Genomic DNA, 57,671 nt, shown 5'->3' on the forward strand with positions numbered 1-57,671 from the left:
GCTTCGTTACTAGCGAGAAAAAAGACTTAATCGTTGACTCTTATGTGAAATGGAAAATCGATGATTTCGCTCGCTATTATCTATCGACTGGTGGTAATAAACTTCAAGCTGAAGCGCTATTAAAGCAGAAAGTGAATAATGGTTTACGTTCTGAATTTGGTACGCGCACTATCGCTCAAATCGTGTCGGGTGAACGATCTGCACTGATGAATCAAGCGATGGAGCAAGCCTCTACGTCATCAGACGAGCTAGGCATAGAGATTGTTGATGTGCGTGTTAAGCAAATTAACCTGCCAACGGAAGTGAGTAACTCTATATTCCAACGTATGCGTGCAGAACGTGCTGCGGTAGCAAGAGAGCACCGCTCAGAAGGTCAAGAGCAAGCTGAAGTTATTCGCGCAAACATTGACGCGAAAGTAACGGTAATGCTTGCTGATGCTGAGCGTAATGCGCGTCAACTACGTGGTGAAGGTGATGCACTCGCTGCTCAGATATACGCTGATGTATATTCACAAAGCCCAGAGTTTTACAGCTTTCTTCGTAGTATGGATGCGTATAAGAAAAGCTTTAGTAGTAAACAAGACGTACTTGTTGTTGCACCTGATAGCGATTTCTTCCGCTACATGAATAAATCGACTGGTAACTAGTCTTCAAAAAACAGATAAAGCCAGCCTTCGGGCTGGCTTTTTTTTGTCATTTTTTACACTTAAGCTCGGGCTGGGTGTCATGGATTTACGTTGGACAGTGCCAAAGTTGACCCAAATCGGGTAAACTAACGCCGATAATTATTAAAACAATAAGACGTATCTTTACTGATTGATTATGTAGTGTTCCCACCTACTTAGTAGTAAAGAATGTAAAACGACAGAGGGATTTTTTTTGGCTTCGGAAAATACTAAAAGGCAGTCTGCGAGTGAAAATCGTGGACAGGGTGGTTTATTCTCGCGATTTCTCGCGACAGTAGAATGGTTGGGTAATTTACTTCCACACCCCGTAACGTTATTTGCGTTACTTTCACTATTTATTGTCATTCTAAGCGGTATTCTTGGTTACTTTGATATTGCTGTTGCAGACCCACGCCCTGAAGGGGCAAAAGGGAGAGATGCTGATGGCATGATTGAAGTTATTTCACTCATGAGTGCCGAAGGGCTGCAGCGTATTGTGACTGGGCTAGTAACAAACTTTACTGGTTTTGCGCCGTTAGGTACGGTGCTAGTGGCATTACTAGGTGTGTCTGTTGCAGAGCACTCAGGCTTATTATCTGCGGCAATGCGTGCACTTGTTATGAATGCCTCTAAGCGTGCCGTTACGTTTGCGGTGGTATTCGCAGGTATTATTTCGAACACCGCGTCAGAGCTTGGTTATGTAGTACTTATTCCGCTCGCCGCAATGATTTTCCATTCTTTGGGTAGACACCCGCTCGCCGGTCTTGCTGCCGCTTTTGCGGGCGTGTCAGCTGGGTACAGTGCAAACTTATTGCTTGGAACGGTAGACCCGTTACTTTCAGGTATTACCGAAGCTGCAGCGCATATGATTGACCCTGATTATGTCGTCGGCCCAGAAGTTAACTGGTATTTCATGTTCATCAGTACATTTGTCGTCGCCACGATGGGCACTATCGTCACTGAAAAAGTGGTTGAGCCTCGATTGGGTAAGTTCGATGAATCAGAAGCATCAATCGACCTTGGTAAGCAATCGATGGACGCACCTACCGCCATTGAAAAGAAAGGCTTGCGTTGGGCGGGCATATCATTCGTTGTAGTCTGCGCAATATTAGCCATTACTATTGTGCCTGAAAACGGTATTTTACGTCACCCAGAAACGGGTGCCGTTGCAGGTTCTCCGTTTCTAAAAGGTATTGTTGCGTTTATTTTTATAACGTTTGCTGTGCCGGGCTTTGTATACGGAAAAGTCACAGGGTCAATGAAAAGTGACCGTGATGTGATAGATGCCATGTCGAAAAGTATGGGCGCGATGGGCCTTTACATAACTCTCGTATTTTTTGCCGCTCAGTTTGTAGCGTTCTTTAAATGGACCAATTTAGGTACCGTACTTGCCGTAAAAGGGGCCGCGCTTCTACAGGCTGTCGGACTAGACGGACCATCGGTATTTATACTCTTCATACTGATGTGCGGGATTGTTAATTTATCGCTAGGCAGCGCATCTGCGCAATGGGCAGTAACTGCGCCTATTTTTGTACCGATGCTCATGTTGATTGGTTATTCTCCTGAAGTTATTCAGGCGGCTTATCGAATCGGAGACTCTGTGACGAATGTCATCGCGCCTATGATGAGCTACTTTGGCTTGATTCTGGCCATGGCAGCGCGTTACAAGAAAGACCTTGGGATGGGCACGTTGATTGCGATGATGTTGCCGTATTCAATGGTGTTCATCGTGGGTTGGACTATCTTGTTCTATATCTGGGTATTTTTGCTTGGTATGCCGGTTGGTCCTGGTGCAGCAACGTACTACCAGCCGTAGTAGCGGATACACATTAACAGTTAATAAAGGCGGTTTTCCGCCTTTTTTTATCGGCAAAACTAATCGGTATGATCACACTAATTTTGCGTTAGGACAGATCATAATGCTGACTATTTCAGTATACTATCTGTATTAACGATGTCTTAAGAGAACGTAAATGAAGTTTAAGAGTAATAAAGGGTTTACCCACGCACAGGCCGATAAAATTGGTGTGTTAGTGACGAACCTAGGAACGCCAGACAGTCCAACAGCCGGCGCACTGCGACCTTACTTGAAAGAGTTTTTGTCAGATCCCCGAGTAGTAGAAGTTCCAAAGCCAATCTGGTGGTGTATATTAAACCTTATTATTCTTAATATTAGGCCTAAACGTTCTGCCGCAGCGTATGCGACGGTATGGACAGACGACGGCTCGCCGTTACTAAGTATTACCAAAGCCCAATCAAAAGCCTTAGAGGCAAAATGTAAAGCGACGTATGGTGATGATGTTATCGTCGATTTTGCTATGCGCTATGGCAATCCCTCAATCAAAAGTGTTTTGGACAGAATGCTTGAAAATGGGGTACGAAAGTTAGTTGTGTTGCCGCTTTATCCGCAATACAGCGCATCAACGACGGGCTCGACATTTGACGCAATTGCACAAGATTTTATGAAACGTAGATGGTTACCTGAACTTCGCTTCATTAATCACTACAACGATAGAGATGACTTTATTACTGCGCTGGCTAACAAAGTAAAAGCGCACTGGAAGACGCACGATAAAGCCGACAAGCTTATTTTCTCCTATCATGGTATTCCAAAGCGCTACTTAATGAATGGCGACCCTTACCATTGTGAATGTCATAAAACATCGCGTCTTATTGCAGAAAAATTAGGACTAGCACACGATGACTACATGACGACCTTTCAGTCACGTTTTGGTCGAGAGGAGTGGTTGAAACCGTACACAGATGAAACCCTAAAAGGTTTGCCTGAGGCTGGTGTTAAGTCTATTCAAGTGATGTGTCCGGGGTTCTCTGCTGATTGTCTTGAGACAATAGAAGAAATTGGCGAGGAAAACCGAGAGTACTTTATGGAAGCCGGTGGCCAGCGGTATGAATATATCGATGCACTAAACAGTGATGAAGAACATATCGAGATGTTGTTTTCGCTCGTTCAAGAAAACCTTCATGGCTGGACCGTAAGCAGTGATAACTCGGTACGCGCAGGATTGGCTCATACGATGGGCTCAGACAAATAAACGAGGATTTTATGGACAAGGACGTTGGTGCACCTAAAGCATTACTCAAAGCACAGAAAATGGCAAACTTGCTTGATACGGCGGTAAAGTTACCCATTATTCCTGTGAAAATTGGTCTCGACTCTCTCGTCGGTCTCATCCCTGGGGCGGGTGATGCACTCATGTTGTTTGTGTCACTGCGCATTGTTTGGCTGGGTAAATCGCTAGGTATGCCGAAAGCCCTTGTTGCTCAAATGATAAAAAATTCAGTAATCGATTTTGGTTTGGGCTTCATCCCTTTCGTTGGTGACATTATCGACATTTTTTACAAAGCCAACCAGAAAAACGTAAGGCTTATGGAGCGCTGGTGGATAAGTAATAATAAGTCTAAGGTCGATGCAGCGACGCAAGCGAAGTTAGCCAAATGGGAAGCAGAGCTGGATTAAGTACTCCTCTCGTATATTTATCACTGTTATTGTCTCTATTCATTAAAAAACATTAATCGTTATCTATACTTAGTGCGTAGCAATACCACTGGGTGTGTTTGAGATAGCGCGCCATCACTTTACGAAAGTCAAAGGAGTGTGCGATTAATGAAAGCGTCTGATTTATTTGTAAAAGCGTTAGAAGCCGAAGGGGTCGAATATGTATTCGGCATTCCGGGGGAAGAAAACTTAGACTTGCTGGAATCTCTGCGCGCGTCGTCTATCAAATTAGTGCTCACTCGCCATGAACAAGGCGCAGGCTTTATGGCCGCCACCTATGGCCGTCTTACGGGAAAGGTGGGCGTGTGCCTCTCTACTCTCGGGCCTGGCGCTACCAATCTAGTAACACCTGCTGCGTATGCCCAATTAGGGGCAATGCCCATGCTTATGATAACAGGGCAAAAACCGATAAAGACCAGCAAACAAGGTAGGTTTCAGGTCATCGATATTGTCGATATGATGCGCCCCATCACAAAGTACACAACTCAAGTGGTCAGTGGCGACCGTATACCTTCTGCGTTGCGCGAGGCCTTTAGGCTTGCACATGAAGAGCGCCCTGGCGCGGTCCATATTGAGTTACCGGAAGATATCGCAGCAGAAGATACCACACAGCCACTGTTAGCGCCAAGTGTGTCACGCAGACCAATAGCAGAATATAAAGCCATTTCTGCGGCGGTTGAAATGATAGAAAGCGCTACATCTCCGTTACTGATGATAGGCGCTGGCGCTAATCGCAAACTTACGGCGAAAATGCTTCGCGAGTTTGTCGATAAAACAGGTATTCCCTATGTCACAACCCAAATGGGGAAAGGCGTATTGAATGAAAGTGACCCACGCTTTGCTGGCAATACGGCATTGTCTGATGGTGACTTTGTTCACCGTGCTATTGAGCGCGCCGACCTTATCATCAATGTTGGGCATGACGTGGTTGAGAAGCCCCCGTTCTTCATGCATCACGACGGTAAAAAAGTCATTCATGTTAATTTTGAAACCGCCGCAGTTGACCCTGTTTATTTTCCTCAATTGGAAGTTGTCGGCGACATTGCTAACAGTATTTGGCAGTTAAAAGAAGGGATAACACCGCAAGATAACTGGATGCTCGATTTCTATAAAGATGTGCACGATGCTTATGTTGCGCACCGAGCTGAAGCCGAAGATGATAATCGATTCCCTATTCTTCCAGAACGTTTTGTGAGAGATATCAGAAAAGTAATGCCTGAAGACGGCATCGTCACCTTAGATAACGGCATATATAAAATCTGGTTTGCGCGAAACTACCCGGCCTACCACCCTAACACTCTATTACTTGATAATGCGCTTGCGACCATGGGCGCCGGTTTACCGTCTGCGATTGCGGCTAAATTGGTGAAGCCCGACGTGCCAGTGTTAAGTGTGTGCGGCGACGGTGGTTTTATGATGAATAGTCAAGAGATTGAGACTGCTGTTCGGCTAAAGCTTGATCTCGTTGTTGTGATTTTAAGAGACGATGCGTACGGCATGATAAAGTGGAAACAAGCTAATATGTCGTTTGACGAATTCGGTCTTGATTACGGCAACCCAGACTTTGTTAAGTATGCACAAAGTTATGGTGCTAAAGGCTGGCGTGTTGACAGTGCTGATGTCTTAGTGCCTATTATAGAAAGTTGTTTATCAACACCTGGCGTTCATGTTATCGATTGCCCGGTAGATTACAGCATGAATGACAAAACGTTGAACCATACAATTAAAGAGCTTAGCGCTAAGTTATAGGGAGAGAATATGTTACAGGAAAGCTATCCGTACTACCTTGCCAGTGAGGCCTGTTTTGCAAATACCGATCTTGAAGTGACCAATAAATATAGTGGCGTAGTGGCGACACGCGTCGCGATGGCAGATGCCTCGGTTATTGATAAAGCAATTGCCGCTGCGGAAGAAGCGCAGCCGGCTATGACTGCGATGGCACCCTATGAGCGTCAAGCTGTTCTTGAGCATTGTGTGAAACGTTTTACTGAGCGTGCTGACGAATTGGCTGATGCACTCTGTATTGAGGCGGGTAAACCGATTAAAGACGCGAAAGGTGAAGTGAGTCGTTTAATTGATACGTTTAAAATTGCCGCAGAGGAAAGCGTACGTATTGGCGGAGAGGTGGTGAATCTAGAAATCACTGCACGTGCTAAAGGGTATCAAGGCATGACTAAGAAAGTCCCTATTGGCCCTTGCTCTTTTATATCGCCGTTTAATTTCCCTCTTAATTTGGCTGCGCACAAGGTGGCACCCGCCATCGCAGCCGGATGTACGTTTGTGTTAAAGCCGGCTTCACGAACCCCCATAGGGGCGTTGATCATTGGAGAAATACTCGCTGAAACTAACCTTCCCAAAGGTGCGTTTTCGATTCTTCCGTGTAGCCGAGACGGAGCAGACCTATTTACTACCGACGATCGTTTAAAATTACTAAGCTTTACAGGGTCACCTGATGTGGGCTGGGCACTTAAAGCAAAAGCGGGTAAGAAGCCTGTGGTGTTAGAGCTTGGCGGTAATGCTGCTTGCATCGTTGATAAAGATGCCGATATAGACGACGCGATTTCGCGTGTCATTATTGGTGCGTATTATCAATCGGGTCAAAGCTGTATTAGCGTACAGCGCCTACTCGTGCATTCTGAAATTTATGATGAATTTAAATCGAAATACGTGGAAAAAGTAAAAGGGTTAGTATCGGGCGATCCGTCAGATGAAAACACCTTTATTGGCCCTATGATTTCAGAATCTGAGGCTGAGCGATTGCACAACTGGATCATTGAAGCTAGTGAGGCTGGTGGCACTATTTTATGCGGTGGAACACGAGAAGGGGCCATGCTACAGGCCACTGTCATGGAAAATGTACCAAAGGGGTGTGACGCGAGTGCAGAAGAGGCGTTCGGGCCGTTGTCGATATTGCTACCTTTCGATGATTACGATGACGCACTGAAAGAAGTGAATAACAGCCGGTATGGTTTACAAGCTGGCGTATTTACGCGAGATATTTATAAAGCACACAAAGCGTGGAATGAACTCGATGTTGGTGGGGTAGTGATCGGCGACGTACCAAGCTGGCGTGTAGACAATATGCCCTATGGCGGTGTGAAAGACTCAGGTTTAGGTCGCGAGGGTATTCGCTATGCGATTGAAGATATGACTGAAACAAGGTTGATGGTGATTAGAACGCCATAATCATGACGTGATTCACTTAATCAATAAATAAAAAAGAGCGCACCGTCGCTCTTTTTTATTCTGCATACTCTTCTAGTAGCGCCAGAGGAATAACGTTTAACGCCTTCTCATGTGTGGCTTCAAGCCTTATTTTTGGTGCTACCCCTGCTTCATACGCTTGCAACCAGCGCGCAGCGCATAAACACCACCGGTCTCCCGCGAGCAACCCTGGAAATGCCATACTAGGCCAAGGGGTGATTAAATCGTTTCCTTGGCGAAGTGAGAATTGCAAAAATTCATCGGTGACTACCGCGCACACGCTATGATTGCCAACGTCAGCATCAGGCACATAACAAAAGCCCTCGCGGGTAAAGCCTGTGTTTCCACAGCAAAGTTGTAATGGGCGGCCATATACATTTTTTTCATTCGCCAAAACGATAACTCCACTTCATACGTATATTGAGCGTTGATAGAAAAACAGTAACCGTATCGAATACGATGCTCAAATAAAAATCGTTGTACCATTGATAAGTGTAACGTGAATATACGCCGCCATCAGAAAAAAGGTTTTGTCATGCTAGATAAAAGTGAAAAGTCAGCGCCGCTAAATTACTCACAAGATGAGATTGCTCGATTTGATGCACTGGCAGAATCGTGGTGGGACCCAAACGGGCAGTATAAAACAGCACTGGCGTTTAACTTTTCTCGATTAGCGGTAATGACCGCTCAAATTCGTGAGCACTTTGACAGGGATGAAGGGAAGGACGCGCTGGCCGACCTATCTATTGTTGATATTGGCTGCGGAGGTGGGCTTATCAGTGAATCGTTGGCGAGCTTAGGTGCAAATGTGACTGGCATTGATGCAAGTGCAATGAGCATTGAGGTAGCGAAACGTCATGCCCTTCATAATAACGTTAGCGTTGATTATAAGCATCAATTGTCCAGCGAACTGGTTGCACAGGGAAAACAGTACGATGTAGTGATTAATGCAGAAGTGGTAGAGCACGTCCCAGACCAAGCCGCGTTAATAAGAGAATGTGCTTCTCTAGTAAAACCTGGCGGTATGCTTATCCTCGCCACATTAAACCGAACCATTAAGAGCTTTATTATTGCAATTGTGGGCGCGGAATACGTGATGCGGTACTTACCTATCGGTACCCATGACTGGAAAAAGTTTGTGAAACCCACCGAACTTAAGCAATGGGTGGGAAAGGGCTTTACGTTAACCCATGAAGTGGGAATGAAATTAAATGTATTGTCGTCTCAGTGGCAAACTACACCAAGCTTATCGGTTAATTACATTCAATGTTTCAAGAAAACATAAACCGCCTCAACTATTATGTATCACAGCTGTTTATGGTCTGTATTCGTTAGCAAAATAGTATGGTGTGCAATACGTATATAGCAAATAAATATCAATAATATCAATATCTTACTTTTTGTATTTGGCGATATTCCTCTTTTTCTTTCTGTTATTCCTTTCTTTGGTTAATCGTGCTGGTTGATCTTTACATTATATTTACATAAATATAACAAAAAGGTCTGACCACGGACCTCTTAAAAAAAGGGCACATAATGAAGAAATTGACACTGTTACTCACGCTAATACTGGTACTTGTCCCGATGCAGGCACTGTCAGGTACCTACGCAAAAACCAAATACCCTATTGTGTTGGTGCACGGACTTTTTGGTTTCGATGACATTTTGTTTGTCGATTATTTTTATAAAGTTCCACACAAACTTACTCGCAATGGTGCGCAGGTTTATATCGCAGAGGTTGCACCAGCAAATTCTACAGAAGTGCGCGGCGAGCAATTATTGCAGTATATCGACGAAGTACTCGCTCTCTCTGGCGCTGAAAAAGTCAATATTATTGGGCACAGTCATGGTGGGCCCACGGCGCGCTACGCGGCAAGTGTCGCGCCTGACAAAGTTGCATCTGTCAGCTCTGTCGGCGGAGTGAATTGGGGGAGTGCAGTAGCGGACATGTTACGCAATGGCTTAGCAGAGGACTCGATTCAAGAGGGAACAGTGGGCTTGGTTGTTGATGCCTTTGCAAATGTGATTGAGTTAGCGTCAGGTTCTGACCCAAGAGACCAGCCCACTGATGCGGTCGAGGCGTTAAATTCACTTTCTACAAATGGCACGCTGGCGTTTAACCGTCGCTACCCAGAGGGCATGCCATCAGCCTACTGTCGAAATGATGGAAAAATGCTTGCAGAAAACGGCGTGCATTATTTCTCGTGGAGCGGCGGCCGCACCTACACCAACGCACTTGATGTCGTTGATCCGTTTCTAGCGATAACTGGGTTGGCATTTAATGAGCCTAATGACGGATTGGTATCAACATGTAGTTCCCACCTAGGAAAGGTGCTTAAAGACAATTATAAAATGAACCATCTAGATGAAGTGAACCAAAGTTTTGGTATTACGCATTGGTTTGAGACTAATCCTGTCGATGTGTTCGTAAGACAAGCTAACAGGCTTAAGTCGTTAGGGCTTTAATTAGGTGCGTAATTGGGCATTATTAGGAGGTTTCGGCCTCCTTGTTATACTCGGTGTTGTGATGTTTTCAGTTGACCCAGCAACGCATGATGAGCCTGCCGTGCGGTCTAACGAACAGCAACCTTCGACTCCTATGCTTGAGCAACAGAGTATTGCTGGGGCAGTTTTACACGAGTTACCGATAGAACAAACCCTTACTGCCTTTTTACTGGGCGAAAATACCAAAGATGCATTCGATAAGTTTATTTTTGATCAAGAAACAAAAGATGAAAAAGTCGTGCTCGCCCAGTATGCGAGTCATGCGAGCACCTACTTTACCGTTAAGTCTCGAGATTATGCTGTTGACCTGTTTGGTCGTTACGTTGAATACAAAATTGCTCTGTCTACGCAGGACGTTGATATTGACAACTACAATGTGAGCCCCAGCGACATAATGGCCACGTTAGATATGCGACATGACATCCGCCAGCAATATTTTTCTCAACACGAACAGACATATCTGTTTGGTGAAGACAGCGCAATAGACGAACGTGCCGTGGAGCGGCTTCGTATCGCCAATACCACCGGGTTGTCTGATGCCCAAAAGCGCGACGCCATTTTTGAGCAGTTGAACACCTTGTCAGATCGTGAGAAGGCACCTTACCAACCTACGATTAACATGCATCGCATTGCGCAAATTAAGGCGCTGCATGATGATAATAACTCTCGTTTTAATGCCCTCTCTGCAGAGTTTGGTAGCGCTGTGGCAACGCGGCTAGTGGCCACATGGGAACAGCAGGAAAAATGGCAGCAACGAGTAAATTCATTTATCTCATTTAAAGATGGGGCCATGTCTTCTCAACAGACAGCCCAGGAAAAGCAGGAAGCGATTGATACTTATCTCGCCACGCATTTCACGGCCAACGAGGTTAAACGGGTAATCGTTGCTATTGGCGATAGCTAGTGGCTGCCGAAATACAGGTATAACCATTCAGAGATGTAATACATATCCCTCAATTGATTGTGATTTGAACCTTGTTTACGAGCGCACTATTCTTGATTATTCAGCACAATAAGAGCCTGACCCTATGAAGATTTATGAAACGAAAACAGCGCCAAACCCCCGTCGAGTAAGAATGTTCTTAGCCGAAAAGGGCGTTGATATGGACTACGTCCAAGTTGATATACAAAAAGGGGAAAATTTAAGCGCAGAAATGCGCGCTAAGAACCCCTTAGGCAAAATACCGATCCTCGAATTAGACGATGGCACCTGTATTGCCGAAACCGATGCTATCTGTACCTATTTTGAAGCATTACAACCTGAACCCTCGTTGATGGGAACCACGCCGGTAGAGAAAGCGACCATATCGATGTGGCAACGTCAGGTGGAATTCGCTTTTATGCTGCAGGTGGGAATGTGCTTTCAGCATACTACGGGCTACTTTAAAGACCGCATGGTCCCGGTTCCAGAGTATGGTAAAGAAGCGGGTATCAATGCCTCAAAATACCTAAACATACTGGAGCGTCGTTTGGGACAAAGCGAGTTTATTGCCGGTGATGCATTCACCATCGCAGACATAACTGCACTCTGTGCACTGGACTTTGCACGTGTTGTTGGCATTAAGCTAAAGGACGAGCAAGTGAATTTGAACCGTTGGTACACGAGCGTATCAAGCAGACCGAGCGCAAAAGCCTAATGATTGATTTATATACCGCTTCAACGCCGAACGGATGGAAAGCATCTGTCGCATTAGAAGAAATGGGACTTGAGTACACGGCACATGCCGTAAACCTAATGAAGGGAGAGCAAAAACAGCCTGAGTTTCTTGCGATGAATCCCAATGGCAGGATACCTGTCATTGTTGATAGAAGTGCTGATGGCCATGTCGTTTTCGAGTCAGGCGCTATTATGATCTATCTGGCTGAAAAGTCCGGAATGTTTTTGCCAACTGACGTTAAAGGTCGCAGCAACGTGATTCAGTGGCTAATGTTTCAAATGGGTGGTGTGGGGCCCATGATGGGACAAGCCAATGTGTTTCACCGGTATTTAGAGGAAAAAATCCCTATCGCAATCGATAGATACCAAAATGAAGTGCGCCGATTATTTACTGTCTTAGACGGACATCTGGCAGAGTGCGAGTATCTTGCGGGTGATTACAGCATAGCGGATATGGCAAATTGGTGCTGGGTACGAACGTATGAATGGTCGGGCGCAAGCATTGATGGCCTAGATAACCTCATTCGTTGGAAAAACAGTATTGAGGCACGTCCTGCAGCACGCCGCGGCATAGAAGTCCCAAATAAAATAGATAAGGAAGCACTTTTAAAAGGCGCGAAAAACGTCGTGACGCGTTAGAGGGCTGTGAAGCGCTAGAAGGCTGGTGCGTTTAGCGTGCCAGCCCGTTCACCAGATAGCCAACATACGTGGTATTGCGTCTCGCAAGCAATACCACGCTTTCATTACTCTTGAAGCGCAGTAAGTGCGCTTATATGCTCAGGCCCAATTCCGCAGCACCCTCCTATAATTGTTGCACCAGCATTGACCCACCGCTTCGCATAGCTGAGATACCTTTCAGGTGTTACATCCTCACGAAGCGAGGATAACATCGCATTGGCGTCGTGCGTTCGCTTTACCTCTGAAAAGCTATTGGCATAGGCTCCAATGGTGATATCGCTATTATGCGCACGCGTAAACGTGATGGCCTCTTCCATCTCTTCCGGTTGAGAGCAATTAAATAGTACCGTATCTACGCGCTCTAAGAGTGGAATAACCGAATCTAAAGGTTCTTGCGAGCGTAACGATAGGGGTAACGTTAAGTCATGTCTATTGGTCAATGAAAACGACAGCCATATTGGCTTGTTCGAGAACTGCTTTATGGTACTTATTACCGCCATGGCCTCTTGTGATGAACTTACCGTTTCAATGAGCCACATATCAACAAACGCTTCTTGCGCCCGTAAAAGGGGGGATAAAATGTCGATGACGCGCGTTGGGTCGAATAATTCAGGGCGGTATGAACCAAATGCCGGAGGTATGCAGCCCGCTACCTTGATAGGTGAGGTGGTTGAGAATGCCTCTGCCGTATCTCGGGCTATTTGGGCAGCCTGCAATGCCAGTTCAAAACCGCGATCTCTAAAGCATTCTTCGCCGATATGAAAAGGAACAAGTGCATAGGCATTCGTGGTAATAACCTGCGCTCCGGCAGCAATGAAGTTGCGATGAACATCGGCAATTAAATTAGGTGCTTGCATAAGCGCAAGGGCTGACCATTCTGGTTGCTTAAATGGCGCTCCGATACGCTCAAGTTCTCGGCCCATGCCGCCATCGAGAAGTGTAATGTTATGCGCACTCATTTTGCACTCCGTTTAATAGTAATTAGCAAGGAGGGGCAAGTTCGCACTGCCAATGGACTGTGCTTTACTGCCTACCAAGCCTTTGACAACACGAGGACAAGAGAGCCCTTTCATGTCAGTATTGCGCAACACTGCGGCGGTGCGTTCGACAAGCAAGCCTTTTACGTTATCGGGCATGGCGCCATCGATGATAATGCCTTCAATATCAAGTAAGGCAGTTGCGCAGTGCGCTGAAAACGAAACCCCTTTAGATGCGCGCTCGACCCATGAGGTTATTATAGAAGTAGCAACCGGCCAGTAGTCAGGCGTATTGTAAATCTGTTGCCCATCAAACCCTGCACGGTTCAACTCAGTTTCGAGTAAATAAAGTGATGATTGATTTATCAGTTGATCACCATTTTCTGACGAAAAGGGCAATGATCCTATTGCGCCTGCGTTTCCAGATGTGCCGGCAAGAATCGTATTATTTAGCACTACACCTCCACCTACGAACGTGCCGACAAAAACATATAAAAAATTTGAAAACGTGGCAGCGTTACCAAAACTGAGCTCGGCAGTGCATGCTGCAGTCGCGTCATTGCTTATGTATACGGGTAATGAAAGTGTTGTTGATAGACGAGCGGCAAGGTCGATGTTTTGCCATTGTGAGAGCACATCGTTGGGTGCACCCGCTTCCTCGGCCCATCTCCATACCTCAAACGGCATGGCCACGCCGACGCCACGAATCTTTTTCTTTTCATCTTCAGAAAGCACACGAGTCACAGCGGCATAAGCGCGAACCGCGAATGATAAAAAATGGTCCACTTCTGGGTAAGGTATTTTCTCGTGGACGGTAGATATAACATTGCCACACAAATCAATGAGCGTAATGTCGAAACTTCGTCGCCCTACCTTAAAGCCTAGGCCATATGCGCCGCTCGCATTAAGCCCGAAGGGAATCTGAGGCTGTCCAATTCTTCCTTTTACTGGGGGATGCGCTTTTACTAACCCACTTTTTTCTAATTTATTTATAAGGACCGTTGCAGACTGAGCAGATAAACCTGATAACTGTGCCAGCTTCGTTTTAGGTAGTGGACCTTTATTACGGATGAGCTCTAGTAAGTCACGCTCATTCCTAGAGCGGTCATCGCTACGCAATTGACCGTCAATCGGGGCGTGAACAGATACGAAGGGCGCTATCGTACTCATTTTGCAGAGAATTCCTATAGTCTCATGGCCGCTAAAACGCGAAGTCAGTGAATAAATTAACGTGCTATTACATTAGTCAGCTGATAGTACGGTTTTTCGCAGCGATTGCTAGTCAAAAAGTATTAAATCAATTAAGTTGATTTAATTTAAAGGTTGGACAATACTTACTGCCATATTGTTAACTTAATGTTGTCATTTTTTATAAGGTGCGTGTACAGCATGCGCTTCTGAAGGTCAGCGGTAAACGCTAGCGCCTTCGTCTTTATGACACGCAACATATTCGCAGAGGCAACCATGAAAGTATTATGTTTAGGTGAAGTGCTTATTGATATGTTAAGCCAAGGGGCTGCGCCTAAGGAAGGCAATACGCCAGCAATGAAACCATTTCAACCGTATGCAGGTGGTGCGCCCGCTAATGTCGCCGTTGCGGTGGCAAAGCTTGGTGGGCAAAGTGCAATGGTGTCGAAAGTTGGCGATGATACTTTCGGACATTATCTTCTAGAAATGCTTACGCATTACAATGTTAATACCGACTTTGTATGGAAAACGAAAGGCGCTAACACTGCACTTGCATTTGTTAATCTGGACGAAGATGGCGAGCGTTCATTCGATTTTTATGTTGATAACGCCGCGCATAAGCATATTACTGAGCAAGACCTATCCACGCTTTCATGCAACGACAAGACCGTTTTGCATTTCTGTTCAGGATCTATTTCAGGGCCAGAACTTATTCCCAGCACACACTACATTGTCGATAAAGCACGACAGGACAATATGCTGATATGCCTTGATATCAATTATCGTCCAGCTTTTTGGGATGATACCGAGCAGGCTCCCTCACGCATTGATGATATAGCAAGGCGAGTCTCTATCATAAAAGCAAGTAGAGAAGAGCTTGCTGCGTTGTATGGGGAAGAGAATGCTGATGCTAAAGTGCAAGAGTGGCTACAAAGCGGCGTAAAAATCGTGCTTGTCACCGACGGGGGGGAGCCTATTCATTACGTTACGGAGTCGTTCAGTGGAACACTCGCGTCTCCCAAAATGGATGTAAAAGACACCACCGCTGCGGGCGATGCCTTTATAGGAGGCTTCTTGTATTTTCTATCCACAAGAGTAGAGAATACGCACGCATTTGCTGAATGGGCGACGAGCATTGAGAATGTCAGTGAGGCAACGGCATTTGCAATTCGCTGCGGGGCTTATACGGTAACGCAATATGGTGCGTTTAGCGCGTTGCCCACACAAGGCGACTTATAATTTTTCTGTGCGGCGCCATGTTACACCTGGTAGGTAATGTGGCCCTAATCACTGAGCCTGTACAGATAGCGTGCAGGTTTAGTTAGGTTTCAATGAGCCCTTTTACTGTTGCTAGCGTATCGGCCTCATCTGCGGGTTTGTCCCACCGAATACGATGAATGCGAGGAAATCGTAAGGCAACCCCTGATTTATGTCGGGTTGATGGATGGACGGCGTCAAACGCCACTTCTACCACTAGGGCTTTTTTCACCTCTCTTACCGGGCCAAAGCGGCCTATGGCGTTCCGCCGTACCCAATTATCAAGTTTCTTTAACTCTTCATCTGTAAAACCTGAATAGGCTTTACCTATCGGCAGCAGTTGCGCGTTTTCCCATGCTCCAAAGGTAAAGTCAGAATAGAAACTTGAACGTTTTCCATGACCACGCTGGGCGTACATTATTACCGCATCCACTACCAGCGGATCTCTTTTCCATTTGTACCATTTCCCCTTAGGCCTGCCCGGTATATAACTGCTATCGCGCTGTTTAAGCATCAAACCTTCAATCGCTCGGTTTTGACAAACGGTTTCATGTAAGTTTCGTAATGCTTCTACTGAATTAGCATGCAGTAGGCTGGAGATGTGAAGTCTATCGTTGCCGTTGTCGGCTAACCATTTTTCTAGCATTTCACGCCGATACTTTAAAGGACGCTCGGTGAGCGACGTTCCATCAAGCACCAATGCATCGTAAACAACTAGCCCCACAGGGTATTGTGAAATAAGCGCGGCTGAGGGCTTTTTTTTGTTTAAGCGCTGCTGTAAGGCATTAAACGTATCAACCCGTTCGCCATGCATGACCAGCAGTTCACCATCAAGCACCATATGTCCGCTAAGCGATTCGAGCATATCAGGAAAAGACGGGCTAATGTCATCACCTGTGCGAGAATAGAGGGCTTTTTCAGGATCATCTTTAACCGAGTTGCACGACAGCTGCACTCTGATGCCGTCGTACTTGTTCTCTATTTGCCACTCATCTTCTTGATAGTGTTGAATGGTTTCATCATCAATAGGGTGTGACAGCATCACAGGGTGAAAGGTCACAGCATTCTTAATGTCAGGCTTAGGCGCATTCCCATCTAGCCATGTAAGCATACTTTCGTAGGGCGGTTGTACAGCGTGCCACAATGTTTCTATTTCTTTAATATCTTTGCCGCCATAGTCAGCCAGTACCTGTTTAATCGAACGCGCTGACACACCAATTCTCAGCCCCCGTGTACCTAATTTCAATAGCGCCCAGCGCTGAGCTGGTGTCATCATCGTGAGGTAGTCGGCAAGCACTGACGATACGTTTTTTTTGCTTACCGATGAAAAGCACTCAACCACCTCGGATAAGCTAGGGAGGGGAGAGCGGGGTTGAAAATCGGGCCACAAATGCGCGACGGTCTCGCTGACCTCGCCCACATAGTCATAACTCATCGCAAACAGTGCAGGGTCGACTCTTTCACTGATAAGTTTTTTTACCGTATTACGCTTGAAAAAATCGAAGGTCAATGTGCCTGCAATGGCCGCAACGGCCCAGCCTCTGTCGGGGTCGGGGGTACGTTTAAGATAGTCCGCAATAAGCTTGGCTTTGGCTTTTGTACTTGAGGTGAAATAAAGCTGTTCAAGCAATTGACTGAAGGCTTCCATTACGACTCTCCCTGGGTGTCTTCATCGTAGCCCACCAGTGAAAGTGCCCGTGCCTTGTACCCCATCTTCTCTGCTTGGTACATAAGCGCGTCCTCTCTGCCGTGTGTTACCCAGACTTCCTTTGGGTTTACCTCATTGATGGTTTGCAATAATTCAGGCCAGTCGCAGTGATCTGAGATAATAAGCGGAAGCTCAGCGCTACGCTGTTTGGCTCGCGCTCGTATTTGCATCCAGCCTGATGTCATGACCGTTCTTACGTTTGGTAAGCTTCGTGACCAGCGGTCTGCTAATGCCGAGGGAGGAGCAATGACAATATTGCCACTCAGGGCCGTTTTATCTGCGATTTCGCTCACCGGAATGAGTTTACCTAAGTCAATGCCGAACGACTGATACAGCTCACATAATTTAAGTTGCGCCCCATGGAGGTAGATAGGCTGGTGGTATCCAGCTTCTCGCAGCGCAATAATAACCCGTTGGCATTTGCCGAGTGCATAGGCCCCGACCAAATGACAGCTGTTAGGAAACACCCGTAGTGATTGCAACAGTTTTTCTATCTCGTCTTCAATGGGGGGGTGTTTAAAAACAGGTAAGCCAAACGTGGCTTCAGTAATAAAAATATCGCAAGGAATAACCTTGAAAGGGGGGCAAGTAGGGTCGTGGCGGCGCTTGTAATCGCCAGATACCACAACACGGTAGCCGGCATGCTCTATCAGAATTTGAGAAGACCCTAGTATATGGCCTGCAGGGTAAAACGTTACTCTCACATCATTAAAGTGAAGTGGTATGTCCATCTCGACACTATATTGATGGGTGCTCATGTCTTCCCCATAGCGGGTGCGCATAATGGCTAAGGTTTCGGCGCTGGTATATACCGAATCGTGGCCCGCACGAGCGTGGTCCGCGTGGCCGTGAGTTACTAGCGCGGTAGATACTGGCGACATGGGGTCGATATAAAACCCTCCCGGCTCACAGAAAAGCCCGATGTCATCCGTTTTAAGCCACGTTGAGGGGTGCAAGACATCTCCTTCTATTTAACCTACTTCACAGGCAATGAAACATGATCATGAACAACCTACTACGCTCAGTTTTCTCAATTGGTTGAATAATAGAATAAATAAACTTTACTTGATGGGCTGCGTATTAGTCTTTAAACGTAATCAGCTTACTGAGTAACAACACTTTTCTTTATGGCGTCGTCGGCAGCAATACTTCCTGATATTTTTTCTGTATGGTTTGCGCGTAAGCAGTGGCAGCTTCGTGATTATCAAAAACAGATGCTGAGCGAAAAAGACCAGCACAATACCACCTTGTTAATTGCGCCTACAGGGGCAGGTAAAACCTTGTCAGGCTTTTTGCCTAGCTTGGTAGAGCTTCATGAAACTGGTTGTGAAAGCGGAGGGTTTAAAGGGCTGCATACCCTGTACATTTCGCCACTAAAAGCACTCACGCAAGATATACATCGCAACTTATTGCTGCCAATAGAAGAAATGGGATTAGCCATCACCGCAGAGACACGCACGGGCGATACCCCTTCCCACAAACGCCAACGCCAACGCAAAAAGCCACCGCATATTCTGCTTACGACCCCTGAATCACTCATGCTCATGTTGAGCTACGCCGATGCAGACACGTTGTTTGGAAAATTAAAGCGCATCATTATTGACGAAACACACAGCTTAATATCGAACAAACGAGGCGATTTTTTGTCTCTTGCACTAGCTCGTCTGTCGACACTGTCGCCCAGCATGCAGCGTATTGGGCTGTCTGCCACGGTTGCCTTTCCTGAAACACTAGGAGCATGGCTGGCAGGAAGCGACACTCAGGCCCATATTATTAAGGTCAATGCAGGAGAAAAGCCTAACGTCACGATGCTTCACTCGGCTTCTCGTATGCCGTTTGGGGGCTTTATGGCGCGCTATGCCATTGACGATATCTATGTAGCTATCGAAGCTGCAAAAACTACATTGGTATTCGTCAATACTCGCGCGCAATCCGAATTACTGTTTCAAATGCTATGGGAAGTGAACAAATCTGGGCTGCCCATCGCCTTATATCATGGCAGTTTGAGTAAAGAGCAGCGGCGTAAAACCGAGAGTATGATGGCAAGCGGCATGCTAAGAGCAGTAGTGTGTACCTCAGCGCTTGAACTCGGTATCGATTGGGGGGATGTAGATAAGGTTATCCAAGTTGGCGCACCAAAAGGTGTGAGTAGATTGTTGCAACGAATTGGGCGAGCAAATCACAGATTGGATGAGCCGAGTGAAGCCTTACTTGTTCCAGCAAATCGTTTTGAAGCGCTTGAGTGTCAGGCTGCTATTGACGCAATAAATAGAGGAGAGCTTGATGGTGATGCACCGCAGCCTGGTGCGCTTGATATTATCCCTCAGTTTATTTTGAATTGCTTGTGTAGCCAGCCTGAAAAGCCCGAAGCGCTCTATCACCAATGTTTGGCTGCAGCGCCTTATCAGAGCCTTGATAAAGATGATTTCGACAAGCTTTGGCAATTTACCGTAGATGGTGGCAGTGCCTTGAATGCGTATGAGCGGTATCAACGGCTCGTCGAAAATGAAGACGGTACGTTTTCTCCTGCTAATCGACGGGTTATTCAACGACATAGGCAAAATATCGGGACTATCGTAGAGGCCGGCCGATTAAAGGTAAAACGTATTCGTCGTGGAAATCAGGGGAAGATCATTGGTGAAGTTGAGGAGTATTTTGCCCAGCAACTTACGCCAGGAGACACGTTTTACTTTGCTGGCGAGGTGCTAAAGTATGAGGCTATTCGTGATATGCAATTGCACGCGAGACCGGCAAAGGCGAAAGAGCCCAAAATTCCCAGCTACGCAGGTGGCCAAATGCCGCTGTCGACATTTTTAGCCGAGGGTGTAAAAAACATACTGTCTACCCCTCACTCATGGCGAGCACTGCCGAAACAAGTACAAGAGTGGTTAGGTTTACAGAAGGCATTTTCTGCCTTGCCTCAGCCTGGCAATGTATTGGTAGAACAATTTCCATTTAGACAGGCGTACTATACGCTTTTTTACACGTTTGATGGTAGGAAAGCGAATCAAACGCTTGGCATGTTACTGACACGCCGCATGGAGAAAATGGGAGTAAAGCCGTTAAGTTTTAGTGTTACCGATTATGGTCTCTCGATAAGTGCTATCAACCCTGTGACAAACGAGCAACTTCAGCGCTTATTTCAGCCTGATATCTTAGGCGATGAACTAGAGGATTGGATGCTGCAAGCACCTATGTTAAAGCGCTCTTTTAGGCAGGTGGCAGTGGTAAGTGGGCTCACCGAGCAACGCTACCATGCCAGCACAAAGACCATGAAACAGGTGACATTCTCCACAGATTTAATTTACGACACTTTACGAGAACATGACCCCGACCATGTACTATTAAAAGTGGCAAGGGCTGATGCAGAGCGTGAGTTGCTTGATTTACGACGTCTAGCAAACCTACTCATTAGGTATGTTGATAAAGCGACATTAGTGAATTTGGAAAAAGTATCGCCGATGGCGATCCCAATTGTTTTAAACGTACGAAGCGAACAGGTAAAGGGCGCGGGTGCGCAGGCGATTATTGAACAAGCCGACCTTTATGCCGAGGCTGAAACTATGTTAAACGAAGTGCGCGCCTTACTCGCGGTACAACAATAGTGGTGCAGTGACGATGAGTATTACCGACCACTGGTTAACGCAGCGTGTTAAAGCCAGAACGCTTGCTATTACTAAGTTTTCGAGACACCTATGGATTCTAGATGCGCGTGGAGTAGCGTATTTGCCCGCACTTGATTGGCTCATCGTATCCGATCTTCATCTGGAAAAGGGTAGCTATTTAAGTAGCTTTGCAAACCCGCTTCCAAACCTAGATTCACGAGCAACGCTTGAACGATTATCGAGAATTCTTGATGACTATCGCCCTGAAACGGTCATTAGCTTAGGTGACAGCTTTCATGACCGACAGAGCATGTCGAGAATGAATGATAACGATAAACACAGGCTCTGCGAATTGGTAAACACCGTCAGCAATTGGAAGTGGATTGAAGGAAATCATGATCCACAACTGCCTGAGGGTATTCCCGGTGAAGCCTGCTATGAAATTGTGCTTGATAATATGGTGTTTCGTCACGAGCCTCAAAAGCGTGAACAACGCCACCAAATTATAGGCCACTATCACCCTAAAATGAGAACGCAAATTGCGCATCGCCGTTACAGTGGCAAGTGTTTTGTGTTTACTGATGACGTATTTGTTATGCCCGCGTTTGGGCAATTTACTGGTGGCCTTGATGTTAATGATGACGTTATGAAGCAGTTACTTCCCTATTCGCGGCGAACGCACTTCTTAATGTACGACACGATTATTTTTAAGGCATAGGCGCACAAAAAAAGCAGCGCCATGCTGCTTTTTTATTGCGGAGGCTTTTAATCGCGCCAGCGCTTTGTTAAGTCCTCGTAGGCGTCGATGCGACGGTCCCTAAAGTATGGCCAGATACGCTTAACTTTTTCAGTACGAGACATATCCAAATCAACAATTAATGCTGCTTCTTCATTGGCTTCTGCTTTGGCGAGGATCTCGCCTTGAGGCCCTGCAACAAAGCTTTGCCCCCAAAATTGAATGCCAGGGTCTCCGTCAACCGGGGAGGCTTCGAAACCAGTACGGTTAGCAACGATAACTGGAACAGAGTTAGCCACTGCGTGAGCACGTTGAATCGTTTCCCATGCACCGTGTTGTCGGCTTTGTTCTTCCTTATCGTCAGTGATATCCCAACCAATTGCCGTTGGATAAAAGAGAATATCTGCACCAGCCATTGCCATTAAGCGAGCGGCTTCTGGATACCATTGATCCCAGCACACAAGCACACCAAGTTTACCAATACTGGTTTCGATAGGAGTGAAGCCCATGTCACCCGGCGTAAAGTAGAACTTCTCATAAAAACCCGGATCATCAGGAATATGCATTTTGCGATATTTACCAGCAATGTCGGCACTTCTGTCGAAAACCACCGCCGTATTATGATAAAGGCCTGAGCCCCGTTTTTCGAATAGCGACGTGACCAATACAATATTGTGCTTTTGTGCCAAATCACCGAAGAACGCAGTGGCGGGGCCTGGGATAGGCTCGGCTAAGTCAAACGCGTCGGTATCTTCTTGTTGGCAGAAATATAATGTGCTGTGCAGTTCTTGTAATAAGATACATTCGCAGCCTTGATTAGCTAACGTTTCGATTTGTTCTGCGCTTCGTTGCCAGTTTGTGGCTTTATCATTACCAGCAACAGCTTGTTGTATTACACCAACTTTGACCTTATTCGGGCGCATGAATCGACACTCCTTGGTTGAGGGCATTAACGACTGAGTCTTTAAGTGTATTTATGGGTACTTGCATAGAAATACAATGCAAACTGCCATACTGTTTTACCAGTACCGAACAATCAATAGGATAAACCTCGTAATTGGGGTGGGCATCCTGTATCACTTGAATTGCTTCATTGTCTTCTGGCTCACCATAAATGGGGAGCAAAATAGCATTGTTGCAAATGAGATAGTTCGCATAAGAGGCAGGTAGCCTATCTCCGTCATCATTGACGATATGAGGTAAAGGAAGCGTATGTTGCCTATGTTCTGGCAACGCCGAGCCGCATTCATCACATAACGCTTTTAGCCCATTGAAATGGCTGTCTTCGGGGCGGTTAAATGCTGCTTGAATAACGAGCCCTTTGTGTGGCGTGAATCGAACCAGGGTATCAACGTGCCCATCAGTGTCGTCGCCTTCTAAATGCCCATTACTGAGCACGGTAAACTGCTTACAACCCAGCATTTCTTGAAACACAGCTTGATAATCTTCTATACGCATGTTCCCGTTTCTTTTCGGGTTTAATAGACATTGTTGTGTACTGAGTAAATGTCCAGTCTCATCAATTTCTAATGCACCACCTTCAGCAACAATTGGGCTGCTTCGCATAACCGCCTTACATAACGAGGCAAGGTGGCGTTGATTGGCCAGATTATCTTCAGAGGCATCGAATTTTTCACCCCATCCATTGAATCTAAACTCAACGGGTGACCCATTTCCGTCAGCATCAGTACAGGTGATAAAACCATAATCTCGCATCCACGTATCGTTGAACGATGCGGGAATGATCAAAACTCGTGCGTCGGGTGAAAGCAATTTCTGAAGGCCTACGACATCGTCAGGCGCACACAATAGAATAACGCCGGCATTATTTTTATTGACTGCCTCAATGACTGAAAGGTAAGCATTTCGCGCCTCCTCTAGCCATGGAGCCCAGTCTGTCGAAGCGTGTGGCCACGCTAGCATCACAGCATCAATCGGTGTCCACTCGGGCGCCATTGTACGATTGCTTTGCATAAGGGTTCTCAATAGGTTTTTGAAAGGCTAATTATAGCGAGCGCCGGGGCGCTCACCAATAGATTTAGCGAATTTTATAGGTAGGTCATTCTCAACGAGAGTATATTTTAGAAAATTACTCTGCTGTTTTTGAAGGCTCTATTGTACTGGTTGCATCATTACGTAGATGCTTATTCAGAAACTGAATGAGGTCGAAGTAGTAGTCTGCTGCATCTGATGTGTAATCAAAGCCATGGCCTACATTGTCCATCACCTTCCACTCGTGTTCTATGCCTTTACTTTGAAGCGCAAAATGAAGCCTATAAGCATGTTCAATGTCGACAATGACATCATCGGTTCCATGGGCTAAAAACACGGGCTTGGTAATTTGTTCATGTTGATATAACGGCGAATATTCAAACAATAGCGCCTGTTGAGACACGGGGTCGCCAATGATTTCAGTCAGTAATGTCATTGTTGCATCGTCTTTAACATCGCTGCGTTGAAATTGAAGCGCCAAATCGGTTACGCCAGCGAACGACGCTGCACAGTTGTACAATTCCGGCGAGCGAATAATGCTATAAAGCGCCGAATAGCCCCCGTAACTCCCCCCTATAATGCAAACGTTGTCCTGATCGACCGAGAAGTTTTTCACCGTATGTTGTAGTGCGGCTTCAATGTCATCTTCTATTAACCGCCCCCACTGCTGCATGCCTTGGCGCATAAATGCTTTGCCGTAACCTTGAGAGCCTCTGTAGTTCACTTGAAGCGTTGCAAACCCGGCGTTAACTAGAACCTGAATATTCGAAGAATAATGGCGGGAATCACTTATGCCGATGGGACCACCGTGAGGGATCACAACCAAAGGCGGGTTCTTGACATCAGGTAAGGTTAGGAATGCTTCTAATGTTTGCCCACTGTCTAAACTAACACTGATTGTTTGTGTCTTTCGTAGCCCTTTGTCGGCAAGCCAAGGGTATAAGCTAGTGATGCTATTAAAAGCGTCACGTTCACGATGATAAATAAAAACTTCACCCGGATTAGCGCTATCATCTGCGAAAAACAAGATGTTTCTGCTGTTGGCATCCATCGCGATGGCATTTATTCCATTTGTACCTGTTTGTGCAGACAAGCGCTCGACAAAACGGGAATAATCTTCGGAAAAATAGTGTTGTTTAGTTATGCCTTTTTCAAGAAAAGAAACACCGATAATATTCTTTGTTTCAGGCTCATAAATAGCAGAGCGAAGGTCATAAGAAGGGTGTTCAAAGACCGTGTCGGTAAAACGCTGGCTCTCAATATCAAAACGTCTTAGATTGACCTTATCGCTTTTATGGTTAGTCAAAACGAGTAAAGCGTTACTGGCTGCATCAAAGCCTACCACTTTGACACTATCATCACGGTCACCCGTCCATACTGACTTGTATCGATATTTTCTTGGTGAACTGCCTGTACGGGCATAAAGTTCAGTACTGCGATCAACGGTTCTTGTTCCCGCAACTCTCCAGCCGTTATTATCGAATATCCAATCATGAAGTTTCGGGCCAGACTTATTAAGCCTGTACTTTTTCCGGAACGTACTGTCTTTTACCTTTTCCCGTAGATCAATTTTGAATAGGTCTGTGTAGAACACATAGTCATCATGCTGTTCATATTTGGCAAAAACAGCATGGTTTCTATCGTGAGGAAGTGTGTCGGCCCAATAGCCGTGCTGCGAAACATAAGACAATCTATAAGGTAGCGAGCCATCACTGCCCGTAGGGCCTAACTCGACGAGCACATATCGATGAAATCTGCCATTTGAGTGCTGTTGCAACGAGATAAAGTCGTCTGACAACCAAAGGAGGTCGTAGATTCTATTGAAATGCACTTCCCAGCTGGTGATACCGTTTTGTGTTCCTACATCTGTCTGACGACGTGTAAAGGTGATGGGTTCGTTTGTTTTTCCTGTTGCCACTTCGTAAATAATCAAATCATAGGTGTTGGCCTTTGGTGCGATATAGGCCACGCGATTACCCGAGGGGCTGATGGAGAAATGTTTATACTTTGCTGATTTGAAAAACGGAGCGAGCTGTTCTTTATTACTCTCTGTCGAAATCGCATGGCTTTGAGGCAGAGCAAATAGACTATATAGCATGACTAAAACGGACATTAGCGTTGATAAATGACGCATTATTGTTCTCCCTTTTCAGCAGCCATTGCTTGATAAAATTCGATATAGTGGTCGTTCGGGTAAAGCCCATTAACGATAGTCATTCCTTGAATGTCTTCGCCATGATCTTGTTCGAGGATTTTGAGGATGATTGACGCACGGTTTAATTGGCGTACTCGCATTCGACTGCCTAATTTTTCTATCATAAGTAACCCTGTGTAGTTGATTACACCAGGCTTGACCGTAAAAGATAAATTATCGTCTGAAACGTTATATTCAATTTTAAGTTTATTGCCTTTTGCTAAAGAACCATTCTCTTCAGAAATTTCTGTCCATTGATACCTGCCGGCAGGGAGTTTTTTTATTTCAATGAGTTGCGCATTATTAAGAGGGCCGAACGTATGGGTATTAAACATACCTTCTCCTTCCAACACAATACTTTCTGCGTAGCCATCCGCATAGGCAGCAATGATTACATACCCTTCACCCTCGTCAAGAGGGGGAAGGGCTGCCTGCGATAGCGAGCAAAAAAATAGGGGGCAGATAAACGCAACAAAAAAGCGTCGGATGTTCATGTTATCAATCCATTGATTGTAGGCGTATTTGTGCACTAACGATAACGATGTTGTAACAAATCGTCAATGCTACGATATTTATAAAAAAGAAAAATACGATGTTGATTTCATGCGATAAAAAACATGATATAAATAAACGCAGAGTTACTGTTTAACTTTTGAATCACATTGGAAAAGGGACTAACGTGAATAAAATAATCAATAAAAACACAGCAAAGGTAATTGCCTTAGCACTCGCTATCGGTGGTGTCTCAGGTTGTGCGACTACATCATCTAAAGTTGTAGAAACTCCTACAGTTAATAGCTACAACACTCAATATACGGGTGAGAAGAAAAAACTAGTAGTCGGCCAATTTGTTAACCGTTCTAGTTTTCAAAATGGTATTTTTTCGTCGGGGCAAGACCGCCTAGGAAACCAAGCTAAAACAACACTGATGAGCCATTTACAGCAGACAAATCGCTTCAGTGTTCTTGACCGAGACAATCTAGATTTACTCGCTGACGAAGCCAAGCGTGCTGGAACTAGTCAAACCATTGTCGGTGCGCGTTTTGTCGTAACTGGTGATGTTACAGAGTTTGGTCGAAAGGCGATTGGTGATAAACAGCTTTTTGGTATTTTAGGTAAAGGTAAGTCGCAAATAGCTTATGCTAAAGTAACGCTAAACGTCGTTGATGTTACTACCTCTGAGGTAGTGTATTCAGTGGCAGGTGCTGGCGAATATAGCCTTTCTGAGAGAGAAGTCATTGGCTTTGGTAGCACAGCAAGCTACGATTCAACATTAAATGGCAAGGTGCTTGATTTAGCGGTGCGTGAAGTAGTAAACAAACTTGTTGATGGTATTGAATCAGGTGCGTGGCAGTTTTAAGGGATTAACATAATGAAGAAAATAATAATAACACTAGCATTAGCGCTTGGCATAGTTGGTTGTAAAACCACTGAGCCACTATACTATTATGGCGAATATAACACTGCTGTTTATAGCTACTTTAAGGGTGAGGACACCACATTAGAGGAGCAAATTACTGTTTTACAACTTGCGGTAGAGCTAGCAGAAGCAAATGGTAAAAATATTGCACCTGGTGTGCATGCGCACTTAGGTATGCTTTATTTTGAAACGGGAAATCCAGGCCTGGGCGAGCAGCATTTCGAGCAAGAGAAAGTCTTATTCCCTGAGTCAACACACTACATTGACTTCCTCCTAACTTCTGCAAAGGGGGCATAAAAATGAAATTTTTATCATTGATTTCAACGTTATTTGCACTTGTATTGTTGTCAGGGTGTGTGAGCATGCCGCCTGCACACGACTACACGGCTTTTCGCACAACAAACCCAACGTCAGTCATTGTATTGCCACCGATAAATAATACGCCCGAAGTATTAGCCTCTTACAGCGTAATGTCGCAATTGGCAGCGCCAATCGCGGAGTCTGGATTTTATGTTTTCCCTGTGGCGGTAGTTAACCAAACGTTCAATAATAATGGACTAACGGTAGCAGAGGATGTTCATGCAGTGCCTGGTCAAAAGCTAAAAGAAATTTTTGGTGCTGATACTGCGCTGTACGTTACCATTGAAGATTACGGTACGAGTTACGTGGTAATATCAAGTGAGACACGGGTAACGGTATCTGCTTCGTTGGTTGATTTAGAGACAGGAACTGTATTGTGGTCGGACGCTGCAACAGCCTCAAGTGCCGAGCAGCAAAATGCTAACAGTGGTGGGCTTGTAGGTATGCTTGTACAAGCAGCCGTTAGTCAAATATTTGAAACGGTCACTGATAGAGGCTTTGATATCGCCGCAATCGCGTCTAACCGTCTGTTGTCAGCGGACAGCTACAACGGGTTCTTATATGGACCTCGCTCACCAAAATACGGTCAGCCTGTACCCAGTGAGAAAAAATAACCAATAGGGTGTATCGAAAATCGAGCGAATGAACATTTTTTCATTCGCTTTTTTATTTCAAATGCCTGCCACCATTTAAATGCAACGTTTGTCCGGTTATATAATCACTGTCGAGTAGGTAATGCATAGCCTTTACCGCCTCTTGTGCCCCCGGCACTGTTTCTAGCAGCGACTTCTTCTTTGCTTTTTCTTTGTAACTTTCGTCATCATCTTCGTTAAACATCAACAGCGCCGGAGCGATGCTGTTTACTTTCACTTTAGGTGCGTACTTTTTGGCAAACGATAAGGTGAGGTTGTGAAGGGCCGCCTTGCTCGCTGCATAGGCCATATGCTTTTCACTTCCCGTTTCTTGAACGTAGTCGGTCATATGTATGATGTCTGAAGGCCCTTCTCTATCCATTAACGCTTCTTGAAGCGCCAAATTTATTCTATACGGCGTGTAAGCATGTATTCGCATCATACGTTCTATTAATGCATCTTTATCATCATACCCCTTCTCTTGGGCCCAATCAGATGCGTTATGAATAACTGCTCGATAGGTTTTACTGATTGCCTTAATCTGATCAATTGCTCGATCAATAGCCGCCTCAGTGCTAAAATCACACTGAACTACAACTGCGCCACGTTGTTTCAACGTATCAATAGACGGTCGGTGCGTACGATAGGTCACAACGATAGGAATCGACGAGTCTAATAGGCTTCTTGCCATCGCAAGTCCCAAACGTTGGCTCGCGCCTGTGATCAAAACGGGGTGAGACAAAGGGGTTCTCCTTTTATATCAGTAGATATACGCACTTGTTAATAGATATTGTGACAGACCCAGTTACGTTAGTAACGTAATAAGATAAGCGCGAGTTTAAGTCAGACAGATCTCTTATGCGGTAATTACCGTAGAAGATCAAAAAAGAAGTACAGACGGAAGCATTAAATGTTAGCAAATGAAGCTGTGGTAGTGCGTGATGCACTCGACCCATCAATTTCAAAATCGGCAGAGCTTGTTCGCAGTGCACTAGAGGCGAAAGGCCTTGAGACGCCTATGGTGTCTAATGGCTTAAGCGATGAACAAAAGCGTAGTAGGATCGAGTCTTCGATGCGAGATGTTATGCAAACGCTTGGTCTCGACCTTAATGACGACAGTTTATGCGATACCCCTAAACGTATTGCAAAAATGTATGTGAATGAAATTTTCGGCGGGCTTGATTACCGAAAGTTTCCAAAGATCACGCAAATTGAAAACAAAATGCAGATAGATCAGCCTGTACAGGTGTCTGATATTTCGTTAACCAGTACGTGCGAGCATCACTTTGTGACTATTGATGGCACTGCAACCGTATCGTACATCCCTAATGATACCGTCATCGGATTGTCGAAAATTAACCGTCTCGTGAGCTTTTTTGCCCAACGGCCGCAGGTGCAGGAGCGATTAACGCAACAAGTACTCATCGCTATTCAAACGCTAGCGAATACCGAAGATGTTGCAGTCAGTATCAATGCTACGCATTATTGCGTAAAAGCTCGCGGTATAAGAGATACAAATTCTTATACTAAAACCTCTGCGTTAGGCGGAAAGTTTCTCAGTGATGTTGAACTAAGACGAAGCTTTTTTGGCTAGTTTTATTTAAAACACAAAAAACCGCCTCAAAAGGCGGTTTTTTATTTTGTAATTACATCATTTTCAAGCTCATCGACAATCAGGTTTATACTACCGTTAACGCCGTCGGCGGCGATTAAACTTAGCGACGCACCACAGCAAGGGCAAAAAGGATGCTGCTCTTTGTACATATCTTTGATGGGATGAAGGGTAAAATCGTTCACTGAGCCACATCGTGGGCACATATATTCTAACGGCGTATCTGTCTTCATTTATTGTCCTTTGACTGTTATCCACGTCCTGTGGCCACTTTTTACAACGTTATCTATTTCTGAAAATAATCCGGATTACCACGGTGATTATCTTGTGAGTATATATTCACAAACCTTATACGTAAGTATAGTAGGTAAAGATGGGTGTGCACATGAAAAAACGTTAATTAATCGAGATGCTGTCTAACACACCGACTTTTAAAGAAAAATGCTGTCACATTATCGCTAATGCGACAGCACTTAATAGCGTTATGGTGTTGGGCTTAACCATAATTGTTGAAATGGTTGAAGTAAAAGACCATGGTCACTGATAGAAGGCGAAGCATCTGTCAACAAGTCGCGCCAATTGCTATCGCTCAGTAACCCTCGGTCGACAACCTGAGCATGTTCGCTAAAGTTGCACACCACTAACATTGTTTCACCATCACTATTTTTTCTACTGTATGCAAAACAGTGGTCGTTACCGCTTTCTTCAATATGGGTTTGTGCATTGCCGAAAACCCCGTGTGTTTTACGAATATCGATCATGTGCTGCAGGCCTCTGAACACTCGAAGACTCGCATCCTCTTGCAACGTAAGTGCAGAACGCTCGGCAGATAATGCAAATTCGGTATCGCTGTTAGTTACCGCTATCCGGTTCACCCAGCGTGCATCGTGAAGTTTAATGGGATCGTTCAGGTAATCGTAGTCATTCAATTTGGCTAATTCATCACTAGAATAAAGCAAAGGAATACCACCAATACTAAACGTAATACCATAGAGTAAAAGCATACGTTGAATCGCGTCGTCAATGCCTTTCTCATCGTTAGCGTTAAGCGCACCTTCAAGGCCACACAGCGATGCTAATGAACCGCATACCCGACAGTCGCCATTTTCTGGGTTTTCAGCAAAAGGCACACCAGATGCAAAACTGCCATCAAAGCGCCCCGTGTAGAATTGATTTAAAAAGAAGCGATGATCGTGGCCATTTATTCCGAGTTCTTGTGCGACGGCATCGTCAAATGTCCAGCCAATATCGTCATGGCAGCGGACATAGTTAACCCATGCACAATCTGGTGATATCGAAAAACTCTTTTGCATAGAGCGCGTTAGTAACCGTGTTTTCCGTGTCGCTAAGCTGTTCCAGAGTAGCGCCATAAGTAACGGGTTGTATGACAACTGACATTCGTCTTTACCGATGTATTTAACGACCTCGTCGGGATGCACAATGGCTTCTGATTTGAATACAACAGAAGGCGCTGCGATTTGAAGGCAGGTATTAAAGGCTTGAATCAATACGTGCGCATTATCTTGATTCTCACAGTTCGTTCCCATTGCCTTCCAAATAAAAGCAAGCGCGTCTAAGCGCAAACCTGCGCAGCCGATATTGGCTAAAAAGAGCATTTCTGAAGTAATGGCATTAAACACTTCTGGGTTACTGTAGTTTAAGTCCCATTGAAAGCTGTTAAACGTTGTCCATACCCATTTATCCATGTGCTCGTTGTAAGTAAAACTTCCTCGACGAACCTGTGGAAAGATTTCTCTTAACGTATGCTCATATTGATCAGGTATGCTTCTATCATCAAACAGGTAGTAGTAATTTTGATATTGCTCGTCACCAGCAAGCGCTGCTTTGGCCCACGCATGCTCGTCAGAGGTATGGTTAAATACAAAATCTAACACAAGATCGATGCCCGCTTTCTGCAATGCCGTCGCGAGTGATTCTAAATCTTTAATTGTGCCTAACGACGGGTTGACCTTGCGATAATCTGATACGGCATAGCCACCATCGCTATCACCTTTAGGCGCATCATATAGAGGCATTAAGTGGAGATACGTAACCCCTAACGCTTGGTAGTAAGGTATTTTGTCATGTAAGTCCTTAAGGGTTGGCCCCATTAAGTCTACATAACACGCCATACCAACCTGACTTTCATCACGATACCACAGTGGGTCTTTCGTCCGTTCGACGTCTATTCTTTTTAGGGCTGGCTTACGTTTTTGTACGCCATCTCTTAATATTTCAACTAATTTTTGTAAATGAAAATAGCAATCATACTGGTGACCATATACGTGCGTGTACTTTTCAAAAAGCGCACTAAAATGCGTACGCAACCTGCGTGTGAAAATAGTCGCATCTCTTTTCGTAAGGCCATCCATATCGAGGTCTTTAAGGATGCGCTCAAGGCAAGTGCTACTGTTTGCAGCGTAGTTCATGTTTTACTCCAGTATGGAATACGTTGGGTCGCCATGTATCTCGTTTTCTATGATATTAAATAACAAGTTTACATAGATTTTAAATTCTGTTAACTTTTATCTTAAACGATTAAGTTTATTTTACAAATAATATCAAAATTATTTTCATCTGTATTTATAGTCTTAAGTCGAATACTCGTTTCGCCCTAAGTAATACCAGTATGAAATTAGCCAATATGCACTTATGCCGAGACTATTTATGACCAATCAAGAACCAAACAGTAGAGTAATACGTTGGTTGACCTACCTTATGTTTATGATGTTTGCGATGACATCAGACTCGATAGGTGAAATCATCAAAGAAGTTAAGGTCGCTTTTTCAGTGACCAACGCTCAAGCAAGCTTAATGCACTCGTTACCTATGCTTGGAATTGCCCTCTCTGGGCTGTTTCTGGGGTTTCTCGCTGATAAGTTGGGACGAAAGCCTACCATTATCATTGGCTTGGCACTTTTTGGCGTGGCCTGTTACAGCTTTATGGTTGCCAATGACTTTATACTTATCGTCAGTCTTATGACGCTATCAGGTGTTGCGGTTGGTATCTTCAAAACCGGCGCATTAGCGCTTATCGGTGATATATCAACATCAACAAAACAACATACGTCTACCATGAACGGAGCCGAAGCTTTCTTTGGTGTTGGTGCTATTATTGGCCCCCTTATTGTTGCATACCTTATACACATTGGGGTGGCATGGCAGTGGTTGTACGTGATAGCAGGTGGTGTTTGTACATTACTTATAGTCGGTGCACTCTTTGTAAAATATCCAACTTATTCGAAAGAGTCTGGCGCCAGTGCTGAAAAGGTATCCTTGCTAAAAAGCTTGGCGTTAATTAAAAACCCTTACGCGTTTGGTTTTTCTGTCGGCGCGTTTCTTTATGTTGCGGCTGAAAGTGCTATTTATGTTTGGATGCCTAGCTATTTAGTGTGCGATGCGACGACGCTTCGTGCTACGTATGACTGTTACAGTGAGGGCGTGACACAAACGCTGGCTATCTACTCGGTCACCGCATTCTTTATTTTGCGCGCAGCAGGGCGGTTTGTAGGTATTTGGATGATGTCTCATTTTAATTGGGCATTGGTCCTTATGTTATTTAGTGGAGCCATTGTTGTGTGTTTTGCTCTTGGGCTTTGGGGTGGCAAACAGGTCGCGCTATATCTCTTTCCGCTAACGGGTATATTTATGTCCGTGATTTACCCTACATTTAATTCAAAAGGAATAAGCTGTTTTCCTAAACACCAACATGGCAGTGTTGCCGGTGTCATATTATTTTTCACTGCTGCAGGTGCAGCGGCTGGACCATTTATTATGGGCGTAGTGAGTGACGCCAATGGCGGTGACGCAAAATATGGCTTTATGGTTGCCACTGTGTTCGCCGCAATATTATTTGCTGGGCTTACCTATAACTATTTGAAAAACCCAACCCAAAAGCGGTTGGAAGAGATTGAAGCAAGCGAATATTAATCGCAATCGCACCCTATAAAAGAGCAGGCCTTGCCTGCTTTTTTTGTACCGCAATGGTGTGTTGAAAGCCACTGCACTTACCGAGCGTTCATTGCTCGTAAAGCTCAAGCGGTAACCCATCGGGGTCTTGAAAAAAGGTGAACCGCTTATTGGTATAAGGGTCGATCCTAATATCTTCACACACCACGTTATTATCTGCCAATGTCGCGACCACGATATCAATATTTTCTACCTTGAAGGCAAGGTGCCTTAATCCCTGAGCTTCGGGGTTTGAGATACGAGGAGGTGCGCCAGGGAAGGAGAACAGCTCTATTCTACTGCCGTCTGGTAACGACAAGTCGCATTTATATGAGTCTCTTTCAGAACGGTAATTCTCATCGATAATGCTAAACCCTAATATATCGGTATAAAATGTTTTAGATATCTTGTAGTTACTACAAATTATCGCTACATGATGGAATCCGTTTAACATCTACATTTCCTCATTAAAAATTGGTTCTGATATGAAAAGCGTGCTTACGGCACCTCTTGTCCCATCGCAGCTTCTAGAAGGGCATACCAATGCTCTCTGGAAAGCGTAATGTCTTCTGCTTTTTGACAAGCGCGCAAACGTTCAATATTGGTGGTGCCAAGCACAGGTTGAATGTGAGCTGGATGACGCATTAACCATGCTAATACAATCGCCTCAGGTGTAGTTGCATAATCACCCGCAAGTTTTTGTACCAATTTTATAGTAGTTTCATCTGTACTGTTTTGCGACGTGGCTCCAGTATATTTTCCTTGAGCCAAGCTTCCCCATGCTTGCAGCTGAATATTATTTTTCATACAGTATTCAAGGGTACCAGGCGCATACCCCATTGACCTATTGGCAATACTGTTTGTTGTCATGCCGTCTTCAATCCAGTCGCGAAACCCTAGGCTCATCTCAAGTTGATTGACAATGACGGGCGACTGAAGCGCTGATTGTAGATAATCAATTTGATGGGCATGCATATTCGACACCCCAATGTGCTCTATTTTACCTTGTTGCATAAGCGATTCTATCGTGAGCGTAACTTCTTCAAGTTCCATAAGCGGATCGGGGCGATGCAACAATAAAATATCGAGTTGTTCTATATTCAATCTTTGCAGAATTCCGTCTACGGAATCACTAATCCATTTTGCAGAAAAGTCGTAACGCTTTGGTCCTAAATCATCTTCAAAACGTATGGCACATTTAGATTGTAGAACCATTTTTTCTCGCCATTGGGGCGATTGCTTAAGAACAGCACCAAAAGCGGCTTCAGCTTTACTGAACGTGTAAATGTCGGCGTGATCAAACACGGTAATACCTAGCGATAACGCTTCTTCAACAATATGATAAGCATTGAGGATATCTTCGCGACTAACCGGTGTCGCGTTCCAGCCTCCTCCAAGGCCCATACAGCCGTAGACTAAACGACTGGCATGAGGAAAATATGACTGCATAGTGTGCTCCAGTAAGTAAAAACGAAGATAATACGTATCGATTAAGAGCCTATCAGCGTTTTTGCTCAATTTATAGAGGCCATAACGAGAAAGGCGGTACCACATTAATAACTGGCGAGGATTAATATGAAAAACGGAATTATTTATTTATATGCAATGCTGCTCATGACACTAACAGCCTGCACTGGCGTGCCCGAAAATGTGTCTCCCGTAACTAACTTTGATGCTGAAAAATATGCAGGTAAGTGGTACGAAATCGCAAGATTCGATCATCGATTTGAGGATGGGCTGTCCAACGTAACCGCAACCTATACCCTGCGTGATGACGGCGGTATTGACGTTGTTAATCGCGGGTTCTCTGAGCAAGACGGTGAATGGGATGAAGCCAAAGGAAAGGCATTCTTCGTAAAAGATAACACGACGGGACACCTAAAAGTTTCATTTTTTGGCCCATTTTACGCCAGCTATGTGGTGATGGCCTTAGACAAAGAAGCGTATCAGTACGCGCTTGTAACAGGCCCCGACAAAGATTATTTATGGATTTTGGCGCGAGAAAAGGAACTCTCTGATGCCGTTCAAAGCAAGCTATTAGCGATTGCAAATCAGCACGGTTATGACACAGATAAATTCATTTGGGTCTCCCATCGTCCACCTAATTAAACGCGATGGATATGACGCGTTGTTTCGTGCGCTGCAGCCTAATAGTTTGCAGTAAATATGATATACTGTGGCTCAATAAATGTGCATGGAAATAGATTAAGTGCTGCAAGAAAGTGTAAAAAACCGCGCGGGTAACGCGTGTGAGGTGTGTAAAAGTACAAACGGGCTAGACGTCTTCTTTGTGCCTGAGTCGCCCGATGAAACTGCTCAAAGTGCCATACTAGCATGTGAAACGTGTGTAGCGCAGATAACGGGCAGCGACGAACTAAACGCCACCCATTTACGCTGTTTGAATGACGCCGTATGGTCACCCACGCCTGCGGTGCAAGTAGTGAGTTATCGATTGCTACACAAGCTTAGCGCCGAAGGTTGGGCCCAAGACCTGCTGGATATGGTGTACTTAGATGATGATACAAAACAGTGGGCTGAAGCAGGTCTTATTGAGCAAGATGCGACACTAGACTGCAACGGAACTCCCCTGCATGCTGGCGATAATGTACACTTAACGAAAGACCTCAATGTTAAGGGGGCAAACTTCACCGCCAAGCGAGGCACCCCTGTTCGTGGTATTAGTTTAAGTAGTAATCCTTTGCATATCGAGGGAAAGGTAAACGGTACCCGCATTGTAATTATTGCAGCGTACACCAAAAAATCTTAAGTATACGAAACATTATAGAGACTACAGGCTATGCAAACTCTTACGATTAGAACACCCGATGATTGGCATTTACACTTTCGTGACAACGAAATGCTGGCTGAAACCGTTCCCGCGACTGCCCGTTGCTTTCAGCGTGCTATCGTTATGCCTAATTTAGTACCGCCGGTAGTCAATGCAGAGATGGCAATTGCCTATAAGCAGAGAATAAAAGCAGCAAGGCCAAAGGGCAGTACGTTTGAACCTTTGATGACGTTATTTCTTACCAATACGACATCAGCGAAAGATATTGCGGACGCCAAAGCAGCAGGGGTCACTGCATGTAAGCTATACCCTGCGGGCGCAACCACAAACTCAGACGCGGCGGTGAAAGGTATCGAAGCACTCTATCCTGTTTTTGAAGCCATGCAAGCACATGGGCTGTTACTATTGATCCACGGCGAAGTCACAGAAAGCCACATCGATATTTTCGACAGAGAGAAGGTGTTTATTGATACGCATCTTGCGCCAATTGTCGCCGCTTTCCCTGAACTTAAGATTGTGTTCGAACATATTACGACGGCAGATGCCGCATCGTTTGTCAGCGACGCTAATGACAATGTAGGTGCAACCATTACACCACAACATTTATTGTTGAATCGAAACGATTTATTAGTAGGTGGTGTGCGTCCGCACAATTACTGCCTTCCTGTTTTAAAGCGCAATACGCACCAACAAGCGCTTAGAAAAATGGTTGCCTCTGGTAACAAGAAGTTCTTCTTAGGCACAGATTCGGCCCCCCATGCCAAGCATAAGAAAGAAAATGCGTGCGGCTGTGCCGGTTGTTACAGTGCGTGGTCAGCGATAGAATTGTACGCAGAAGTGTTTGAGCAACTAGGTGTATTGGATAAGCTCGAAGGCTTTGCAAGTGATTTCGGTGCGGACTTCTACGGATTGCCGCGTAATACAACGACAATTACACTCGCCAAGGAAACATGGACGGTCCCTGAGCATGTATCTTTAGCAGACGGTACCGATATGGTTCCGTTCTTTGCAGGGCAGACGCTTCAATGGAAACTACAACACGCTTTCCAAGCTCGGTAATTTATTTGCTGTTGTGCTTTTACGCCATGCTTACGTATGACGTAAAAGCCGACGAGCCGTTATTATTGCAAGTAGATATGCAGTTAATGCCGGCTGATTTACCGGTAACGGGCACCGAGTATGCAAAAAACTTACTGACAGATATTTCTGTCTTAGCGGGCTATTCACGTATTGCGTTTACTTCTGCATCGAGTGATCCTGGCGTTGTTTCTAACATTACCTCTGTTGTTGTGCGCACGCCGCAAAATGAAAATGACTACTATTGGGTAACCCCCCTCATTGCATTGCCTTGCGATGAGGGCGTGCAAATTTGCTCAATGTCACGGTCTAAAAACGGGTCATCTCTGCGTCTCATTTATGCGGCGATGTCAAAAAACACTGACCAACAGGATAGTGCAGAAGCCCTATCGCTCGTCGCGACAAATTACAAAATATCGGAGGCGTTCCAAAAAAACAAACAAGCCTTTGATTCTCACTCGGTAAAAGGTGAGACAATATTCAAATTCGGCATAGTAGGAATTGGCGTTGATTTGAACGCCGATATGTCTGACCTATGGGTGATTTCTGACTTAGTGCCTCTATTTAGTGAGCTTACCGAACGCGGAGAACTAAAAGGGATTGCGGCTGATTTTGTCAAAGATGTATTGGATGATGTTGGGATGTCATCAACCATTCTTTTTGCTCCTTGGCTGCGTATTGCCAAAGAAGCTGAAAGCAAGCCTAACGTATTGGTTTTTTCAATTGTTATGACGCCTGAAAGAGATAGCATCTTTCATTGGATATCACCTATTTCACGCAATTTACATGGCATTTTTGGCTCTCAGGGTAAGCGATATGACAATATTCACGCCATTCCAAAGGACAAATACATAGGCGTGCTTACAAACGACTATCGTTATGAAGTTGCAAAAAACGCAAAACTACGCGTAAACAGTTACAATAGCTGGCAAGAGGTTGTGTCAGCGTTGCTAGATGGGGAAGTAGACTTTATTTTTGCTTCTCAAGGCGCCATTGATTTTGGCTGCAGCGGCACTGAGCAACAATGCAAAGCCATAAAACTTGTCGCGCCTTATCGAGCGACATCAGCCTATTTAGCACTATCAAAACAAGATACTTCATTGTTGGTTGTGGAAAGACTTAAACTCGCATCAGCAAAAATTAAACAAGACACTGCATTCAAGCTGAAGTTGGAAGAATGGAGTCGCAGTGTGTATTCACAGCACCAAGTAGTACACCACATTGAAGATGGTGTCGTGCATCTTTGGGAAAAGTAATGACAATTGAAACAATTAAGCACCTCAACATTCAACCGGCTATTGTAAAGGCGCTTGATACACAAGGTATTTTCACGCTATCACCTATTCAGCAACAGTCGCTACCTATTGCTTTAACAGGCAAAGACATAATAGGGCAAGCTCAAACAGGAAGTGGTAAAACCCTGTGTTTTGTTATCCCTGCGTTAGAAACTATCGACCCTACGCGTTTTGTTACACAAGTGGTTATATTGTGCCCAACCCGCGAGTTGGCAGATCAGGTAGCACAACAATGCAGAAATGCAGCGAAGCAAATTGGCAATATCAAAGTGTTAACGCTTTGTGGCGGGCAACCTATGGGGCCACAAATTCAGTCATTAAAGCATGGTGCACAGATTATTGTTGGTACGCCTGGTCGCATCATGGACCACGTAGAACGACGTCGTCTTGATTTGTCAGCCGTAAAGCTTCGTGTATTAGATGAAGCAGACCGTATGTTAGATATGGGGTTTGAAGATGCCCTCGATGTTATTTTCTCTCCAATGCCGAAAAAAATACAAACCCTCTTGTTCTCGGCAACCTTTACCGAACAGATTGAGCGAGTTGCGAAACAATTTTTGACCTCTCCAGAAATATGTAAAGTAGAGTCTACCGCCAGTAAGCCGTCTATTACGCAACTTGGTTTCAGCGTGTTGCCGCATACGCGTATCCAAGCGTTAAAAGCAGTACTAACACACTATCAACCAAAAAATGCCATTGTGTTTTGTAACCGTCGGGTTCAAGTACAAGAAGTGGTAGAAGAATTAGTTGAGGAAGGGTTTAGTGCAGCTGGGCTGCAAGGTGATATGGAACAGCACGATAGAACGTCAGTATTAATGCAATTTGCCAGTGATGCTTTACAAGTATTGGTAGCAACGGACGTTGCTGCGCGAGGGCTGGATATCGATGACATCGCATTAGTAATAAACTATACCGTAAGCGAAGAGCCTGAGACACATATTCACCGTATTGGACGCACTGCAAGAGCAGGAGCCGACGGCACTGCGATTACCTTGGTCAGTGAAGAGGAAGAGCATTTCTTAAGAAAAATAGAAGTGCTACAAGACAGCGACATAGAACTAAAAGGTGCACAAGGTTTACGCTTTCACAAAAATCGCATCACGTTGCCTGAATTTTCATGTATTTCATTAAGTGCCGGCAAAAAAGAAAAACTTCGTCCTGGTGACTTAGTGGGTGCGTTAACGAAAGATGCCGGTATACCGGGTGATGATGTAGGTAAAATCGCCGTTCAAAATAGTAAGAGTTTTGTGGCGGTAAAAACACGAAGCGTTAAGCGTGCAATGACACTTTTCCGAGATGGAAAAATTAAAGGCAAGCGTGTTCGAGCTCGTAAGCTTTAAACGTTAAAATAGCGAAAAAGGATTGTGATGGGCGGTATTACTGACTTGTCTTACTTACTGAAAAATCTTACTCCGGTTTTGAGTAGTGAAGAGTATGTATTTGTCAGTCTGTCGCCTCATCAGGTCACCGCTTCCCTAGCCGACAACGCGCTTGCAATGTTCAAGGAAGAAGAGGGAGTCACGCTCATTTTAGAGAAACATGCAGCGCTTTGGGCCGACTTGGTGTTTGAGGGGGCATATAAATGTATTACCTGCAAAGTGCATTCAAGCCTAGATGCTGTTGGTATGACAGCCGCGATGAGCGCGGCGTTAACGCATGCAGGAATAAGCGCGAATGTGGTTGCGGCCTATTATCATGACCATATTTTCGTCCCATCACATAAAGCTGAATTGGCTATAGAGGCATTATTGGTGCTTGGTAAAGCGTGAAGGCACTGTATTGGCTAAGCCATAAATAATCAGTAATTGCGCCACATAGTAGGTACTCATGACCGCCACACTGGCGTAAGCAACCGGACCATTGAACAGGTTATAGGCCAATGCGGCGTCTGATAGCAAAAAGCTGACGACACCAACCTGAGTTAGTGGTGGCATGCGAAGCATAAACGCGCTTAATCCCATACCCGTAATAATACATAAGTACGCCGCCACCGGTACAAGCAGGCTGCCAGTACTAGGCAAAATAATCACGCCCATCGCAAGTGCGAACCCAGCAATGCCCAATAACGGTAAAACTGTTAGCTTTTGTTGCCCTGTATGATCCCCTTGCGATTCATTATTCGATTTCTTTAATAATAAAAATGCTCCAATGTATAAACAATGCGCTATAAAAAAGCTTGTCAGGCCATATGTGAAGCTGTGTTCAATAGGCAGTGCCAACAAGATGTCTCCACTACCACTGGCAAATATAGCGCCGCAAAGTAGCATGGATAGCTTTCGCGACAATACCCCTGATGCTGGCAGCAATAACAGTAAAATAGGTATTACTTTGATTAGCCATTGAAACGGGTAAGGAGAGTATGAAAGCGACGCAATATAAAGCGTACTAGTACATAGATAGGTAATGACAAGTGCTGGCATAAACGGTTCTCGTTGTCAGGTACAAAAAAGGCGACAGGTTAGTGTCGCCTTTTGCTACTAAAATGTCACTGTTACCAGATTTTTACGCGCTCTTCTGGCGGTAGGTAAAGCGCATCTTCTTTAGTTACGTCGAAGGCTTGATAGAATTCAGGAACATTTCTTACTGCGCCATTCGTACGGAATTGCGTAGGCGAGTGAGAATCTGTTTGAATTTGCGTACGTAACGCTTCATCACGGTATTTACTTGCCCATACTTGACCATAACCGATGAATACACGTTGGTCGCCGGTAAAACCGTCTAATTCAGGCGATTTTTCGCCATCAAGCGAGAGATGGTAGGCTTTTAGCGCTATGCTAATACCGCCTAAATCGCCGATGTTTTCGCCTAGCGTATATTCACCATTAACGAATAAGTCGGGTAATACCTCAAACGCATTGTACTGCTGAATTAAGTTACCTGTGCGGGCTTCAAACTCAGCACGATCTTCATCTTTCCACCAGTTTCTTAATACACCGTCGCCATCAAATGTTGAACCAGTGTCATCGAAACCGTGGCCAATCTCATGACCAATAACCGCCCCAATGCCACCGTAATTCACTGCGTCTTCTGCATTCATATCAAAAAATGGCGGCTGAAGAATAGCCGCTGGGAATACAATTTCATTCAGAGGTGGATTGTAATAGGCGTTAACGGTTTGTGGTGTCATACCCCATTCGTGCGTCCATACTGGGCCGCCTTGTTTCTTAAGTGTCTCAGCGTACAACACATCAGCTGAGCGCTTAATGTTGTTAAATAAACTGCTTGCATCAACGGTAAGCGCTGAGTAGTCGCGCCACTGGTCAGGGTAACCAATCTTAACCGTAAACTTAGACAGTTTATCAAGGGCTTGTGCACGTGTTTCTTCTGTCATCCAGTCAAGCTCTTCAATGCTTTGTTTATAAGCAAGTAAGAGGTTATTTACCATTTCCATCATGCGATCTTTGGCTTCAGGCGGGAAGTGTTGTTTAACATATACTTTCCCGATGAGCTCGCCCACATGAGCATTAGCAAGGTTTACCGCACGTCGCCACTGTGGCTGTTGTTCTTCAACGCCGCGCAGCACTTTACTGTAAAACTCAAAATTAGCGGTATCAAGTGCTTCGTTTAGACGACTTGCCGACGCATTCAATAGTCCCCATTGTAAGAACGTTTTCCAGTCTTCCAGCGACGTTTCACTGATAATGCCATCGATGGATGTCATAAAGTCTTTTTGTAGAATGCCGATGTTCGAAAGACTTGTCATTTCAGCTGCGCCTAAAAAAGCACTCCAGTCGAAATTAGGCATCAATTCATTGAGCTCTTCTATCGATAGCTTATTGTAATTAGCTGCGAAATTACGTGCGGCTTCTTTCGACATGTGAACGTTGGCAATTTTGGTTTCGAGTTCGAAAAGCATTTTTGCACTGTCAGCGGGGGCATCAAATCCTGCTAAAATAAACATTTTTTCAATGTGTGCCACATAAGCGTCGCGGATTTTTTGCGAGGCTTCGTCATCTTTGAAGTAGTAGTCACGATCAGGTAGCCCTAAGCCACTTTGCCACGTGTAGATGAGATATTCTTGTGGTGATTTCAAGTCAGGGTATTGCGCAAGGCTAAATGGCGTACCGAAACCATACCGAGATGCATAAGCGAAATAGGCCGCGAGTTCTGAGTAGCTATCGATGCTACTGATTTTTTCTAGCTCAGGCGTTAATGGGGTTGTGCCCAGTGCGTTACGCGTTTCCATGTCCATGTAAGCGCGATAGAAATCACCCACTTTCTGCTCATCACTTCCTGCTTTAAAGTCACCTTCGGCAGAAGACTTAATAATATCCATGACGTGGTCTTGTGCTTCATCACGAAGGATTACAAACGAACCGTAGCTCGATTTATCTGCTGGAATATCGGTATTGTCTAACCATTTACCGTTTACATAGCGGAAGAAGTCGTCACCGGGGTCGACAGACAAATCCATGTTTGCTTTAATCACGCCTGACGTCATGGCCTGTTTTTGCATTACTTCACTGCTAGCCTGCGTTTGCGATTCGTTTGTTGTGCTTTGTGGGCTACATGCGGTAAGCGCGAGCGCAACACTCAAACTCAATACATTCTTTAACATGGATTGCGATTCCTCTTTGATGTCATTGTACGCCTGCACTCTTACGCGCGACGCGTTGTTATAGTGAATTTTTATCACGCCATAACCATTAGAAAAAGGACTTATAGTGAAAATACATAGGTTGTAACAACTTTGTGCTAGCAAGTTGGTTATAGTAATCACTGAAGGTTGTATAAATTAAACGCACTTAACGTAAGGACAATGCTATGCCCAATTTTGATGAAGTATCACCTTGTGATTATGCTGACGCCTTGCCAAGGGAGCAGTTTATTGATTATGGAATTAAACCCTTGTGGAGCAAAATGCCTCGAATAGCAGGGCCCGCATTTACAGTTAAGTGTGCCCCTGGTGACCATCTTATGTTGCATGCTGCAATTTACAGGGCGAAAGCGGGCGACATTATCGTCGTAGAGGCTGATGATACATTTGCTGTTGCAGGTGGGAACGTGTGCGCAATTGCCAAATCAAGAGGAATAAAGGGCTTTGTCATTGACGGTGTCATTCGAGACCTAGCTGAAACGCGCGAAAACCAATTTCCCGTCTTTGCGCGTGGTGTGATACCCAAACCTGGTGCAAAGCGTTGTATCAGCCCGCTTAACCAGCCAATTACGTGCGGCGGGGTTAGGGTCGAGGCTGGCGATATAGTTGTAGCAGATGAAGAGGGGATTGCCGTGATCCCGCAACAACAAGCCTTACGCGCCTACGACATTGCAAAGGCGCGTGCGACGAAAGATGCATCAATGACATTGGAACAATGGCAATCGCAGCATCACGAGAAAGTGGAGGAAATACTCTCAACACTCGGCTTTTTGGAATAACTATTCGCAAAAACGACTGAGAACATTAAGGATGTTTTACGTATCTATTGAACACTTCGTGTAGAATCGCGTATTCAAAATTCTATTGCCTGAATAACGCGAGTTTGCTTAATGTTTTCATTCTTCGAACGGCTCACACAGCCTTTCCCCGACAGTGCACCCACACAACCGCCAAAGGGGCTTGTTGCCTTTTGTAAGTACTATACGCAAGGTATGTGGGGCGTTGTATTCACTGTCTCGCTATTGAGTGCCATCGTGGCGATGTTAGAAGTTGCCCTTTTTGGTTTTTTAGGGCAAATGGTTGATTGGTTTTCTGAGCAAAACCGTGACACGTTCTTGGACGACCAAAAGTGGACATTGATAGGCATGGGCGGCACGGTGCTTATCTTAATACCGCTTTTTATTTTACTGCGCTCACTCTTTTCTCGTCAGTCGCTAATGGGAAATTATCCTATGCGCGTACGGTGGCAGGCTCACCGTTATTTGTTGGGGCAAAGCCTCACCTTTTTTCACAATGAATTTGCGGGGCGGGTAGCTACCAAGGTCATGCAGACCGCACTTTCTGTGCGTGAAACAGTTACAAAAATCCTCGACTTACTCGTGTACATCAGCGTGTATTTCATTTCTATGGTGGTGCTTATTTTTAGTACCGACTGGCGCTTGGCGTTACCACTGGTTATCTGGTTTTTTGTGTATATTGCGATACTAAGGGTGTTGGTACCAAAGCTAAAAGTTGTCTCGCAACGCCAGGCTGATGCACGCTCTATGATGACAGGACGCATTGTCGATAGCTACACCAACATTACAACGGTAAAGCTCTTTTCTCATAGCCGTCGTGAGGCAGATTATGCGAAAGAGAGTATGGATGGCTTTCTTAAAACCGTGTATCCGCAAATGCGCTTGGTTACGGTGTTAGAATTTTGCGTTGAAATAGCCAATGCGATACTTATTTTCGCCGTAGGTGCGCTGTCTATTTTCCTGTGGCTAGAAAGCATCGCCACGCCGGGCGATATCGCCATTGCGATTAGTTTGTGCCTCCGTCTAAACGGTATGTCGCATTGGGTAATGTGGGAAGTATCCGGTTTATTTGAAAACTTAGGTACCGTACAAGATGGCATGAACACCCTTGCGCAGCCTATTGCTGTACAAAATGTTGATAATGCGTCAGACCTCAAAGTGAGTGGCGGTGCCATTCAGTTTGACGATATAAATTTCGCCTATCACGGCGCAAACGATCAACTAATTAATGTTTTCAGCAACCTCCAACTTTCAATACAAGCGGGAGAAAAGGTTGGGCTGGTTGGGCGTTCCGGCGCTGGCAAGTCAACATTGGTGAATTTACTGATGCGTTTCTACGACACGCAATCAGGCCGTATCATTATTGATGGTCAGGATATTACCGAGGTCGACCAGGAAACCCTACGGGCCAAAATAAGCATGGTGACTCAGGATACCTCGCTCATGCATCGTTCGGTTAGAGACAATATCTTGTATGGAAGAACTGATGCAACCGAAGACGATATGATACGCGCCGCAAAGCAAGCCGAAGCACATGATTTTATCCTTACGCTTACAGACAGTGAGGGGCGTACCGGGTACGACGCGCACGTCGGTGAACGGGGCGTTAAACTCTCTGGAGGCCAACGCCAGCGAGTTGCTATTGCACGTGTGTTACTGAAAGATGCGCCCGTATTAGTGTTAGACGAAGCAACGTCCGCGTTAGATTCAGAAGTAGAAGCTGCCATTCAAGCATGTTTAGATAAAGTGATGGAAGGCAAAACAGTACTTGCCATTGCACATCGCTTATCAACGATTGCGCAAATGGATAGGCTTCTTGTGCTAGACAGAGGTACCATCGTCGAGCAGGGAACGCATGCAGAGCTTATTGCACAAGAAGGCATTTATGCCAAGTTATGGGCCCATCAAACGGGTGGTTTCATTGGTGTTGAATAAACACATATTTTGAATGTGACGTGGCACAAAGATAGGAAAGGGACAAGATAAAGCGCTTGTAAGTTGGAAGTGGTTAAGTATAATACGCCTCCCTCCCTTGCGATACCGCACTTTCCTAAGAAAAGACGCACACTTCACAAGGGCAGTGTAAGTAAATTTTGATGTACAAATAAAACACCACAGGGGTGTAGTTCGAATTGGTAGAACAGCGGTCTCCAAAACCGATGGTTGGGGGTTCGAGTCCCTCCACCCCTGCCAAATATTAGTGCTTGCGTACTTTGTGCGTGAGTGATGACGACGCTGTAGTGCTAGGATCGTGACATGAGCGAAAAAACGGAAAATCAGTCCAATGCATTGGACATGTTTAAATGGGTAGTAGTTTTCGCCCTGCTTGCTGGTTTGGTAACAGCCAACACAGTATATGGTGAAATTTCGGTACTATATCGCGCTATTGCTGCGGTAGTAGTCGTAGTGTTAGCTGGGTTTATTGCGGCGTCGACTGAGAAAGGTAGTACGTTCTTAAGCTTTGCCAAAGAGTCTCGCACAGAAGTGCGCAAGGTGGTTTGGCCTACACGTCAAGAAACAAATCAAACTACTCTCATTGTATTAGCGGCCACATTAGTGATGGCACTAATCCTTTGGGGTTTAGACGGCATTATTGTTCGTGTCGTTGGCTTTATTACTGGAATAGGAGCGTAAGCGTATGTCTGAAGAAGAAGTAAAGAAAAGATGGTACGTAGTACAAGCATATTCTCAGTATGAAGCGCGCGTTAAAAAAACGCTGCTTGAATACATTAAAATGCATAACATGGAAGAGCATTTCGGCCAGATTTTGGTACCTACTGAAGAAGTCGTTGAAATGCGTGCTGGTCAGAAGCGTAAATCTGAGCGTAAATTCTACCCAGGTTATGTATTGGTAGAAATGGCGATGAACGAAGATTCATGGCACTTAGTGAAAAGTGTACCACGTGTTCTTGGTTTCATTGGTGGTACTTCAGATCGCCCAATGCCAATTACGCAAAAAGAAGCTGATGCTATCTTGAATCGTCTTGAAGAAAACGTTGATAAGCCAAGACCAAAAACGTTGTTCGAGCCAGGCGAAGTGGTTCGCGTTACCGACGGTCCATTTGCAGACTTCAACGGTGTGGTAGAAGAAGTCGACTACGAAAAGAGCCGCGTAAAAGTGTCGGTACTTATCTTCGGTCGTTCTACACCGGTAGATCTAGAATTTGGTCAGGTAGAAAAAGGCTAGACTTCTATAAATATCCGAAAAAAGACGGTTTGACCGTCTTTTTTTATATCTGGAACTCGGGGGCACGATTGGCAATGTACGTTCATTTGAACGTTAAATTACGAACAACATGGCTAGCAGCATCGAGGTAAAAACAAATAAATACTGCAAAATGTGGCCATAACATTGTGCAAATCTCTTGGTATCAGCACACGACGCCCAAAAACCTACTCTGCAAAACTTTTTTAGCGCGTAGTTAACTAACCCTGTCCCAAAAAACCATATTAAAAATGCTGTCACTGCGACTACTCTTTATAACTTATTCGATTCTTTTCAAGAAGGGTATAAAGCCAGATTGAAACTCCGACAGCGGCAATAACCACGAGCCATTTATAGCTCTGATTTACGACCCCCCCAATAGTGAGTGTTGTGATAAATGAAAAAGTGGATACTACTACCTGCTTAATTTTTTTCGTGTCGAGTTTGCTAGTTTTAAGCTTGGGCCTAAGCAAAAGAACCCAAAAAATAATTCCAATGCAAACTTGATGGAATAAAAGTAATAGGTGGTTATTTGCAATAAACGCACTAAAAGAAAAAAGGCCCAACATGGCACATGCCATGTAAAGCCTTGCTAACGGTGTTAATTTCACTTACTCATCCAACGTTTCATTGTAATCTGATATTGCATCGGCTGCTCCAACAATAGTACCGACACCAGTTCCGATAGGCCGCCTAATAGTGCACTGAAAGGGCCAGCATAAGCACCAAGTGCAGCACCTATACCTGCACCTGTAGCAGCGCCTTCCAAACCTCCTTCAAAAGCGGCTTGTGAAATATTGCCTCCAGAGACAGTGTCGATTTGCTCTTCGGTGAGTACTAACGGATTATTCATCATCAGTAAAATACTCCTAAGCAGCGCCTGTAGCAATTGCGCCTACAGCAACAGGAAAGGTCACAGTAAATCCGACTGCTACCGCAAAGCCAACGCCAGTCGCTCCAATGCCGCCACCAGTTAAGCCTCCGGAGGCAACTTCCGAGCCCTCACCACCTGAAACTTGGCTCAGTTCTTCTTGTGTGAGTAACTCCATTTATATTTCTCCAAATTTGATGTTTCGTCTATATGTTTGCGTGTTAACGCGTTAAAAACTTTGACCTATTCCAAAAAGAAAAAATACTGACCTTTCGATGGTTTTTTATTCTAAATAGCCCTTGCATAGTAATTAGTCACCTTATATAATGCGCGCCCTTTTAAACGGAAACGGGAAGCCGATTGAGCAAATATTCTCTGTATTTGCGAGGCGTCAGACCCAAACAAGAGAGCATTTAAAATGGCTAAAAAAGTAAGCGGTATTATCAAGCTTCAGGTTGCAGCTGGCGCTGCTAACCCAAGTCCACCAGTTGGTCCTGCACTAGGTCAACACGGTGTAAACATCATGGAATTCTGTAAGGCTTTCAATGCGAAAACTGATAGCCTTGAGAAAGGCGCTCCAGTACCTGTAGAAATTACAGTATACGAAGATCGCTCTTTCACATTCGAAACTAAAACTCCTCCTGCATCTTATTTGCTTAAGAAAGCAGCTGGCATCAAGAGCGGTTCTGGCCGTCCTAACACTGAGAAAGTGGGTAAAGTTACTCGCGCTCAGCTGGAAGAAATTGCTAACGCAAAAGAGCCAGACTTAACTGCTGCTGACTTAGATGCAGCGGTACGCACTATCGCGGGTTCTGCTCGCTCAATGGGCTTGAACGTAGAGGACTAATCGAATGGCTAAATTAACAAAACGCGCTCGTCTCGTTCGTGAGAAAGTAGAAGCGACAAAAGAATACGAAATTAATGAAGCCGTTGCTCTTCTTAAAGAGTTAGCAACTGCTAAGTTTGCTGAAAGCATCGACGTTGCAGTTAATCTTGGTATTGACGCTAAGAAATCTGACCAAAACGTTCGTGGTGCAACTGTACTTCCAAACGGAACAGGTAAAGACGTTCGTGTTGCTGTGTTTACACAGGGCGCAAACGCTGAAGCAGCGAAAGAAGCGGGTGCAGACATCGTTGGTATGGATGACCTTGCTGAGCAAGTTAAGAAAGGCGAAATGAACTTTGACGTTGTAGTTGCTAGCCCAGACGCGATGCGTGTTGTTGGTCAACTAGGTCAAATCTTAGGCCCACGTGGTCTTATGCCTAACCCTAAAACGGGTACAGTAACGCCAGACGTTGCGACTGCGGTTAAGAACGCAAAAGCGGGTCAGGTTCGTTACCGTAACGATAAGAACGGTATTATCCATGCTAGCATTGGTAAGATCGCGTTCGAAGCAAACCAAATTCAAGAAAACCTTGAAGCACTACTAGAAGCATTGAAGAAAGCGAAGCCTTCTTCTGCTAAAGGTACTTATATCAAGAAGATCAGCCTAAGCACCACTATGGGCGCTGGCGTATCTCTAGATAAAGCTTCAGTAGGTTTGTAATACCCTACCGGGGCAACTCGGTTTCTCTGTAAAGGTAATGGGTTGGAGTAGTCAATACAGCAGTGCTGATTGGCCACTCCCGTCCAAGACCGCAGGTGCGATGTGGTGATAGAGGTAAGAGAACTATCACATTAAACATATCGCTTAATAGAACAACCTGCGCAGACGGTGGTTTGACTCAGACTCTCTGGGGAAACAAACACCGTAGAGCGGTATCATCAATTATGTTGATATCAATCTGTGAACCCTGATGGCGTGAACAGGAAACTGTAAACAAAGTCAGATACAAAGAGGTGAACTCAGTGGCACTAGGTTTAGCAGCAAAAAAAGAGATCGTAGCAGAAGTTTCTGAAGTTGCGTCTCGCGCTCTATCCGTTGCCGTTGCTGAATACCGTGGGATGGAAGTTGCAGAACTGACTGACCTACGCGTTAAAGCTCGTGAGCAAGGCGTATACCTTAAGGTTATACGTAATACTCTAGCTAAACGTGCGTTGGCAGACAGCAAGTTTGCAGACTTAGATAGCGCCCTTACAGGCCAGCTTATCTACGGCTTTTCAATTGATGCACCTGGCGGTGCAGCTCGTCTTTTCAAAGACTTTGCAAAGCAAAACGATAAGCTAAATGTAACAGCGTTGTCTATTGGTGGTGGTCTACTTGGTCCAGAGAAATTGGACGCAGTTGCTTCACTTCCTACTCGCGACGAAGCACTTGCAAGACTACTTGCAACCTTCAAAGCACCAGTTGGGAAATTCGTTCAAACAATCAACGAAGTTCCTGGCAAGTTTGTGCGCGTATTGGCGGCGATCAAAGACGAGAAGTAATTTCCGTTTTTGGCATATTGATTTTTTTAACATTAAAACCCCAGGAGTTTAGACCACATGGCTCTAACTAAAGAAGATATTTTAAACGCGATTGCTGAAATGCCAGTTATGGAATTGGTTGAGCTTATCGAAGCAGCTGAAGAAAAATTCAACGTATCTGCTGCAGCTGTTGCTGTTGCAGGTCCTGCTGCAGGCGGTGAAGCTGCTGCTGCTGAAGAACAAACTGAATTTGACGTTGTAATGACTTCATTCGGCGCAAACAAAGTTGCAGTTATCAAAGCAGTTCGTGGCGCAACTGGCCTAGGTCTTAAAGAAGCTAAAGAAGTAGTTGAATCTGCTCCTAAAGCTATCAAAGAAGGCGTAAGCAAAGAAGAAGCTGAAGCACTTAAGAAAGAGCTTGAAGAAGCCGGTGCTGAAGTTGAAGTTAAGTAATCTAATTTGATTAGATTATTTGCCTGAGACGGCAAGGCTGGTGGTTTTTTGAACCACCAGCCTTTTTGCGCTGTATAGTGTGTAGAATCTTACCCTTGTCTACATTACGTAATGCGCATATCGGTGAAAAAATAAATGCATAAAAATCCAACAAGTTAACTAATAATTGGTTAAATTTTGTTGTATGCTATTTGGATCACCCGAAATAGGGTTGTGGAAGTTTGTTGCTTAATGCGTCATTTAAAGCGTAGCTCTTAGCCCGTCGCACGCGTTTTAAAGTATTTAGCAGCAGGTTGGGTCATAAATCAGCAGGCTGAGGAACCCATGGTTTACTCTTATAGCGAAAAGAAACGTATCCGTAAGGATTTTGGCAAACGCCCACAGGTACTGGAAATCCCGTATCTTCTTTCAATTCAGCTTGATTCTTTCAAAAAGTTCATTGAGATCGACGCCGATGCTCAATACGGCTTGGAAGCAGCATTTCGTTCCGTTTTTCCAATTAAAAGTTACTCAGGTAATTCAGAGCTTCAATATGTAAGCTATCGCCTGGGAGAGCCAGTTTTTGACGTGAAAGAATGTCAAATTCGCGGTGTAACTTTCTCTGCTCCGTTAAGAGTAAAACTACGGTTAGTATTGTTTGACAAAGACGCAGCCCCAGGTACCGTAAAAGATATTAAAGAACAAGAAGTGTACATGGGTGAAATTCCATTGATGACAGAGAACGGTACGTTCGTTATCAACGGAACAGAGCGCGTTATTGTATCTCAGTTACACCGTTCACCTGGTGTGTTCTTTGATCACGATAAAGGCAAAACTCACTCGTCTGGTAAAGTGCTTTATAATGCACGTGTTATTCCATACCGTGGTTCGTGGTTAGATTTTGAATTTGACCCGAAAGATAACTTGTTCGTACGTATCGACCGTCGTCGTAAGCTACCTGCAACTATCATCTTACGCGCGCTAGAGATGACGTCAGAGGAAATCCTCGACACGTTCTTCGAAAAAGTTAGCATCCGTATCGACAAAGATAAGTTGATGATGGAAGTAGTTCCAGACCGTTTACGCGGTGAAACTGCTCAGTTTGATATCATCGACGGTGACGGTAACGTTGTTGTGGAATCTGGTCGTCGTATTTCTGCTCGTCATACCCGCGCTTTAGAAAAAGCTGGATTGTCTGAACTAGAAGTACCAGCAGATTACCTGATCGGCCGTGTATTCGCTGCGACATACGTAAACGAAGACACAGGCGAAGTGATTGTAAGTGCGAATGACGAACTTACTCTTGAAAACCTTGCGGCGCTAAGCCAAGCGGGTATCAAAGAGTTCGAAACACTTTACATCAACGAACTAGACCACGGTTCTTACATATCAGATACGTTGCGTATTGATTCTTCAACTAACCGCCTTGAAGCGTTAGTTGAAATTTATCGCATGATGCGTCCTGGTGAACCACCGACAAAAGACGCGGCAGAAACGTTGTTTGAAAACTTGTTCTTCTCAGAAGAGCGTTACGACTTGTCATCTGTTGGTCGTATGAAGTTTAACCGTCGCTTAGGTCGTGAAGAGCTTATTGGTTCTGGTACGCTGGACAAAGAAGACATCGTGTCGGTAATGAAGCAGCTTATTACGATTCGTGACGGTAAAGACGAAGTTGATGATATCGATCACCTTGGTAACCGTCGTATTCGTTCAGTTGGTGAAATGGCTGAAAACCAATTCCGTGTTGGTTTAGTGCGTGTAGAACGTGCCGTTAAAGAGCGCCTAAGTTTAGGTGATCTCGATAACATCATGCCTCAAGATCTTATTAACGCTAAGCCGATTTCGGCAGCGGTTAAAGAGTTCTTCGGTTCATCACAGCTATCTCAGTTCATGGACCAAAACAACCCGCTATCAGAAGTAACGCATAAGCGTCGTATTTCTGCATTAGGCCCGGGTGGTCTTACACGTGAACGTGCAGGCTTTGAGGTTCGAGACGTACACCCGACTCACTACGGTCGTCTGTGTCCAATCGAAACACCGGAAGGCCCGAACATCGGTCTTATTAACTCATTGGCGAGCTTTGCCCGCACCAATGATTTCGGTTTCCTTGAAACGCCATTCCGTCGCATTGTCGATGGTATTGTTAGCGAAGAAATTGACTACCTATCAGCAATCGAAGAAGGCCAGTACGCAATCGCTCAGGCGAATATTGCATTGACCGAAGCCGGTGAGCTCGTTGACGACCTTATACCTTGTCGTCACCGCGGTGAAACGACCTTGATGCCAAAAGAAGACATCAAATACATGGACGTGTCACCTCAGCAAATCGTTTCAATTGCTGCAAGCATTATCCCGTTCCTAGAACACGATGATGCTAACCGTGCACTTATGGGTGCAAACATGCAACGTCAAGCAGTACCTACATTGCGCGCTGATAAGCCGCTTGTTGGTACCGGTATGGAAAGAACTATCGCGGTAGACTCGGGTGTAACCGTAGTTGCTAAACGTGGTGGTGTTGTTGACTATGTTGACGCTAGCCGTATCGTTATTAAAGTAGCTGAAGAAGAAATGCTTCCTGGTGAAGCAGGTATCGACATCTACAACTTGACAAAATACACACGTTCAAACCAAAACACGTGTATCAATCAACGTCCAACGTGTAATGTTGGCGACCCGATTGTTGCAGGTGACGTGCTAGGCGATGGTCCTTCGACAGACCTTGGTGACCTTGCACTTGGTCAGAACATGCGTATCGCGTTCATGCCTTGGAATGGTTATAACTTCGAGGATTCAATCCTTATCTCTGAGCGCGTAGCTCAGGAAGACCGTTTCACGACTATTCATATTCAAGAACTTAGTTGTATTGCTCGTGATACCAAGCTTGGGCCAGAAGAAATTTCTTCTGATATCCCAAATGTTGGTGAGTCAGCACTAGGTAAACTTGATGAGTCAGGCGTTGTGTATATCGGTGCTGAAGTAAAAGGCGGCGATATCCTAGTAGGTAAAGTGACACCTAAAGGTGAAACCCAACTTACGCCAGAAGAAAAACTATTAAGAGCTATCTTCGGTGAAAAAGCGTCTGACGTAAAAGATACGTCACTACGTGTGCCTAACTCTGTTCACGGTACGGTTATTGACGTTCAAGTCTTTACTCGTGACGGTGTTGAGAAAGATAAACGTGCGCTAGAAATTGAAGATATGCAGCTTCGTCAAGTTAAGAAAGACCTGACTGACGAGTTCGAGATTCTTGCAGACGGTATTTTTGCTCGTGCACAAAACGGATTACTTCGTGCTGGTGTTGATCAAGCTAAGCTTGACAGCCTGCCACGTGAGAAGTGGTTTGAAATTGCACTAAGTGATGAAGATGCACAGCTAGAACTTGATCAAATCGCTGAACAGCACGCTGAGATTAAAGCCGCTTTCGATAAGAAGTTCGAAGGCAAGCGTCGTAAGATTACGCAAGGCGATGATCTAGCACCAGGCGTTCTTAAGATTGTTAAGGTTTACCTAGCGGTTAAACGTCACATCCAGCCAGGTGATAAAATGGCCGGACGTCACGGTAACAAAGGTGTTATCTCAACTATCCAGCCTGTTGAAGACATGCCATACGATGAAAACGGTACGCCGGTAGACATCGTTCTTAACCCACTAGGTGTACCGTCTCGTATGAACATCGGTCAGATCCTAGAAACTCACATGGGTATGGCAGCGCACGGTCTTGGTGTGAAAATAGATCGTATGCTTAAAGAACATGAAGAAATGCAGAAACTGCGTAGCTTCTTGAAAGAAGTATATGAACTAGGTGAAAGTCACCAAGAAGTTGATATCGATAACTTCACCGATCATGAAGTGAAGCGCCTTGCAGAGAACCTGCGTAAAGGTGTACCGATCGCAACGCCTGTGTTTGATGGTGCTCGTGAATCTGAAATCAAAGAAATGCTGAAGCTTGCTGATATTCCAGAAAGCGGTCAGATTACTTTGTTCGACGGTCGTACTGGTAACGCATTTGAGCGTCCTGTAACGGTTGGTTACATGTACATGTTGAAACTGAACCACTTAGTAGACGATAAGATGCACGCGCGTTCTACCGGTTCTTACAGCCTTGTTACACAGCAACCTCTTGGTGGTAAAGCACAGTTTGGTGGCCAGCGCTTCGGTGAGATGGAAGTATGGGCACTTGAAGCATACGGTGCTGCATATACCCTTCAGGAAATGCTTACTGTTAAGTCAGATGACGTTAACGGCCGTACCAAGATGTACAAGAACATCGTCGATGGCGACCACAGAATGGAGCCTGGCATGCCAGAATCCTTCAACGTATTACTTAAAGAAATTCGCTCGTTGGGTATCAACATCGAGCTTGAAGAAAAGTAAAACGGCAATCGCTGCGTAATGTTATGAGATGGCCCGGTGCTTGCGCCGGGCTCTAGAGACTGACTCCGCTGGGAGAGTAATGTGAAAGACTTATTAAAGTTTCTAAAGCAACAAAATAAGACCGAAGAATTCGATAATATTCGAATCGGTCTGTCTTCGCCTGACATGATTCGTTCATGGTCTTTTGGTGAAGTTAAAAAGCCAGAAACAATTAACTATCGTACGTTCAAGCCTGAGCGTGACGGTCTGTTTTGTGCGCGTATATTTGGTCCGGTAAAAGATTATGAATGTCTTTGCGGCAAGTATAAGCGTCTGAAGCACCGTGGTGTTATCTGTGAAAAGTGTGGCGTTGAAGTAACCCTTACTAAAGTTCGTCGTGAACGTATGGGTCACATTGAGCTAGCGAGTCCAGTTGCACATATTTGGTTCCTTAAATCACTACCGTCTCGTATCGGTCTAATGCTAGATATGACACTTCGTGACATCGAACGTGTTCTTTATTTTGAATCATACGTGGTGACAGAGCCAGGTATGACTACGCTTGAGCGTAGCCAGCTTCTTAATGAAGAAGATTACCTAGATGCACTAGAAGAGCATGGCGATGAGTTTGATGCAAAGATGGGTGCTGAGGCAGTATTCGATTTGCTTATGGCACTTGACGTTGACGCTGATGTTGCAGCGATGCGTGAAGAACTTCCGTCAATCAACTCAGAAACGAAGCGTAAAAAGATTACTAAGCGTCTTAAGTTGCTTGAGTCATTCCAACAGTCTGGTAACAAGCCAGAGTGGATGATCATGACGGTTCTGCCGGTTCTACCGCCAGACTTACGTCCTCTAGTACCCCTAGATGGCGGCCGTTTTGCAACGTCTGATCTAAATGACTTGTATCGTCGAGTGATCAACCGTAACAACCGTCTTAAGCGTCTTTTAGACCTAGCGGCACCTGACATTATCGTACGTAACGAAAAACGTATGCTTCAGGAAGCGGTAGATGCGCTACTAGATAACGGTCGTCGTGGTCGAGCGATTACGGGCTCTAACAAGCGCCCACTTAAATCGCTTGCAGACATGATCAAAGGTAAACAAGGTCGTTTCCGTCAAAACCTTCTTGGTAAGCGTGTTGACTACTCTGGCCGTTCTGTAATTACCGTTGGTCCTACACTGCGCCTACATCAGTGTGGTCTTCCTAAGAAGATGGCACTTGAGCTATTTAAGCCGTTTATCTACGGTAAGCTTGAAGCTCGTGGTCTTGCGACAACAATCAAAGCAGCTAAGAAGCTTGTAGAGCGCGAAGCACCAGAAGTTTGGGACGTACTAGACGACGTTATCCGCGAACACCCGGTACTGCTTAACCGTGCACCTACACTTCACCGTTTGGGTATCCAAGCGTTCGAACCAACACTAATTGAAGGTAAAGCGATTCAGCTTCACCCGCTAGTGTGTGCGGCGTACAACGCCGACTTCGACGGTGACCAAATGGCGGTACACGTACCGTTGACAATCGAAGCACAGCTAGAAGCTCGTGCACTAATGATGTCGACAAACAACATCCTGTCTCCAGCGAATGGTGAGCCTATCATCGTACCTTCACAGGACGTTGTATTAGGTCTTTATTACCTTACGCGTGACAAAGTAAACGGCTTAGGCGAAGGCATGGTATTTACCAGCCCGAATGAAGCAGAAAAAGCATACCGTACAGGTAATGCTGAGCTTCACTCTCGCGTTAAAGTACGTATTACAGAATATGATATCGACGAAGATGGCAAAAAATCAGAAAAAGTCACACTTACCGACACTACTGTTGGTCGTGCTATTTTCTCTTTGATTTTACCGAAAGGTTTGCCGTTTGAAATCATCAACCAAGCGATGGGTAAGAAGCAGATCTCTAAACTGTTGAATGCTTGTTATCGTACACTTGGTCTGAAAGATACTGTAATTGCGGCTGACCAAATCATGTATACCGGTTTCCACTACGCGATGATCGCGGGTGCGTCAGTTGGTATCGACGATATGGTTATCCCTGCTGCGAAGAA

Annotated in this window: 53 protein-coding genes and 1 tRNA gene (2 of these 54 only partly in view); 36 read left to right on the forward strand and 18 right to left on the reverse strand. The window is 45.0% G+C overall.

What is annotated here, in order from left to right; translation table 11 throughout:
• The 6 genes from hflC to AC27EZ_RS10200 all read left to right on the forward strand — a co-directional run.
• Positions 1-647, forward strand: the 3' portion of a protein-coding gene (gene hflC, locus AC27EZ_RS10175; protein ID WP_487135222.1) for a protease modulator HflC. Its footprint begins 235 nt before the window's first position; 647 of the gene's 882 nt are visible here — the last part of the coding sequence; the start codon falls outside the window, past its left edge; its stop codon occupies positions 645-647.
• 232 nt (positions 648-879) lie between these two features.
• Entirely contained in the window at positions 880-2,481 is a 1,602-nt protein-coding gene (locus tag AC27EZ_RS10180; protein ID WP_487135223.1) for an AbgT family transporter, read from the forward strand.
• A 157-nt stretch (positions 2,482-2,638) separates the two neighbouring features.
• Positions 2,639-3,718, forward strand: a complete 1,080-nt coding sequence (gene hemH / locus AC27EZ_RS10185; protein ID WP_487135224.1) for a ferrochelatase — start codon at positions 2,639-2,641, stop codon at positions 3,716-3,718.
• 11 nt (positions 3,719-3,729) lie between these two features.
• A complete protein-coding gene (locus AC27EZ_RS10190; RefSeq protein ID WP_487135225.1) occupies positions 3,730-4,143 on the forward strand; it encodes a DUF4112 domain-containing protein in 414 nt (137 codons plus the stop codon).
• 147 nt (positions 4,144-4,290) lie between these two features.
• Entirely contained in the window at positions 4,291-5,931 is a 1,641-nt protein-coding gene (locus AC27EZ_RS10195; RefSeq protein ID WP_487135226.1) for an acetolactate synthase large subunit, read from the forward strand.
• Positions 5,932-5,940: 9 nt separating this feature from the next.
• Positions 5,941-7,368, forward strand: coding sequence for an aldehyde dehydrogenase family protein (locus AC27EZ_RS10200; RefSeq protein WP_487135227.1), 1,428 nt, complete (start codon positions 5,941-5,943; stop codon positions 7,366-7,368).
• 55 nt (positions 7,369-7,423) lie between these two features.
• Here AC27EZ_RS10200 and AC27EZ_RS10205 read toward each other — a convergent pair whose 3' ends face one another.
• Positions 7,424-7,780, reverse strand: coding sequence for a DUF2237 family protein (locus tag AC27EZ_RS10205; RefSeq protein ID WP_487135228.1), 357 nt, complete (start codon positions 7,778-7,780; stop codon positions 7,424-7,426).
• A 141-nt stretch (positions 7,781-7,921) separates the two neighbouring features.
• Here AC27EZ_RS10205 and ubiG point away from each other — a divergent pair, with 141 nt between their 5' ends.
• From ubiG to AC27EZ_RS10230, 5 genes are all read left to right on the forward strand, one after another.
• Positions 7,922-8,671, forward strand: coding sequence for a bifunctional 2-polyprenyl-6-hydroxyphenol methylase/3-demethylubiquinol 3-O-methyltransferase UbiG (ubiG, locus tag AC27EZ_RS10210; RefSeq protein ID WP_487135229.1), 750 nt, complete (start codon positions 7,922-7,924; stop codon positions 8,669-8,671).
• Between the two features lie 251 nt (positions 8,672-8,922).
• Positions 8,923-9,852 (forward strand): lipase family alpha/beta hydrolase, encoded by a 930-nt coding sequence (locus AC27EZ_RS10215; protein WP_487135230.1) that lies wholly within the window; start codon positions 8,923-8,925, stop codon positions 9,850-9,852.
• A 61-nt stretch (positions 9,853-9,913) separates the two neighbouring features.
• Positions 9,914-10,795 carry a lipase secretion chaperone gene (locus AC27EZ_RS10220; protein ID WP_487135231.1) on the forward strand — a complete coding sequence of 294 codons (882 nt, stop codon included), beginning with the start codon at positions 9,914-9,916 and terminating at the stop codon, positions 10,793-10,795.
• Positions 10,796-10,919: 124 nt separating this feature from the next.
• Entirely contained in the window at positions 10,920-11,528 is a 609-nt protein-coding gene (locus AC27EZ_RS10225) for a glutathione S-transferase family protein (RefSeq protein WP_487135232.1), read from the forward strand.
• Positions 11,528-12,187, forward strand: coding sequence for a glutathione S-transferase family protein (locus tag AC27EZ_RS10230; RefSeq protein WP_487135233.1), 660 nt, complete (start codon positions 11,528-11,530; stop codon positions 12,185-12,187). Before AC27EZ_RS10225 ends, AC27EZ_RS10230 begins: the two co-directional genes overlap by 1 nt.
• Positions 12,188-12,291: 104 nt before the next feature.
• Here the strand turns inward: AC27EZ_RS10230 and AC27EZ_RS10235 are convergent, their stop codons facing one another.
• Positions 12,292-13,185, reverse strand: a complete 894-nt coding sequence (locus AC27EZ_RS10235; RefSeq protein ID WP_487135234.1) for a homocysteine S-methyltransferase family protein — start codon at positions 13,183-13,185, stop codon at positions 12,292-12,294.
• A 12-nt stretch (positions 13,186-13,197) separates the two neighbouring features.
• The gene (locus AC27EZ_RS10240) at positions 13,198-14,373 is read right to left on the reverse strand and encodes an ROK family transcriptional regulator (protein WP_487135235.1); all 1,176 of its coding nucleotides are present in this window, start codon (positions 14,371-14,373) and stop codon (positions 13,198-13,200) included.
• Positions 14,374-14,667: 294 nt separating this feature from the next.
• Between AC27EZ_RS10240 and AC27EZ_RS10245 the strand changes: the two genes are divergently transcribed.
• On the forward strand, positions 14,668-15,630 hold the full coding sequence (locus tag AC27EZ_RS10245) for a carbohydrate kinase family protein (protein WP_487135236.1): 963 nt from the start codon (positions 14,668-14,670) through the stop codon (positions 15,628-15,630).
• Positions 15,631-15,712: 82 nt separating this feature from the next.
• Here the strand turns inward: AC27EZ_RS10245 and AC27EZ_RS10250 are convergent, their stop codons facing one another.
• Complete coding sequence (locus tag AC27EZ_RS10250) at positions 15,713-17,296, reverse strand: cisplatin damage response ATP-dependent DNA ligase (protein WP_487135237.1); 1,584 nt, start codon at positions 17,294-17,296, stop codon at positions 15,713-15,715.
• Positions 17,296-18,312 carry a ligase-associated DNA damage response exonuclease gene (locus AC27EZ_RS10255; RefSeq protein WP_487135238.1) on the reverse strand — a complete coding sequence of 339 codons (1,017 nt, stop codon included), beginning with the start codon at positions 18,310-18,312 and terminating at the stop codon, positions 17,296-17,298. Before AC27EZ_RS10255 ends, AC27EZ_RS10250 begins: the two co-directional genes overlap by 1 nt.
• Before the next feature lie 171 nt (positions 18,313-18,483).
• Between AC27EZ_RS10255 and AC27EZ_RS10260 the strand changes: the two genes are divergently transcribed.
• Both AC27EZ_RS10260 and pdeM read left to right on the forward strand, forming a co-directional pair.
• Complete coding sequence (locus AC27EZ_RS10260) at positions 18,484-20,961, forward strand: ligase-associated DNA damage response DEXH box helicase (protein WP_487135239.1); 2,478 nt, start codon at positions 18,484-18,486, stop codon at positions 20,959-20,961.
• 13 nt (positions 20,962-20,974) lie between these two features.
• Positions 20,975-21,679: a ligase-associated DNA damage response endonuclease PdeM gene (gene pdeM / locus AC27EZ_RS10265; RefSeq protein WP_487135240.1), complete on the forward strand. Its 705-nt coding sequence runs from the start codon at positions 20,975-20,977 to the stop codon at positions 21,677-21,679.
• Positions 21,680-21,726: 47 nt separating this feature from the next.
• On the opposite strand, the gene AC27EZ_RS10270 is transcribed toward pdeM, so the two are convergent.
• The 4 genes from AC27EZ_RS10270 to AC27EZ_RS10285 form a co-directional block, all read right to left on the reverse strand.
• Complete coding sequence (locus AC27EZ_RS10270; protein ID WP_487135241.1) at positions 21,727-22,620, reverse strand: carbon-nitrogen hydrolase; 894 nt, start codon at positions 22,618-22,620, stop codon at positions 21,727-21,729.
• On the reverse strand, positions 22,607-23,671 hold the full coding sequence (locus tag AC27EZ_RS10275; protein ID WP_487135242.1) for an agmatine deiminase family protein: 1,065 nt from the start codon (positions 23,669-23,671) through the stop codon (positions 22,607-22,609). Before AC27EZ_RS10275 ends, AC27EZ_RS10270 begins: the two co-directional genes overlap by 14 nt.
• Positions 23,672-23,786: 115 nt before the next feature.
• A complete protein-coding gene (locus AC27EZ_RS10280) occupies positions 23,787-25,823 on the reverse strand; it encodes an alpha/beta hydrolase family protein (RefSeq protein WP_487135243.1) in 2,037 nt (678 codons plus the stop codon).
• Complete coding sequence (locus AC27EZ_RS10285; protein WP_487135244.1) at positions 25,823-26,377, reverse strand: hypothetical protein; 555 nt, start codon at positions 26,375-26,377, stop codon at positions 25,823-25,825. The genes AC27EZ_RS10280 and AC27EZ_RS10285 overlap by 1 nt, the downstream gene beginning before the upstream one ends.
• Positions 26,378-26,574: 197 nt before the next feature.
• Here AC27EZ_RS10285 and AC27EZ_RS10290 point away from each other — a divergent pair, with 197 nt between their 5' ends.
• The 3 genes from AC27EZ_RS10290 to AC27EZ_RS10300 are packed head-to-tail and all read left to right on the forward strand — an operon-like array spanning position 26,575 to position 28,277.
• The gene (locus AC27EZ_RS10290) at positions 26,575-27,243 is read left to right on the forward strand and encodes a CsgG/HfaB family protein (protein WP_487135283.1); all 669 of its coding nucleotides are present in this window, start codon (positions 26,575-26,577) and stop codon (positions 27,241-27,243) included.
• A 12-nt stretch (positions 27,244-27,255) separates the two neighbouring features.
• Positions 27,256-27,600 (forward strand): DUF4810 domain-containing protein, encoded by a 345-nt coding sequence (locus tag AC27EZ_RS10295; RefSeq protein WP_487135245.1) that lies wholly within the window; start codon positions 27,256-27,258, stop codon positions 27,598-27,600.
• Positions 27,601-27,602: 2 nt separating this feature from the next.
• On the forward strand, positions 27,603-28,277 hold the full coding sequence (locus tag AC27EZ_RS10300; protein WP_487135246.1) for a DUF799 domain-containing protein: 675 nt from the start codon (positions 27,603-27,605) through the stop codon (positions 28,275-28,277).
• 52 nt (positions 28,278-28,329) lie between these two features.
• Here AC27EZ_RS10300 and folM read toward each other — a convergent pair whose 3' ends face one another.
• Entirely contained in the window at positions 28,330-29,037 is a 708-nt protein-coding gene (gene folM / locus AC27EZ_RS10305) for a dihydromonapterin reductase (RefSeq protein ID WP_487135247.1), read from the reverse strand.
• A gap of 168 nt (positions 29,038-29,205) precedes the next feature.
• On the opposite strand from folM, the gene folE reads away from it, so the two are divergent.
• A complete protein-coding gene (gene folE, locus AC27EZ_RS10310; RefSeq protein ID WP_487135248.1) occupies positions 29,206-29,889 on the forward strand; it encodes a GTP cyclohydrolase I FolE in 684 nt (227 codons plus the stop codon).
• Between the two features lie 41 nt (positions 29,890-29,930).
• Here the strand turns inward: folE and AC27EZ_RS10315 are convergent, their stop codons facing one another.
• A complete protein-coding gene (locus tag AC27EZ_RS10315) occupies positions 29,931-30,140 on the reverse strand; it encodes a hypothetical protein (RefSeq protein ID WP_487135249.1) in 210 nt (69 codons plus the stop codon).
• A 249-nt stretch (positions 30,141-30,389) separates the two neighbouring features.
• On the reverse strand, positions 30,390-32,336 hold the full coding sequence (locus AC27EZ_RS10320; protein ID WP_487135250.1) for an alpha-amylase family glycosyl hydrolase: 1,947 nt from the start codon (positions 32,334-32,336) through the stop codon (positions 30,390-30,392).
• Positions 32,337-32,625: 289 nt separating this feature from the next.
• Between AC27EZ_RS10320 and AC27EZ_RS10325 the strand changes: the two genes are divergently transcribed.
• The gene (locus AC27EZ_RS10325) at positions 32,626-33,837 is read left to right on the forward strand and encodes an MFS transporter (RefSeq protein WP_487135284.1); all 1,212 of its coding nucleotides are present in this window, start codon (positions 32,626-32,628) and stop codon (positions 33,835-33,837) included.
• Positions 33,838-33,925: 88 nt separating this feature from the next.
• On the opposite strand, the gene gloA2 is transcribed toward AC27EZ_RS10325, so the two are convergent.
• On the reverse strand, positions 33,926-34,309 hold the full coding sequence (gloA2, locus tag AC27EZ_RS10330) for an SMU1112c/YaeR family gloxylase I-like metalloprotein (protein WP_487135251.1): 384 nt from the start codon (positions 34,307-34,309) through the stop codon (positions 33,926-33,928).
• A 44-nt stretch (positions 34,310-34,353) separates the two neighbouring features.
• Positions 34,354-35,304, reverse strand: a complete 951-nt coding sequence (locus tag AC27EZ_RS10335) for an aldo/keto reductase (protein WP_487135252.1) — start codon at positions 35,302-35,304, stop codon at positions 34,354-34,356.
• Between the two features lie 126 nt (positions 35,305-35,430).
• On the opposite strand from AC27EZ_RS10335, the gene AC27EZ_RS10340 reads away from it, so the two are divergent.
• From AC27EZ_RS10340 to AC27EZ_RS10365, 6 genes are all read left to right on the forward strand, one after another.
• Entirely contained in the window at positions 35,431-35,964 is a 534-nt protein-coding gene (locus AC27EZ_RS10340) for a lipocalin family protein (protein WP_487135253.1), read from the forward strand.
• A gap of 100 nt (positions 35,965-36,064) precedes the next feature.
• Positions 36,065-36,622, forward strand: coding sequence for a PhnA domain-containing protein (locus AC27EZ_RS10345; RefSeq protein WP_487135254.1), 558 nt, complete (start codon positions 36,065-36,067; stop codon positions 36,620-36,622).
• 30 nt (positions 36,623-36,652) lie between these two features.
• Positions 36,653-37,702 carry a dihydroorotase gene (pyrC, locus tag AC27EZ_RS10350; RefSeq protein ID WP_487135255.1) on the forward strand — a complete coding sequence of 350 codons (1,050 nt, stop codon included), beginning with the start codon at positions 36,653-36,655 and terminating at the stop codon, positions 37,700-37,702.
• Positions 37,669-38,976 carry a substrate-binding periplasmic protein gene (locus tag AC27EZ_RS10355; protein WP_487135256.1) on the forward strand — a complete coding sequence of 436 codons (1,308 nt, stop codon included), beginning with the start codon at positions 37,669-37,671 and terminating at the stop codon, positions 38,974-38,976. Before pyrC ends, AC27EZ_RS10355 begins: the two co-directional genes overlap by 34 nt.
• A complete protein-coding gene (gene dbpA / locus AC27EZ_RS10360) occupies positions 38,976-40,355 on the forward strand; it encodes an ATP-dependent RNA helicase DbpA (RefSeq protein WP_487135257.1) in 1,380 nt (459 codons plus the stop codon). The genes AC27EZ_RS10355 and dbpA overlap by 1 nt, the downstream gene beginning before the upstream one ends.
• 27 nt (positions 40,356-40,382) lie before the next feature.
• Positions 40,383-40,784: an ACT domain-containing protein gene (locus AC27EZ_RS10365; protein WP_487135258.1), complete on the forward strand. Its 402-nt coding sequence runs from the start codon at positions 40,383-40,385 to the stop codon at positions 40,782-40,784.
• On the opposite strand, the gene AC27EZ_RS10370 is transcribed toward AC27EZ_RS10365, so the two are convergent.
• Both AC27EZ_RS10370 and AC27EZ_RS10375 read right to left on the reverse strand, forming a co-directional pair.
• On the reverse strand, positions 40,761-41,435 hold the full coding sequence (locus AC27EZ_RS10370; protein WP_487135259.1) for a lysoplasmalogenase: 675 nt from the start codon (positions 41,433-41,435) through the stop codon (positions 40,761-40,763). The two genes, AC27EZ_RS10365 and AC27EZ_RS10370, sit on opposite strands and share 24 nt — an antisense overlap.
• Positions 41,436-41,506: 71 nt before the next feature.
• A complete protein-coding gene (locus AC27EZ_RS10375; RefSeq protein WP_487135260.1) occupies positions 41,507-43,573 on the reverse strand; it encodes a M13 family metallopeptidase in 2,067 nt (688 codons plus the stop codon).
• 206 nt (positions 43,574-43,779) lie between these two features.
• Here AC27EZ_RS10375 and AC27EZ_RS10380 point away from each other — a divergent pair, with 206 nt between their 5' ends.
• The 5 genes from AC27EZ_RS10380 (at position 43,780) to nusG (ending at position 47,596) form a co-directional block, all read left to right on the forward strand.
• Complete coding sequence (locus tag AC27EZ_RS10380; protein WP_487135261.1) at positions 43,780-44,391, forward strand: RraA family protein; 612 nt, start codon at positions 43,780-43,782, stop codon at positions 44,389-44,391.
• Positions 44,392-44,502: 111 nt separating this feature from the next.
• Positions 44,503-46,344 carry an ABC transporter ATP-binding protein gene (locus AC27EZ_RS10385; protein WP_487135262.1) on the forward strand — a complete coding sequence of 614 codons (1,842 nt, stop codon included), beginning with the start codon at positions 44,503-44,505 and terminating at the stop codon, positions 46,342-46,344.
• A 181-nt stretch (positions 46,345-46,525) separates the two neighbouring features.
• Positions 46,526-46,602, forward strand: a tRNA-Trp gene (locus tag AC27EZ_RS10390).
• A 63-nt stretch (positions 46,603-46,665) separates the two neighbouring features.
• On the forward strand, positions 46,666-47,043 hold the full coding sequence (secE, locus tag AC27EZ_RS10395; protein WP_421132703.1) for a preprotein translocase subunit SecE: 378 nt from the start codon (positions 46,666-46,668) through the stop codon (positions 47,041-47,043).
• Between the two features lie 4 nt (positions 47,044-47,047).
• Complete coding sequence (nusG, locus tag AC27EZ_RS10400) at positions 47,048-47,596, forward strand: transcription termination/antitermination protein NusG (RefSeq protein WP_421132702.1); 549 nt, start codon at positions 47,048-47,050, stop codon at positions 47,594-47,596.
• Between the two features lie 625 nt (positions 47,597-48,221).
• On the opposite strand, the gene AC27EZ_RS10405 is transcribed toward nusG, so the two are convergent.
• The gene (locus AC27EZ_RS10405; RefSeq protein WP_487135263.1) at positions 48,222-48,470 is read right to left on the reverse strand and encodes a hypothetical protein; all 249 of its coding nucleotides are present in this window, start codon (positions 48,468-48,470) and stop codon (positions 48,222-48,224) included.
• 13 nt (positions 48,471-48,483) lie between these two features.
• Positions 48,484-48,663 carry a bacteriocin gene (locus AC27EZ_RS10410; RefSeq protein ID WP_487135264.1) on the reverse strand — a complete coding sequence of 60 codons (180 nt, stop codon included), beginning with the start codon at positions 48,661-48,663 and terminating at the stop codon, positions 48,484-48,486.
• Positions 48,664-48,903: 240 nt separating this feature from the next.
• Between AC27EZ_RS10410 and rplK the strand changes: the two genes are divergently transcribed.
• The 6 genes from rplK to rpoC all read left to right on the forward strand — a co-directional run.
• Positions 48,904-49,332, forward strand: coding sequence for a 50S ribosomal protein L11 (gene rplK, locus AC27EZ_RS10415; RefSeq protein ID WP_487135265.1), 429 nt, complete (start codon positions 48,904-48,906; stop codon positions 49,330-49,332).
• 4 nt (positions 49,333-49,336) lie between these two features.
• Positions 49,337-50,032 carry a 50S ribosomal protein L1 gene (gene rplA / locus AC27EZ_RS10420; RefSeq protein ID WP_487135266.1) on the forward strand — a complete coding sequence of 232 codons (696 nt, stop codon included), beginning with the start codon at positions 49,337-49,339 and terminating at the stop codon, positions 50,030-50,032.
• 302 nt (positions 50,033-50,334) lie between these two features.
• Positions 50,335-50,853 carry a 50S ribosomal protein L10 gene (gene rplJ / locus AC27EZ_RS10425; protein WP_487135267.1) on the forward strand — a complete coding sequence of 173 codons (519 nt, stop codon included), beginning with the start codon at positions 50,335-50,337 and terminating at the stop codon, positions 50,851-50,853.
• A 57-nt stretch (positions 50,854-50,910) separates the two neighbouring features.
• Positions 50,911-51,285: a 50S ribosomal protein L7/L12 gene (rplL, locus tag AC27EZ_RS10430; RefSeq protein ID WP_487135268.1), complete on the forward strand. Its 375-nt coding sequence runs from the start codon at positions 50,911-50,913 to the stop codon at positions 51,283-51,285.
• A gap of 324 nt (positions 51,286-51,609) precedes the next feature.
• A complete protein-coding gene (gene rpoB, locus AC27EZ_RS10435; RefSeq protein ID WP_487135269.1) occupies positions 51,610-55,638 on the forward strand; it encodes a DNA-directed RNA polymerase subunit beta in 4,029 nt (1,342 codons plus the stop codon).
• An 81-nt stretch (positions 55,639-55,719) separates the two neighbouring features.
• Positions 55,720-57,671, forward strand: partial view of a DNA-directed RNA polymerase subunit beta' gene (rpoC, locus tag AC27EZ_RS10440; protein WP_487135270.1) — the beginning only. 2,221 nt of this gene lie beyond the right edge of the window; the window shows 1,952 of its 4,173 coding nt (coding positions 1-1,952); it begins with the start codon at positions 55,720-55,722; its stop codon lies off the right edge, out of view.

This window comes from Alteromonas sp. 4NH20-0056, assembly GCF_057539655.1.

What these genes read in the sequence shown, in the direction of transcription:
- pdeM (WP_487135240.1), top strand. Translation starts at nt 20,975, where the DNA reads ATGAGTATTACCGACCACTGGTTAACGCAGCGTGTTAAAGCCAGAACG.
- rpoB (WP_487135269.1), top strand. Translation starts at nt 51,610, where the DNA reads ATGGTTTACTCTTATAGCGAAAAGAAACGTATCCGTAAGGATTTTGGC.
- AC27EZ_RS10280 (WP_487135243.1), bottom strand. Translation starts at nt 25,823, where the DNA reads ATGCGTCATTTATCAACGCTAATGTCCGTTTTAGTCATGCTATATAGT.
- AC27EZ_RS10250 (WP_487135237.1), bottom strand. Translation starts at nt 17,296, where the DNA reads ATGGAAGCCTTCAGTCAATTGCTTGAACAGCTTTATTTCACCTCAAGT.
- AC27EZ_RS10285 (WP_487135244.1), bottom strand. Translation starts at nt 26,377, where the DNA reads ATGAACATCCGACGCTTTTTTGTTGCGTTTATCTGCCCCCTATTTTTT.
- AC27EZ_RS10300 (WP_487135246.1), top strand. Translation starts at nt 27,603, where the DNA reads ATGAAATTTTTATCATTGATTTCAACGTTATTTGCACTTGTATTGTTG.
- gloA2 (WP_487135251.1), bottom strand. Translation starts at nt 34,309, where the DNA reads ATGTTAAACGGATTCCATCATGTAGCGATAATTTGTAGTAACTACAAG.
- pyrC (WP_487135255.1), top strand. Translation starts at nt 36,653, where the DNA reads ATGCAAACTCTTACGATTAGAACACCCGATGATTGGCATTTACACTTT.
- AC27EZ_RS10235 (WP_487135234.1), bottom strand. Translation starts at nt 13,185, where the DNA reads ATGAGTGCGCATAACATTACACTTCTCGATGGCGGCATGGGCCGAGAA.
- ubiG (WP_487135229.1), top strand. Translation starts at nt 7,922, where the DNA reads ATGCTAGATAAAAGTGAAAAGTCAGCGCCGCTAAATTACTCACAAGAT.
- rplA (WP_487135266.1), top strand. Translation starts at nt 49,337, where the DNA reads ATGGCTAAATTAACAAAACGCGCTCGTCTCGTTCGTGAGAAAGTAGAA.
- AC27EZ_RS10315 (WP_487135249.1), bottom strand. Translation starts at nt 30,140, where the DNA reads ATGAAGACAGATACGCCGTTAGAATATATGTGCCCACGATGTGGCTCA.
- AC27EZ_RS10230 (WP_487135233.1), top strand. Translation starts at nt 11,528, where the DNA reads ATGATTGATTTATATACCGCTTCAACGCCGAACGGATGGAAAGCATCT.
- AC27EZ_RS10340 (WP_487135253.1), top strand. Translation starts at nt 35,431, where the DNA reads ATGAAAAACGGAATTATTTATTTATATGCAATGCTGCTCATGACACTA.
- AC27EZ_RS10200 (WP_487135227.1), top strand. Translation starts at nt 5,941, where the DNA reads ATGTTACAGGAAAGCTATCCGTACTACCTTGCCAGTGAGGCCTGTTTT.
- AC27EZ_RS10405 (WP_487135263.1), bottom strand. Translation starts at nt 48,470, where the DNA reads ATGATGAATAATCCGTTAGTACTCACCGAAGAGCAAATCGACACTGTC.
- AC27EZ_RS10335 (WP_487135252.1), bottom strand. Translation starts at nt 35,304, where the DNA reads ATGCAGTCATATTTTCCTCATGCCAGTCGTTTAGTCTACGGCTGTATG.
- AC27EZ_RS10260 (WP_487135239.1), top strand. Translation starts at nt 18,484, where the DNA reads ATGGCGTCGTCGGCAGCAATACTTCCTGATATTTTTTCTGTATGGTTT.
- AC27EZ_RS10215 (WP_487135230.1), top strand. Translation starts at nt 8,923, where the DNA reads ATGAAGAAATTGACACTGTTACTCACGCTAATACTGGTACTTGTCCCG.
- rplL (WP_487135268.1), top strand. Translation starts at nt 50,911, where the DNA reads ATGGCTCTAACTAAAGAAGATATTTTAAACGCGATTGCTGAAATGCCA.
- secE (WP_421132703.1), top strand. Translation starts at nt 46,666, where the DNA reads ATGAGCGAAAAAACGGAAAATCAGTCCAATGCATTGGACATGTTTAAA.
- AC27EZ_RS10370 (WP_487135259.1), bottom strand. Translation starts at nt 41,435, where the DNA reads ATGCCAGCACTTGTCATTACCTATCTATGTACTAGTACGCTTTATATT.
- dbpA (WP_487135257.1), top strand. Translation starts at nt 38,976, where the DNA reads ATGACAATTGAAACAATTAAGCACCTCAACATTCAACCGGCTATTGTA.
- AC27EZ_RS10275 (WP_487135242.1), bottom strand. Translation starts at nt 23,671, where the DNA reads ATGCAAAGCAATCGTACAATGGCGCCCGAGTGGACACCGATTGATGCT.
- AC27EZ_RS10270 (WP_487135241.1), bottom strand. Translation starts at nt 22,620, where the DNA reads ATGCGCCCGAATAAGGTCAAAGTTGGTGTAATACAACAAGCTGTTGCT.
- AC27EZ_RS10325 (WP_487135284.1), top strand. Translation starts at nt 32,626, where the DNA reads ATGTTTATGATGTTTGCGATGACATCAGACTCGATAGGTGAAATCATC.
- AC27EZ_RS10240 (WP_487135235.1), bottom strand. Translation starts at nt 14,373, where the DNA reads ATGAGTACGATAGCGCCCTTCGTATCTGTTCACGCCCCGATTGACGGT.
- AC27EZ_RS10380 (WP_487135261.1), top strand. Translation starts at nt 43,780, where the DNA reads ATGCCCAATTTTGATGAAGTATCACCTTGTGATTATGCTGACGCCTTG.
- AC27EZ_RS10410 (WP_487135264.1), bottom strand. Translation starts at nt 48,663, where the DNA reads ATGGAGTTACTCACACAAGAAGAACTGAGCCAAGTTTCAGGTGGTGAG.
- AC27EZ_RS10295 (WP_487135245.1), top strand. Translation starts at nt 27,256, where the DNA reads ATGAAGAAAATAATAATAACACTAGCATTAGCGCTTGGCATAGTTGGT.
- rplK (WP_487135265.1), top strand. Translation starts at nt 48,904, where the DNA reads ATGGCTAAAAAAGTAAGCGGTATTATCAAGCTTCAGGTTGCAGCTGGC.
- AC27EZ_RS10375 (WP_487135260.1), bottom strand. Translation starts at nt 43,573, where the DNA reads ATGTTAAAGAATGTATTGAGTTTGAGTGTTGCGCTCGCGCTTACCGCA.
- hemH (WP_487135224.1), top strand. Translation starts at nt 2,639, where the DNA reads ATGAAGTTTAAGAGTAATAAAGGGTTTACCCACGCACAGGCCGATAAA.
- AC27EZ_RS10320 (WP_487135250.1), bottom strand. Translation starts at nt 32,336, where the DNA reads ATGAACTACGCTGCAAACAGTAGCACTTGCCTTGAGCGCATCCTTAAA.
- folE (WP_487135248.1), top strand. Translation starts at nt 29,206, where the DNA reads ATGTTAGCAAATGAAGCTGTGGTAGTGCGTGATGCACTCGACCCATCA.
- AC27EZ_RS10220 (WP_487135231.1), top strand. Translation starts at nt 9,914, where the DNA reads ATGTTTTCAGTTGACCCAGCAACGCATGATGAGCCTGCCGTGCGGTCT.
- nusG (WP_421132702.1), top strand. Translation starts at nt 47,048, where the DNA reads ATGTCTGAAGAAGAAGTAAAGAAAAGATGGTACGTAGTACAAGCATAT.
- AC27EZ_RS10225 (WP_487135232.1), top strand. Translation starts at nt 10,920, where the DNA reads ATGAAGATTTATGAAACGAAAACAGCGCCAAACCCCCGTCGAGTAAGA.
- AC27EZ_RS10195 (WP_487135226.1), top strand. Translation starts at nt 4,291, where the DNA reads ATGAAAGCGTCTGATTTATTTGTAAAAGCGTTAGAAGCCGAAGGGGTC.
- AC27EZ_RS10355 (WP_487135256.1), top strand. Translation starts at nt 37,669, where the DNA reads ATGGAAACTACAACACGCTTTCCAAGCTCGGTAATTTATTTGCTGTTG.
- AC27EZ_RS10245 (WP_487135236.1), top strand. Translation starts at nt 14,668, where the DNA reads ATGAAAGTATTATGTTTAGGTGAAGTGCTTATTGATATGTTAAGCCAA.
- AC27EZ_RS10365 (WP_487135258.1), top strand. Translation starts at nt 40,383, where the DNA reads ATGGGCGGTATTACTGACTTGTCTTACTTACTGAAAAATCTTACTCCG.
- AC27EZ_RS10190 (WP_487135225.1), top strand. Translation starts at nt 3,730, where the DNA reads ATGGACAAGGACGTTGGTGCACCTAAAGCATTACTCAAAGCACAGAAA.
- AC27EZ_RS10385 (WP_487135262.1), top strand. Translation starts at nt 44,503, where the DNA reads ATGTTTTCATTCTTCGAACGGCTCACACAGCCTTTCCCCGACAGTGCA.